Source organism: Exiguobacterium sp. s50, from assembly GCF_018618175.1.
Lineage (GTDB): Bacteria > Bacillota > Bacilli > Exiguobacteriales > Exiguobacteriaceae > Exiguobacterium > Exiguobacterium chiriqhucha.
Genome location: NZ_JACSLP010000003.1, coordinates 286,355 through 344,025 on the forward strand (window position 1 = coordinate 286,355; position 57,671 = coordinate 344,025).

Genomic DNA, 57,671 nt, shown 5'->3' on the forward strand with positions numbered 1-57,671 from the left:
AAGAAGCTGAAAAAGAAGGCATGAAAATCGTCGCGACGGCTGAGACTCACATCCACGCCGATTTCGTATCAGGTTCACTCGAGCTTGCGAAACGCACCGGTTCAACAGCTTACCTCTCAGACGAAGGTGACGCGTCATGGAAATATGCGTTCGCGAAAGACATCGATTCAAAACTCGTCAAAAATGGCGACACGTTCAAAGTCGGTAACGTCACACTCGAAGTCATGCATACACCAGGCCACACGCCAGAACACATCTCGTTCTTACTCTATGACCGGAACCAAACACAACCGATGGGCATCTTCACAGGCGACTTCGTCTTCGTCGGCGACATCGGTCGTCCTGACTTGCTCGAAGAAGCAGCTGGCGTAAAAGGAACGACAGCCATCGGTGCCGAGCAAATGTTCAACTCGCTCAAGAAGTTCAAAGCTCTTCCTGACTTCGTTCAAGTCTGGCCGGGCCACGGTGCCGGCAGTGCCTGTGGGAAAGCGCTCGGCGCCATCCCGACATCGACAGTCGGTTACGAGAAAGCGACGAACTGGGCACTTCAAATGACTGATCAAGATGCGTTCATCAAAGAGTTGACGACGGATCAACCAGAACCGCCGAACTACTTCGCAATGATGAAGAAAGTAAACAAAGAAGGCATTCAAGTGACGAACATGATCGCTCGTCCGGAAGTCGTCGGTACGGACCGCCTCGACACGCTCGTCGACGAGACACAAGTCGTCGATACACGTACAGGGGAAGAATTCGCCAAAGGACACGTCCCTGGCACCATCAACATCCCATACAACACGAAATTCGTCTCATGGGCCGGCTGGCTCGTCAACTTCGACAAAGACATCACGCTCATCGCGAGCGCGGAAGACGTCGAACAAGTGCAGACCGATCTTCAATCAATCGGTCTCGACCGTCTCCGCTTCATCGTCCCAGTCGAAGAACTCGATCAAGAACTCTTGACGGAAACGTACACAGATGTGACAGCGGAACAAGCGATCGAGTCGGCAGAAAAAGGTGACGTTTTCGTCCTCGATGTCCGAAATGCGACAGAATGGAACGCGAGCCACTACGAGAAAGCCGAGCGCATCCTACTCGGTAAACTGGCACGCGACCATGAAGGTCTCCCGACAGATCAAACAATCGCCGTTCACTGTGCATCTGGCGTCCGTTCACGGATGGCCGCGAGTGTGCTTCAATCACTCGGCTACAAGGATATCCAAAACATCCTCGGTGGCTATGGCGCGATGAAGACTGTCCTCAATGCAGAACAAATCGGCTAATGCTATACTACAAACAAAGAAAGCGCCCACTCGTTTGGGCGCTTTTTCTCTAGGAGGGATTGTGTGATTGCCATCGGTCCATTGAACGTTCGACTCGATTTGCTGGCTATGATGGCCAGCCTACTTATTCTCTACATCGGCTTTAAAAAAATCGGCTTGTCGGAAAAAGAACGCGACGCCGTCCTCGGGACATGGTTCGCCGGTTTCCTCGCTTGGAAAGGAAGCGCGATCGTCCTCGGTCTCGCGTCGACAGGAAGTTTGGCCTTATCCCTTTATGCGACCGGCGGCACGTGGTCACTTCTCATTGCCGCTGCCGTGATTGCTTTTTTTGTATTCCGGCTCACGCCTAGCCTTCGTGGCTATTGGTTGTTCTCGGCCTTGTTCCTTTGGTTTGCGATGACGCTCGTCGTCCCGAAATATGGGACGCTCCCGCTGCTTTCTTCACCGCAACCGCTCCATCTCTATATGGCCGCCCTCATCGTCTTACTGCTTATCGCAACGTGGCGCTGGATGCGGACACCGACGCTTGGAGCGCTGCTCTGGACGGGGGTCGGTGCATTTTCGATTTGGTTGATCGGGTCAATCGTCACCGGTACGTTCGAGTTGTGGTGGATCATTCCGTCCTTCCTTCTAATCGCCGTCGCCGCCTACGTGGCGCGACCGTCCCAGAAGGCCCTTCAATACGGACTCGGTCTCATCGTCGTGCTCGCCATCATCAACGCCAGTCTACCAGACGAGACACCACGACTCGAAACCGGTTCGTCTCAGACCGGTTTGAACATTGGTCAAGTGCCACCGAACTTCGAATTGAAGCGGACGGATGGGACGACCTTCAACTTGAGTGAGTTGCGCGGCGAACGGGTCGTCGTCAACTTCTGGGCGTCGTGGTGCCCACCGTGTCGGGCCGAGATGCCTGACATGGCCAAGTTTGCCCGTGAACAAGACGATGTGACCATCGTCGCCGTCAATACGACGACGAGCGAACGGGATGTCGCTGATGCCGAATCGTTCGTCGCCCCGTATGAAGATGCGTTCGAAGTCGTCTATGACGAAGAAGGAATCGTCGGGGATGCGTATCGGATTCAGGCGATGCCGACGACGTACGTCCTCGATGAAAATGGAGTCATCGTCGCCAAGCAATTCGGCGCCATCGACCACGCCTGGCTCGATGCTCAGACAAATTGAAAATAAAGGAGCGGTTTTCTCTCGATTGAGAAAAGCCGCTCCTTTATTTGTCTCGCCGGTAATTCTACTCATCTTTTTTCGTAAACTTCAAATTCTTTTGAACCTCGTTTTGGAGGATCAGGATCTTGTTGAATAGATAACCACCCTACTAGACCTGTGACAAGCGAGAACAGACTGATCCCCAGTTGAGAAATCGACACAGACGTCATCAATCGGTCAATGATGTTAACAATGATGAATGTACTCATAATGTGAAGGAACAAAGCTAACATCCCTGTATGTGATTGGATGACATTGAGAGTCGTCAACGCCTTCAATAAAGCCGACAGAAACAAGTTAATCGGGATCTCTGACAGTCCGTATACGAGGAATAAGAGGAGCAGACTCCACAACGATTCATATTGTAGACCGAGTATTTTCAAGATTAGAAATTCAAGAGATGTAAACACAATCAATATGATTGAAATAATCAACGTACAAATCAATAAAGGTTTGATTCCTTTTATCGTGATTGCCCCCTTCTGTTTAGACAGCGTCCCCAAATTAAAAACCGCCTGAGCGGTTCTTAATTTTGCTTTGAATAACCTTGAGTCTTCAAGAAGTCTTTTACGTCGAGCCGGGTCGGTTTCGATAACATCCGTCCCATTTGTCCGGTCCACGTATCGCTTCGTTGGTTCGACCCACGGGCCGCGTAGTAGTCGTGAATCGTCGCATCATATGCATCGAGTTCTTGTTTCAGTTGCTCGGCGTCTGCGACGTATGTGTTCTCGTGATAAATATGCTCGAGCGGGAGGCGCGGTTTTTGACCTTCGACGTGCTCCGGTACACCGACGGCAAGTCCGAAGAGCGGCAATACCCGCTCCGGCAGACCGAGCAGTTCCTTCACAGCGAACATATCATTGCGAATCCCACCGATGTAACAAATGCCGAGGCCCATCGATTCGGCGGCCACGACGGCATTTTGCGACGCGAGCGCGGCATCGATGACCGCGACAAGCAACTTCTCGTCCGTCTCGAGCGTCGCATTCACTTCGGCCTCCCGCAGTTCTCCAATCAACTCGTGTCGATATAGGTCGGCGCAGAAGACGAAGAAGTGACCGTTGTCGATGACGTATTGCTGGTTGCCGGCGATTTCGGCCAGACGTGCTTTCTTCTCCGGGTCGGTCACCCCGATGATGGAATAGGCTTGGATAAAGCTCGACGTCGACGCGCGCTGGGCGCTCTCGACGATGAGCCGGATTTGTTCGTCGGTCAACGTCTCGTCCGTGAACGAGCGGACAGAGCGGTGGTTCAGTAGTGTTTCGATGACTTGATTCATGAAGCATCCCCCTTTTTTCTTATCTTGGCATATGGACGGGCTCGGGACAATTTTTGCGACCTCACTCCACTTCATAAATGGCCCATGGTAACCATAAGACAGGCTCGGTTCCAACGTTTTCTTGATTGCTGTATGTACAATAGCGTTCCGCTTCTTCAAATGTCGATATGAATCCGTGTCTATTCAACTGGAACGAGAACTGTTTGGCAAAATCTTGTTCTAGCCCATTACATAGATACGAATGAAACATGCCATTCTCATAACCGAGCACTTCGTACCCGAGCAGTCTCCCTACTGGCGCGCCGCATCCATGTCGCAATAAACGTTCGACACCATAACGCTCAAGACTCTCTCCTTCGTCCCCTTCTGCTAAAAAGTCAGCAACATAAGACTCAGGCAAACCGAGTTCAATGATGTCGAGCTCGATGTGAGAGAAGAAACAATTGCGAAATCTCTTGGCGAGTTCAACCGTCTGAAACGTTTGAGGGTATCCGAGGTCCCCACTCTCTTGATGAATCTCCACCCATTCCGTGAGCTTAAAGAACGCTTCTTCGCTAAGTCGCAGTCGTTCTCGATACGCCTTCTTACGCTCTTTTGAAGTCCCCCAAAGCACATCGAGCGCCGGGTGTTGCTCACAAATGCATGCACTTGCTGATTGTACGGACTCCGGAATAAGTTGCGCGTCCATATAAGCTGCTCGTTTTGTACGTTCAATCAGCAAATATCCCCCACTTCGTATATTCATCTCATCCCCTCCACTTTCTAGTATACGCAAAAAAAGCAGAGTGGCCTGTTCCCACTCTGCTTGCGTGTTTATTCTGTGACTTGACTCAAGAACGGTGTGATATCGACGTTAAGTGCTTCCGAGAGACGCGCGCCGAGGTCGCGGTCGGCCCGGTAGAAGTTGCAGATCAAGAGGAGCACCGTGTTTTCATGGCGAACTTCTTTAATATGCGCCACCAAGTTGTTCACGAGTGCCGTCTTCTCTTCTTCCGAGTAGCGACGGTACACTTCTCCAGCTTGACCGAAGTCGTTCGTCTTCTCGATTTTTTGACGTCCGGCCACGCCTGAGAGTGGTTGTTCCGTCTCGATATAAGCCGCATCCGGTTTCGGTGCGTCCTCATAGCGGTTCGGTTCATAGTTGACCGGGCTCGTTTGTTGTTTGAACGGCATCACGCCATCACGCTGATTGTTCGACACTTGTGCGAACGGACAGTTGATTGGGAGCTGCAAGTAGTTCGCTCCGATCCGGTAACGTTGCGTATCCGAATAGGAGAACAAGCGACCTTGGAGCATTTTGTCTTCCGACGGTTGAATCCCAGGTACAAGCACGCCCGGGTTGAAGCCGACCGATTCCGTCTCGGCAAAGTAGTTGTCGACGTTTTTGTTGAGCGTCATCGTACCGACGAGCTGATACGGGATGACGTCTTCGAACCAGTCTTTTGTCGCGTCGAGCGGATCGAAGTCGAAGTTGTCCATATCGGCCGGGTCGAGGATTTGGACGTAGAGATCCCATTCTGGGAAGTCGCCTTCCTCGATGGCGTTGAACAAGTCGCGTGTCGCATGGTTGAAGTCTTCGGCCTGTACTTTCGCCGCGTCTTCCATCGACAAGTTTTTAACCCCTTGTTTTGGGACCCAACGGAGTTTTATGTACACCGTGTTTCCGTATTCGTTGACCCATTTGAATGAGTGGACCGATGAACCGCGCATATGACGGTATGAGGCTGGAATCCCTTCATCGCTGAACAAGTGGATGAGCATGCTCGTCGATTCCGGCGTGAGCGACATGAAGTCGAAGAAACGGTCTGGGTCTTGCAAGTTCGTCCGTGGGTCCGGTTTGAGTGAGTGGATCACGTCTGGGAATTTGATGGCGTCACGGATAAAGAAGACCGGTAAGTTGTTTCCAACGAAATCATAGTTCCCTTCTTCCGTGTAAAACTTGACCGAGAATCCACGTGGGTCACGAAGCGTCTCTGGTGAGCCAAGACCATGGATGACGGTTGAGAAGCGAGCGAAGATTGGTGTCTCTTGTCCCTCTTCCTGCAAAAATTTGGCTTTTGTATATCGTTTCATGCTATTTTTAACTTTGAAGACACCGTGTGCTCCGGCACCACGGGCATGAACGACCCGCTCCGGCACGCGCTCACGGTCAAAGTGGGCGAGTTTTTCAATGAGTTGATAATCTTCGAGAAGTGTCGGGCCGCGGCGACCCGCTGTGATGGAGTTGGCGTTATCCCCGATTGGGACGCCTTGGTTAGTAGTTAGACGACGATGTTGATCCATATTGTTGCCTCCTCTTTATAATCATTCTTACAAAGTTAATGATATTAAAAGATAATAATTATTACAAATAAAACGCTCGAGCTATGCTCGGACGTTTTGCAATCGCTTTCAGTTTTTACGTTTCTTGTGTTGTTCTTTTCGGTGAATCTCGGTCACGAGCAAGGCTGCGATAATGCCGCCGAGTGATCCGGCAACGAGATCGACCATCGTGTCGTCGTTCCCGTTCCCTTGCATCGTCGTGTTCAATAGCAAGTCCGATGTGAATTCATACATTTCCCAAAGTGCCGCCCCGGCCATCGCGAAGACGACGATATAGACGAAGACGAACCGCTTCGGCATCTCAAGTCGGATGTCCTCATCAAGTCGACTTAAGAAATCAAAGCCGAGAAACGCCAAGAAGACGCCGCTCAACACGTGAAGAAACGTGTCCCACCAACCGTTCGAATATAAGCCGACAATTGACCCCAAGTACTGCGACGCAAACAAGAATAAGATATAGGCGACTTTCATTTTAGCGTCGAACTCGGTTTTGAACGTCTTCTCGAGGATGAACGGAATCAAACCCGACACGATTCCCGCCCCGGCGACGCTCGCGTCAAACCACTCTCCTTCGATGATCGACGTGACGAGTATGACCGCCATGAACAACACGAACCCGAATTCCAGTAGACGTCCTCGTGTCAGTTTCATCTCTGCGCGCCTTCCTTCGTAAGAATGTCTCACCTACCGTATTCCCGTTTCAGCGACCGTTTCAACAATCCCGTCCGAAAATTCGTGCTTTTGTCGGATTCTTCCGTCATCAGTTTGTCTCATACTGAAAGAAACGATTCGAGGAGGAACACTCATGCCGATCAACCCGTATCTCAATTTCAATGGCGACTGTCGCGACGCCGTCCTGTTTTATGCCGACGTCTTCGCCGAGCCCGCCCCGGACATCATGACGTTTGCTGCCCAGCCTGGACCGGACGGTGAACCGGTACCGGATGAGCTGGCCGACCTCGTGCTCCATGCCCGTCTAAGCGTCCACGGCACTTCGCTCATGTTTTCGGACGCGATGCCGGACGGTCCGGTCACGTTCGGACAGAACATCACGCTCGCCGTCGTGACAGATGACCTCCACGCCATCCGTCGTGAATTCGAGGCCCTATCTGACGGCGGCCGTGTCCTCATGCCGCTCCAAGAGACGTTCTGGAGCAAAGCGTACGGCATGGTCGAAGACCGTTTCGGTGTCCAATGGCAATTTAGTCACGAGGCTTGACCATGACAAAGACCCCATGCTACTTGCGATGGGGTTTTTCGACTCTTTTTATGATTAGCATTATGACGGGGCCATGAATCAACACTGAATTACTTGTGAACGGAGAAACAAGGCTGTAAGCAACATGAGATAAAAATGATCTGGTTCTCTATATCGCGTTTTAAAATGAGGTTCTGCGTATAAAGTGAAAAAACTTTCAGGGAGATGGGATAAACTCATGAAAGAAGACAAACACGAACACTCAAATATTCCGATTTGGGCTTATGAGACTATTGAAATAGAAGATTCTAATGTGCAGTGGGCACGGTTAGGTCTACAAGAAACAAGAGAGTTGTTCGACTTACTTTCAAAGTTTGACATCAAGGAAGCGGAACACATAGGTAGTACGGCCGTTCCTGGTCTACCCGCAAAACCGATTATAGATGTGATGATTGGGATCGAATCGTTTGAAAAAATCCACGATATTGTTGATACGTTAACGTTGCATGATTGGCACTATGTACCACCTGAACTAGATGGACAATCCTGGCGGAGATTTTTTGTGAAAGTAAAAAATGATAAGCGAGTTGCCCATTTACACATCATGAAAGTGACAGAAGATCGTTGGGGAAAACAGATTGAGTTTCGAGATAAATTACGAGACAATCCTTCGCTTATAAAAGAGTACGGGCTTCTTAAAAGACATTTAGCAAAAGAATTTCGTAATGACCGAGAAAAGTATACTCAAGCTAAAGCTGCCTTTATAAATCAAGTATTAAACACCTGACTTGGAGGCATGGAAACACGAATTGGGCAAACATGACTGCAGCAATGCTTCACTTCGGGCAGAGCCATCAATAAAAAAATCAGACCGCATGTTGCGATTTGATTCGTTAACAGCTCGAGACCCCATCGCAAATCCGCGATGGGGTCTCGTTTATTTCTGGGCGACAAAAAAGATTCGTTCTGCGTTCGGGCCCGGAGCTTGGTCTGTAAAGTCGGCCGTGACCGATTTCACATGGAAGCCGGCTCCGATGAGCCATTGCATATATTGCCCCGGCTCATACGTCCGTTGCTCATGCGTCTCTTCGACACGCTCATACGTGCCATCCTCAAGGGCGACAAAGAACGTCAAATCGTGAACGACCGAGAGCGGTGCTTCGCCTGGGTCGGCGAACCAGATATACGAGCAATCTTCCCCGTTCGAGGCATACGTCTTCTGGTTGAAAAGCGTCTGCATCTTGTTTGGCGAATGCACATCAAAGATGAACATGCCGCCCGGTTTCAATTGTTCGTACACCGCCTCGAACGTGTCGATGACATCGGCCTCATCCTCGAGATAGCAAAGCGAGTCACAGAGGATTGTCACGGCGTCGACCGGATGTGGCAATTCAAGCTCCCGCATATCCTGTTGCCAGAGCGGAAGCGTGATGCCTGCCTCGAGCGCTTTCTCTTGGGCGACTTCGAGCATCGACTCAGATAAGTCGAGTCCGATCGTCTCGTAATACTGCGCCAAGCGAATCGTCGCCGAGCCCGTCCCGCATCCGACGTCAGCAAGCGATGCACCGTCTTTGACATGGCGGCGCACGAAGGCGACCCAGTCCTCGTACGGGGCATCTTTCATCAACTCATCGTAGACGTAGGCGAACCCTTCGTACGCCATTAGCCGACTTCTACTTCCACTTGTGGCGCATCTGCCCACAGTTTTTCAAGGTTGTAGTAGTCGCGGTCATCGCGATGGAAGATATGGACGACGACGTTTTCGAGGTCAGCGAGCACCCAACGTGCCGAGTCCATGCCTTCGAATTTGTGGAGCGGAAGCTCATGCTCGCCGGCCACGTCTTTGATTTCGCGCGCGATCGCTTGGACTTGCTTCTCTGAGTTACCGTGGCAGATGACGAAATAATCTGCGACTGGTGAGATGCCTTCCATGTCGAGGACGACGATATCTTCGGCACGCTTATCGTCAGCGGCCTTCACGATCAATTCTAATTCTTCTTTTACAGTCATACTGTACCTCCTAGGGTGTTTTCACAAAATGGTTATACGTCTCAATCGTCAGTGGGAAAATCCGCACCGACTTGTTCAATAAATAAGCAATCGTCTGGCGCAACGTCGCGACGACGGCCGCTTCGAGCGAACGATCCGCGAGGTCACGTAAGACGTCGACGCCGGGATACGACCGATTCGGTTCGATCGCGTCCGCAACGAATAAAATCTGGTCGAGCCGGGACATGCCCGGTTCTCCGGTCGTGTGGTTCTTGATGGCCGACACGACGGCCGGGTCAAGGTCGTACGCTCGGTCTAACAGGATGGCCCCGACCGGCGCATGCAACAGCTCGTCATCGAACGCAAGCAAGCTCGGATCGAGGTTCTCCTCGACCACGACTTGCCGCATCATGTCGGCATCCAAATATTTCGCATAGTCGTGCAACATCGCCGCGAGTCGCGCCGCTTCCACATCGGCACCGTACAAGCGGGCCAACCGGTCGGCCGTCTCGACGACACCGAGCGTGTGGATGTAGCGTTTCTCGGGCAACGTCGCCTCAATCAATGATTGTGCTTCCTCATACGTCATACAAGTCGCGCTCCTTGATATAAGTTTCGACATCGAGCGGGACGAGATATTTGATGGACTTGTCCCGTCTCGTCCGCTCCCGGATATCGGTCGACGAGATTTCGAGTTGCGGCATATCGATCGTGCGCACATCTGCCTGTTTCGGGATGCGGTAGCGGCTGCCCGGACGCGCGACAGCCCCGAACGTGACGAGGGTGACGAGCGTCTCGTAATCGTACCACTTCTCAAGTGATTCGAGCGAGTCCGCCCCAATCAAGAAGAAGAACGTGTCGTCCGGAAACAAGTCCCGCAACCGTCTCATCGTCTCGACCGTATAGGACGGTTCGTCACGTTCAAACTCAATCAAGCTTAGTTTGAACGCAGGTTGATCTGCAATCGCCCGCCGGGTCATTTCGATTCGGTCTTTAGCCGGGCTGAAGCCCGCCTTGTGCGGCGGAATCGCCGCCGGCAGAAACCAGACCTCATCGAGTTCCAACTGTTCGCGCGCCTGCTCGGCAATCAACAAATGACCGAGATGTGGCGGGTCGAACGTGCCTCCCATCAGGCCGATGCGGCTCATGGGAGTTTGATTTGGCGATTTTCTTTCTCAGTCGCCTGTTTGTACAAGACGATGACTTTTCCGATGACTTGAACGACTTCGGCTTTCGTGCCTTCAGCCAATTCTCCGGCTACGTCTTTCGGCGTATCGGTACAGTTTTGAAGCACTTGAACTTTCAAGAGCTCACGTTTTTCGAGCGCGTCGCTGATGTCTTTGCACATCGCTTCACTCACTCCATTTTTTCCGACTTGATAAATCGGCGAGAGGTGGTGTGCCTCGGCACGTAAAAAGCGTTTTTGTTTACCTGATAACATACTATTTATTCCTCCAATAAGCGTTCAATTAACTTCATTCCGACAAGTTGATCCGGTCTCACACCTGTCCAATATTCAAACGCCAAAGCGCCTTGTCCGACGAACATGGCAGTTCCGTTGACGATTTTCGCGTCTGCTTTGGCGGCTTCCTTTAAAAACGGTGTGACGAGTGGACGATATATGATATCACAAACGACAGTGTTTTGTCGTAAACCTTTTAACGATCGTGGTGAATCGACCCCGTCCATGCCGACCGATGTCGTCTGGATGATGACGTCATACCGTGCGATCTCGACATCTGTGAGCGCCTGCGCCTCGATCCCGAACGCGTCCGCGAGACGCTCCGCCCGTTCCATCGTTCGATTCGTGACCGTGACGTCACGGGTCGGCAAGGCACTGATGATGCCGCGCGCTGCCCCACCCGCCCCGATGACGAGCACATGGCCCGTCCAATCGGTCCAGCGGTCGAGCGCGGCGACGAGGCCGGCACCGTCCGTGTTCGTCCCAATCAGCTTCCCGTCCCGCTTATACACCGTGTTGACGGCACCGGCGGCTTCGGCCGCCACATCGAGTGTATCAAGGTACGGGATGACAGCCTCTTTATACGGGATTGTGACGTTGAATCCGTCCCAGACACCGTCACGCATCTGTTGAAACAAGTCCTCGATTTCGTCCGGGGTGACGTCGAGCGCCTCATAGCGCCCGAAAAGCCCAGACGCTCTCAGCCACTGCTCGTGCAGGACGGGAGAGAGCGAATGAGCAATCGGGTGACCGATGACGGCCAGTCTCATACGAGCGCCTCACGCAATGTGACGGCAACTCCTTTTGGTGCCCACGCGGCGATGCGTCCACCTTTTCCGTGAATCGCAACCCAACCGAGTCCGCTGAAGACGATGTCTGTCTTGACGCCGTCACGGAGACTGAACTCGTGACGCACGAGCGGAGGCAATAGTTGCAACGTTTTCTCGTTCGGCGGATTGAGCATCTTACCGATATGGTTTTCGTATAGTTCATCTGCTTTGTCGAGCTTGGTCCGGTGTGTCTTCAACTCGTTCGACATGTAGACAACGAACGAGCGCTTGTTGCCTTCCATGTAGTCGAGACGGGCGAGTCCACCGAAGAAGAGTGTCTGCTGCGGGTTCAATTGGAACACGTGCGGCTTAATCTCTTTTTTCGGGGTGATCGTCTTCAAATCTTTCGCATCGACGAAGTGAGCCATTTGATGACGGTTGATAATCCCCGGCGTATCGTACAGGTTCGCATCATCGTCGAGCGGGACGTCAATCAAATCGAGCGTCGTTCCCGGGAAATGACTGACCGTGATGATGGCCTCGTCTTCTGCTCCGAAACGCTTGATGATTTGGTTGATGAGCGTCGACTTCCCGACGTTCGTACAACCGACGACATAGACATCCTTGCCTTTACGATAGTACTCAATCTTCTCTGCGAGCTCGTCGATGCCGTGCCCTTTTTTGGCACTGATCAAGTGCACATCGACCGGGTTCAAGCCGAGTTCTTTCGCTTCAGACTTCATCCAGTTGGCCATCCGGTTCGGGTTGACCGACTTCGGTAACAAGTCGACTTTGTTCCCGACCAAGAGGACGGGGTTCGTTCCGACTGAGCGTTGTAGCCCTGGCAACCAGCTGCCATTGAAGTCGAAAATATCGACGATTTTAATGACGAGCGCTTCTTTGGAGCTGATGCCGTTCAAGATGCGCAAGAAGTCGTCATCTGTCAATTCGACGTCTTGAATTTGATTGTAGTGCTTCAATTTGAAGCAACGTTGGCAAATGACGATCTCGCGATCGAGTGCCGATTTTGGTGCATAACCGGCACCGGTCGGGTCTTCCGTTTGAATAGCGACACCGCAACCGGCGCAATAACGTGTTGTTTCTTCCATAATGTTGTCTGCTGTCATTTAAGTTGCCTCTTCTTCATTCACTGTAGCGCCTCGCCGCTACTCCTGAAGCGTTAATTCCGACGCCTTACGCGCCGTACATGGACAGCCTCCTTCTTCCTGTGCGTTCGAGGTCCTTATTCATCTTTTTTATGTGAATCTTCGGAACGCGAGTGCATCGCTTCACCGATTTTCTCAGCGACCGCCACTTTGGCGCGCTTCGCATCGACGGCGAGCTCCTCAACTTTTTTCGTGATCAACACGTACTTTCCGCGACGTTTCATATGAGCGAACACGACTTTTTCAAGCATGCGATTGAACTTCGTGACGAGTCCGTCCGTCTTGACGACCGGTTGCACGTGGATGACGTGAATCCCGGCCATGTTGGCGCCGAGTACGTCCGTGAACAATTGATCGCCTAAGAAGATGGCTTCTTTCGTCGAATAGCCATATTTCGCAAGCGCCTGTTTGAATCCAGACGGCAACGGCTTTTTCGCACGGGCCACATAGTGAAGGCCGAGCGGTTCCGTGAACGTACGTACGCGGTTCTCGTTGTTATTCGAGACGACGATGACATCGAGTCCGTGTGATTTCACTTTTTCAAGCCATAGCAAAAGAAGCTCTGGTGCGTGCGGGACGTCCCAGGCCACGAGTGTATTATCAAGGTCCGTCAAAATGACGCGAACCCCACGGTCTTTCAATTCTTCAAGGTCGATGTCAAATACTGACGCGACGAACTGTTTCGGATAAAGTCGATTAAACACGATTAAATTCCTCCAATTAGCTAAAGCGATTCAACTACTATACATGTAGTGATATCCCTTCTATGGTAAACGAAAACCGACCAAACGACTAGTGTATCGTTCGGTCGGCCTAAAAAAGTTTTAAAAAATCAACCGTTTTGCATCGTCCCGATGACTTCTCCAAGTCGAACCGGGCCGATTTTGGCCGGATCAATGAAGACACGGCCTTTCTCAAAACAAAGGATGACGGTCGAGCCGAATGAGAAGTAACCGACCTCTTCGCCTTTGGCCGCCTGGTCGCCTGCGAGCGTCCATTCGATCGTATTGACGTTCAACGCACCGACCATGATGTGCTCGTATACTCCAGCGGCCGTCTCGAAGCGCGTGACGCGACGGTAGTTGCGTGAGAGCGGACGGACCGTCTCCGTCAACCCGATGTCGTTGACCGGCGCCGAACGGTCACCGAGTTCATAATGACTGAGCACACGCCCGGCGAGCGGGACATGTACCCGATGATAGTCTCGCGGACTCAAGTAAAGGACACAGACCGTACCGCCGGCGTAACGTCTCGCTTCTTGTTGCGAGCCGAGCAGTTCGGCAAGCGTGTACGACTGACCCTTGACCTCGAAGCGGCTGTCGACCGTAATATCGGCCACGATGGACAGTTTCCCGTCGCATGGCGAGACGACCGAGCTCGGGTCGGCATCAATCGGCCGGGCCCCGTCTTTCAAATGACGCGTGAAAAAGGCGTGCAGGCTCGGATAAGCCTCGATCGGTTCCGCCGCTTCATCAACGTTGATTTGATACGTTTTCGCAAACGACGGGATGAACGCCCGGCTCGCTGATGATTCGGCGAAGGCACGGAGTCGCTTGGCAATGACCGGGGTCGCGTTCAATTCAAACAATGTCTGATATAAGCGGCTTTTGATCACTGTGCGCCCTCCTCGTTTTTAAAGAACGTCTCGTACTGTTGCTCCGAGACCGCTCCTTCGACACGTCCGACTTCTTTTCCGTCTTGGAAACGAATCATTGTCGGTGTCCCGTTGATGCCATAAGTCGTCCAGACATTATGGTCGGCCAAGTTGATGGACACAGCGTCATATTCTTCGATGAGTGGCTCGACGTACGGTTTGACTTGCTCACAATATTCGCAACCTGTCTGCCAGAAGTAGACGACGACTTCCTCTTCTTCTGAGATTTTCGTCTCGAGCTCCTCCGGTGTGACGGCGTTGACTCCCGTCTCCTCGTTCGCATTGTTCAAGAAGAACAACAAACCGAGACCGATAACGATGATGACTCCGATGATGGCGAACGTGATGAAGTTCGCCCGTTTGGCACTATTTTTCATGACCGATTCCTCCTCGTAATATAAAAAGAACTGACTCGGATATGAGCCAGCTTGGTTGTAGACGTCTTACTTCTCTTGTGCGACGTCGCTAATCCCCATATCTTGGTTAAGCGTGTCTAAGAGTACAATAAAGATCGTGATGACGACGCCAAAGAATGTCGCGAGCATCGCGTTGAACGGCACGCCATCGACAGCAGAAATGATAAAGATTGCTGTATTCGAAAGCAAGATCGCCCAGAACAATGTGACTAAGTAACGCATCGATAGTCCCCTCCATCTCACAGATGATTCATGAAAAATTCATACGTCCTTAGTATAGCATTGTTACCGTAAAATGTGCGACCTCGATTGTATATTCTTTCCGTCGAAACGGGAAATATGGTACGGTTTGAGAAATAAGCAACTCGTAGAAAAGAGGAAACCCTATGTCACGTTATTTAATCGCAGTCGATTTGGATGGAACGTTGTTGCGCGACGACAAGACGATCAGTGAACGCAACGTGCGTGCGCTCCAGGCGGCCCGTGAGGCCGGTCATGAAGTCATGATCGCGACCGGTCGCCCACATCGCCACTCGATCATGTATTACGAAGAGCTCGGCTTGACGACACCGCTCATCAACTTCAACGGGGCGCTCGTCCATCATCCGAAAGATCCGTCATACGCAGTAACGCACCGTCCAATCCCGCTCAAGACGGCGCATGAGATTATTGAAGAAGTGTCGGACACGAAAGCGCACAACATCGTCGTCGAAGTGACCGATCACGTCTACTTCCATAAAGACCCGCAAGAGTTTTACAGCCCATACGCCGAACGCGCACTCAGCGTCACATCGGGCAACTTACTCAAGCACTTGCAGGAAGAGCCGACCTCGCTCCTCATCCACGCAACGAAAGAGCACGTCGACAACGTCCGCGCTCGGTTGAATAAAGTCCACGCCGAGGCCGTCTTGAACCGCCAATGGCGCATGCCGGAGCATATGATTGAAGTCATGAGCCAGAACACGTCGAAGGCGCTCGGTTTGCGCGAAGTGTCGAAACATCTCGGCATCAACCGTAAAAACATCATCGCGTTCGGCGACGAGGAAAACGACCTCGAGATGCTCGACTACGTCGGCACCGGCGTCGCGATGGGCAACGCCATCAGCCAGTTGAAAGCCGTCGCAGATGAAGTGACCGCGTCGAACATGGAAGACGGCATCGCCATCTACCTCGAAGAAAAACTCGGCATCAAAGCATAATCCACACACCGACTGTTTATGCAGTCGGTGTTTTTGCGATTTGCCTACAGGAAACGTATCAAATAGTCGTCGAAAATCTTCGTCATCACTTTCGGGGTATTGGCCAAATACACATTGATTTGTTCCGCATTCGAGGCAACGGCGTCACCTTGTCTCTCGTCTGTCGGAAAGTCGGAGATACCTTTGATGATGATGCATTCGACGTCATTTTTCTTACAGATATACGCGATGGCACCCGCTTCCGTGTCCGCGATGGTGATGTCATGTTTCTTCAGTTCCAGGTAATCGTTCCACATCACGACCGCTCGATCGGCCGTCGCGATGGTACCGCTCAAAAAATCGTCCCCGTAGTTCGCTAGTTCAATGTCGACGATGAACGATTGCTTGATCAGCGGCTCTACTTCTTTGACCGTGCAATCGTATTGAACAGCGCGATGAGGGATGAGGATATCCAACTGGTTGAACGTATCGTCGATTCCGGCGCACGTGCCAGCCACAATCACTTTCATTAAATTGAAGCGAGACATCATATATTGATTGGCACCGACCCCGTTCGCTTTCCGCACACCGGTGCTGTAGAAAACGAGTTCGACATCATCAAGCGTCCTCTTGAAATACTCGCCATACGGGTAACTGAACCGTTCATCCACGCTAACGTCATAATACTCCAATGTCGCTTCATACTCCCATTTCGTCGCAATACTGACTCCAATCATCACACGTCCCCCTCACATTTGTTTGATCTCTACCTATACAATAACCCCCGCTAAACGTTCAGCGGGGGTTTATTTTAGCGTCGGAACGCACCTTCGACATCTTCAGTCGGGACCATATTGATGAAGACGCTTGGATCGGCGTCTTTACAGATGCGTGTGATTTCACGCACTTCGTGTCGTTGAGCGACCATCATGAGCGTCGCTTTCTCGACTTTCGAGTATGTGCCGATCGCCGGCATGAGCGTGATGCCGCGGAAGACGTGTTGGTGCAACTCCTTCGTCACTTCGTCCGGATGACTCGTGACGATGAAGAGCGTCTGGCGCTGCGTATTCGTATAAATCTCATCGATGACTTTCGACGTCACATATAAGAAGACGATCGTATAAAGTGCGGTCTGCCAACCGAACAACGCACCGGCCCAAAGCGCGATCATCATGTTCATGAGGAACAGATAGACGCCGACCGAGTTGTTCGTGAACTTCGCTAAGATCAGGGCGACGATATCGAATCCGCCGGTCGAGGCACCGAAACGAATCGTAATCCCCGAACCGATGGCGAGCAAAACCCCACCGAACACAGCGTTCAAAAGCGGGTCGTCCGAAATGATTGACGACTGCGGAAGCACGCGAATGAACACGGTGACTGCCGCGACGCTGATCAATGTATGAATCATCATGTTCTTGCCGAGCATGAAATAACTGACGATCAACAGCGGTACGTTCAAGACGAAGAACCAAATCCCTTCCCCGAGCTCAAACGGTGTCCCCGCAAACAGTTGCGTAAAAATTTGGGCGAGCCCCGTAAATCCGGTCGAGTATACCCCCGCCGGGATTAAAAATAATGTCATGGATAATGCAACGAACACTCCCCCGATAATCGAAACGATTCCGATGCGAGCGTGTTCTTTAACGGCTTCCGTCAAGTTTTGTCTCCCCTTTCAAAAATGGCTAAGAATCAAGATAACATAGTTTTCTAGTGCTGCCTACCATAAAAATAATGGGATGTGTCTACGCTCTTCATAAAAAAACAAGCCGGCCGAGGCCGACTTGTTGAGCTGATGCGTTTGGTCACGCTTTCACCGTCTCGATTGTCACGGCATCGTTTGCCGGGACCGTGACGATGTTTCCGTATACGCGGATGGACACGTCCGTTCCACCTGTCTGTTTGATCGTCACTTGTTCACGCGTCGACGTGACCGTCAAGTGATGACCGCGCCAGAGCATGTTGAACGAGTACCCGTTCCAGCCTTTAGGAATCATCGGGCTGAATGTGAGCTCCGACTCAAGGGCGCGCATACCTGCGAAACCGTGAACGATCGACATCCATGAGCCGACCATCGACGTGATGTGAAGCCCGTCTTCCGTGTCGTTGTTATAGTTATCGAGATCGAGTCGTGCCGAACGTTGGTACAACTCGACCGCCTTGTCTTCATAGCCGACTTCGGCTGCGATAATCGAGTAGACGCAAGGCGACAAGCTCGACTCATGGACCGTACGCGGCTCATAGAAGTCGAAGTTGGCCCGCTTCTGTTCGACCGTGAAGCGATCGCTGAACGTATACAGTCCTTGGAGCACATCCGCCTGCTTGATGAAGTTCGAGCGGAGGATACGGTCCCACGACCAGTTTTGGTTGAGCGGCAAATGTTTCGGATCGAGGTCTTTCACCAAAATCTGTTCTTTATCCATGAAGCCGTCCTGTTGCATGAACACGTCTGGGACGAGGTCATCTTTCGGGTAGTACATCTTCGTTTGAATATCGTTCCACTTCGCGAGTTCTTCGTCTGAAAGACCGAGCGTCGCGACAAGTTCTTCAAGGCGCGCCGACTCTGCTTCTTTCAAATAGTTGTACACTTCTTGCGTGTACTCGAGCGTCCAAGCGGCAATCAAGTTCGTATACCAGTTGTTGTTGACGTTGTTGTCGTATTCGTTCGGACCTGTGACGCCTAGAATCATATACACGTCTTTGTGCGGGACAAAGTTGACGCGGCTCGCCCAGTAACGCGAGATCTCGACCAATACTTCAAGTCCGTATTGACCTAGGTATGACTTGTCGCCCGTGAAGTTCGTATAGTTGAAGATGGCGTGGGCGATCGCACCGTTCCGGTGAATCTCTTCATGCGTGATTTCCCACTCGTTGTGGCACTCTTCCCCGTTCATCGTCACCATCGGATAGAGGGCGCCTTCCATGCCGACGTTCTTGACCGAGTTCTCTTTTGCTTGCGGCAATTGGTTGTGACGATATTTGAGCAAGTTCCACGATACTTCCGGTTTCGTCGTCGCCAAGTAGAAGTGGAGGCAATACGCTTCCGTGTCCCAGTATGTGGCGCCGCCGTATTTCTCGCCAGTGAACCCTTTCGGTCCGATGTTGAGGCGCGAGTCCTCGCCCGTATACGTCTGATACATGTTGAAAATGTTGAAGCGGATACCTTGCTGCGCTTCAGCGTCGCCGTCGATGCGGACGTCCGCATCTTCCCAACGAGCGAGCCATGCTTCCGTCTGCTCGGCGAGAAGCGTTTCGAAGCCTTTTTCGAACGCCATCTCGACACGTTGCATCCCTTCCGATTGTAACGCCTCGACTTCATAATCACGGTTCGTGACGACCGAGACGTACTTGTACGCCGTCGCCGTCTCACCAGCTGGTGCCGTGACCGTGAACTTGTTGGCGACGTAAAGGTCCGTCGCTTCGAGCACTTCGCAACGTGCCCCCTCAACGTCAGCAATCATCGATGCCGTGACGTGCCAGTCGAGCTTCTTCGTTTTCGTTGTCACGAACCCAAAACGCTCTTCGACCCCGTGTTCGACCGGCAACCAGAACTTCTCATCGTAGTTTGAGTCTTCGTTGACGACATCGCCGTCCAAGAAAGGTGTGAATTCGACTTTCGCTTCGTAGTTGACCGGAGTGACGTTGTAACGGATCGCCAAAATCTCTTTGTCGACGATTGAGAAGAACCGGACGACTTCGACGTTCGTCTCTTCCGTCCCGTTCACGAGTGTGAACGTCCGCGTCAAGACACCGCGCTGCATATCAAGTTCACGCATAAAGTCTTTCACTTCCCACTTCGCCAAATCGACCGGCGTCCCGTTGATGGCGACACGAAGCCCAACGACGTTCGTCGCGTTCAATACTTTTGCGAAGTATTCCGGATAACCGTTCTTCCACCAACCGACACGTGTCTTATCTGGGTAATAAACACCGGCCACGTAAAAGCCTTGATGTGTATCGTTTGAATACTCTTCTTCAAAGTTGCCACGCATCCCCATATGCCCATTCCCGAGCGAGGTAATTGATTCCGCCAGGCGATTTTCTTCCGGATGTAGGCCTTTTTCCGTTACTTTCCATTCGTCGACTGCAAACAATCGTTTCATCTGTCTGCCACTCCTTTTTCTCTACAAGGCTACTCGTCATTAGACAATCGAATCATGCAACCGTTTGTCTATGAAAGCGCTGTATTTCAATCTCACCTCTCATTTTACACGACTCGCACGAGAATGCAATCGTTTGCATAAACTTTTTTCTTACTTTTTGGAGCAAACAAAAAACCTACCACCTTTTCAAGAAGGCAGTAGGTGCTCTAGTCACTTATCTTGGTCGCGCCCGAACGCCGCGTTCGCTTCGTGCCCTTCGAACGCCGGGTTGTTCCCGTCATTGAACCCCGTGTCCGGTTCATCAAGAATCAAGGCATAGCCTCCGTTCAAAATATCGCCATACGCGCGGTTGACGTCGTCGTCAGCGAGACCGAGGTCGAGCAACGCCCGCTTTACTTCCTGCTCGCCTTCGGCCACACCCGCGAACTTTTGCATCCAGTTCGCGCTCGCTGCTTCCACTTTTGCGTCGGTGTTCCGTTTGACGAGCGAGACGTCATCTTTGTCTCTCGCGACGACATATAAGTCGCTCTCCTCATAACCTTCCTCGGTCAATTGATCGATTTTGGCGACGAGGGCCGCCTCGTCTTGGTATGTGTCTACAAATCGACGTTTGCTCATCGTGTCTCATCCTTTCGGGTTGTCTGGTCATGAATCGTGACGTCGGTCTGACCGACCTCGGTCACTTCAATTTCTTCTTTACGGAGCGTCTCCGTCATAGTCTTCACGTCTTCGGTCACTTGTTTCCGGACGATAATCTCTTCGACGACGACAGGACGTTTGACGATGAACGCCCGTTCCTCGATGACTTGAATCCGGAGATGGTCCCCTTCGTCAATCGTGCGAATGCCGGGCTGATTAAAGTCATAGTCCTCGAGCACGTCTTCTGACCCTGGTGTCCGCTCCACATGAACCTGTTCCCTGCGGACCGGGACTTCAATCTCTTGAACTGTCTCCGCGACGTGTCGATTGATGACGACCTCGCCCGTTTGAACGGCTTGTTTCTCGACGGTCAAGCGCTCCTCGTGCAAGGCAAGCGTCTGTTCTTCCGTCTCCGGTTCTGATTTCATTTTCGGGCGGCCGGCCTCAAGCGATTGATCGCCACGGTCGGCATCGACGTATAAGAAGAGGCGTCCCTGCTCGACTTCCTGAGCGAAGCGATCCTGTTGCTCCTTCGTGAGCCGCATGCTACCAAGCCAGCGTTCAATCGGTCGCTCGCTCGATGTGACGAGTGAGGCGACCGTACCCGGTTCGTCGGTGACGAGCACATATAACTTCGACTGGCGTCGGACCGCGTCCGCGACGTCGGCTCGTTTGACGAGGACGTACATGTCCTCTTCGGCGTATCCTTCTCGTTTCAAATCGACCGTTCGATTGAGCAGCGCCTCCGGCTGGTCAAATACTTCAGAGATAATCGCATGTTTCATGGCATTGATTCCTCCTATGATTACTTGGCGAAAAAAAGGATGGTCCCTCAGAGAGAGCCATCCTTGTCGAGGTACTTGGTCAATCGATTACAGGCGGTCACGCTCGTCGCGACGTTTGCGATCGAGATCATGATCGCGATGGCGAAGGTCGTCTTCCCCTTCGATATGCGCTTCTTCTTTACGCAACGTCTCACGTACCGTTTCCGTATCTTTGACTTTCTCTTTGCCGACGATGATTTCTTCGGCAACGACATCTTTCTTCGTCACATCGACACGTTCTTCCGTGACCGGTACGCGAATCTCATCGCGGTCAGTCGTCGCATCGAACGAATGTCCTGTCGCTTCACGGTCCCCATCGACACGGCGACGTTCGACATACACTTCATCGTGCTCGACTTCGACATCGACGCGTTCTTCGCGTTCGACGACATCTTTCTCGACGCGAACTTCACCAGTCTGCACACGTTCCTTGTTCACAAGGAGACGCTCTTCGTGCAACTCGAGTTTCTGTTCGTCCGTCAAGTCCGTACGGTTACGAATGTCCTCATCCATATCGTTGAAGCGGTTCGAGTTGACGCCTGCACCTGTTGCACCGATGCCGGCACCGGTTACGCCAGTCCCTGTTCCGAAGTCACGCGCGGTCATATTGCCCGCTTCGTTACCTTCTGATCCGTAACCAGCTGATGTGCGGCCGCCTTCGAACGTATCGTTACGTCCGTCGTCAAACACGCCGTCATTCTTGTCGAGCAAGAGGACCATGCCGCCGTTTTCGATATCTTGGTGATGACGCGCCGTCTCTTCTTCTGAGAAGCCGAGTTTATCGAACGTGTGACGTACTTCGTCTCCGCCGTCTGCTACTCCGAAGAAACGATCGAGCCATGACGCTTTCGTTTCTTTTACTTCTGCATCCGTTTCGCCGCGAACCATCGAAAGGTTCGACTTATCTTTCACAACGACGTACAGATCGTCTTCGCGATGCCCTTGGGCGCGAAGCTCATCAATTTTTGACACAAGCTCTGACTCCTGATAGTAAGTGCCTACATAACGTTTGTTATCCATGATTGTATCTCCCTTTCAAATTCTTTATTTTTTTTGGTTATTGGCTGGGCGGATTCGTAATGATCTGCCATTCGGCCGGTAATGTAGATGTTCCCTTGCAATTCCGTTTCATGCATTTCTTTCACGATTGTAATCTATTTGTAACGATATGACTTTTGACCGATTGATTCCGCTTCTATTATATGCATCCGGATTGAACATAAAAAAACCTCCCGCATGAAACGGAAGGTTTGACCTCATTCAACGATTTCAGTTTTCTTTTTCTGACCACATGACTGACGAACGACCAAATAATGCGGAACGATGACGCGTTTCCCGTAAGGTGGCGCGCTGTCTCCAATCTGTTCAATCAGACAGTTCGTTGCCTCGAAACCGAGGCCGAAGATGTTGATTTCGACCGAAGTGAGCGGCGGATTCGAATGTTCGGCGATGTAGACGTTGTTGAAACTGACGACGGCGACGTCCTCAGGTATCTTAAGCCCCATCTCACTGAGCGTGCTGATGACGCCGAGCGCCATCATATCGTCACTGACGACGACGGCTGTCGGTGGTTCCTCTAATTGGAGCAACTCCCGCACGGCTTTGGCCCCGCCCTTCGTCATGAACTCGGCACGAGCGATATAGTCTTCCCGAACCGGGATGCCCGCCTCCATCAACGCTGTCGCGTACCCGTTGCGACGATCTTGTGTGACGGCGAGTTTATCGGATCCCCCGATAAAGGCGATGCAACGATGGCCGAGGTTGTATAAGTGTTTCGTTACTTCACGCCCGGCCAAATAGTTGTCCGTGTCGACGTACGTAATCGAGGAGGCATCTCCAAACGGCTTCCCGACGACGACGAACGGGAATTTTGTCTGACGTAAGTATTGAACGACTTTGTCGTCTTCACGTGAGTACAAGACGATGACGCCGTCAACGCGACGGCCTTGGACCATCTCGATGACCCCCGACAAGACCTCTTCTTCGGTCACGCCCGTCGTCATGTAAAGCGAGTAACCGTTTTGGTGGGCTTTCGTACTGATTCCACGCAATACTTCAGGGAAGAATGGATTTTGAAGCGTTTTCGTCGCTGCGCTCGGCATGACGAGACCAATCGACTGTGTCGAGCGGTTGGCGAGACTTCGCGCGTGAATGTTCGGATGGTACCCGAGTTCTTCCATCGAACTGCGTACACGCTCTTTCGTTTTCTGACTGATACGCGGACTGTTGGCGATGACGCGAGACACGGTCGACGGTGCGACATTGGCGTGTTTGGCGACCTCTTTAATCGTGATTTGCATGATGCTCCCCCTTGCTTCCGTTAATTCATAATTCCCTATCACAGGGTATCGTCAGCTCGCGCTCTTGCGACGCTTCCACATGACCAATCCAGTCAAGAAAATCGGGATGGCGATGACAAGTAGACCGATCGTCCACATGTTCACTTCCGATTCCTCGACGATGTAGGCGTTCGCGCTTTCTCCTGCGAGCTTGATGGTGAACGTGCCACGTTTGTCGGTGACAAGTTGTGAGAACAAGAGACCACGAAGGCGTGTATCTTCTCCGACTTCGCTTACCTCGAATTCAATCTCTCGGTCCTCGGCGTTCATATTGATAGCGTACAAAGCGACATCGTCGCCGTCACGACGCTCGAACACGGCCATGCCGTCTTTCGAGGCGATCATGCGTTGTTCGCCGGTCGCGAAGACGGGATATTCCTCTCGCATCCGGTTCATCATCGTGACGTATTCATGGAGCTCTTCATTTCCAGGGAAATCGGTCATGACCCGGTTCGCCGGATCGGCTCCGCCCTTTTGTGCGTTCTCCGTCCCTTGGAAGACAATCGGCATGCCTGGAGACGCATAAAGGGCGAACAATCCGAGGCGTAGGCGACGCTCGGCCGACTCGGCCCCGCCGAGTTCCGCGACGTGCATGAACCGTTCTACGTCGTGGTTATCGAGGAACGTCGCCATTTGGTTCGGGTCGTTGAAGAACGTCTCGGCGTAGCTGGCGGCCACGTCGATTTCGTCTACACTCGCCGACTTTTGCGTCATCGTCTTCGAGACGCGGTCGTAAAACGTGAAGTTCGTGATGCTGTTGAACCCTAGGTCATCATATTCCGCGACGTACTGTGGATCCGGATCGAACACTTCGGCCAACAGATAAAAGTCGGGGTCGACGGCCCGCACCGCTTTGACGAAGTCTTCCCAAAACGGTTTGTCGACGTGACGTACCGTATCGAGACGATAGCCGTCAATGCCGGTCTCTTCAATCCAATACGTCGCCGCCTCGAGTAAGTAGTCTTTCACTTCCGGGTCTTCCGTTTTGAAGTCCGGCAAATCGAATAGCCAGTGCGTCTCGACTTGTTCTTGATCGTTCCAAAGCACGATCGGCAACTCGTCATGGAACCAGTCCGGTCGTTCTTCGACCCACGGATGTTTCGGACCGACGTGGTTGACGACGAAGTCGAGGATGACTTTCATGTCCCGTTTATGGGCCTCGTCGACGAGTTCTTGCAAATCTTCTTTCGTCCCAAATTGGGGATCAATGTTATAAAAATCTTTAATCCAATATCCGTGATAGCCGTCCGGCATGTTTTCAAACACCGGTGTCAACCAGACCGACGTGAATCCGAGCGACTCGATATAATCGAGCTTTTCAATCACGCCGCGGATATCGCCCCCGTGAAAGGCTTTCGGGTCATCTTTGTCGACCTGCGCGTTGTTGTCCGGATTCCCGTCAACAAACCGGTCGACCATGATAAAGTACATGCGTTCCTGTTCCCATGATGCTGCTTCTTTCGCTCCGACGATTGTTGGAAACAAAAGAAGCGACAGAAGAACGAGCACGACGCCTCGCCTCATATCGCTTCCCCCTTAAGTGAGTATTATCCTTTCGTACCACCGGCAGTGAGACCCGAGACGAAGTAGCGTTGGAACATGAAGAACAAGAGGACGATTGGGAGGGCCGAAAGGACGGCGCCTGCCGCGAACAACGTGAAGTTGTTGTCGAACTGTCGAGAGATCATGTTGTAAAGACCAACTGCGAGCGTCTGTTTCTCTGGTGAACGAAGGACGAGCGATGCCAAGATGAAGTCGTTGAACGGGCCCATGAAATTGAACAAGGCGATCGTTGCGACAATTGGCTTCGCGAGCGGCAAAATGATTTGCCAGAAGATACGAAGGTGACCGGCACCATCCATCCGAGCGGCTTCATCGAGCTCTTTCGGAATCGTATCGAAATAACCTTTTGCCAAGTACGTGTTCATCGGGATCGCGCCTCCGGCATACAGCAAAATAAGGGCTGTGTGCGTATCAAGAAGGTTGAGCATGTTCAAGAGCACGTAGATGGCGATGATGGCAACGAATTGCGGGACCATCTGCAAGACGAGGAACATAACGAGCGAGTTCTTCCGTCCGACGAAACGGTAGCGCGAGAAGACATAACCTGTAATCGTTACCAAAATAACTGAGAGCAACATTGTGATGACTGCAATTTTTAATGTGTTCACATACCATAAACTATAATCCGAAATCGATAGATCGAACAAGTTTTTATAGTGAATAAATGTTGGGTTCGACGGAATGATGGTCGATGTGATTGTACGACCCGGGTTGAATGACGTCCCGACCACCCAAAGCATTGGATAGAGAATGATGATCGACGCAAGCGTCAAGATGACATAAGAGAACGCCAAATTGATTCGTTTTTGTTTTTTCATATCAGATCATATCCTCGTCTTTGAAAGATTTTGTCCGACGGAACTGTATGACGGCAAGTGTCATGATGAAGAATGACAAGATGAGCGTGATCGCAGCCGCAAGTCCGTATTGCGGGTTGGCCCCGAGAGACAATTTGTAAATCCAAGAAATCAAGATGTCGGTACCGCCGGCCGTTTGGCCCGGTACAGCCGGTCCACCACCGTTGAAGAGATAGATGATGTTGAAGTTGTTGAAGTTGAACGTGAACTGCGTGATGAGAATCGGCGCTGTTGCGAACAAGAGCATCGGCAATGTGATGAGACGGAACTTATCAAAGATGGTCGCACCGTCAATTGTCGCCGCTTCATACAAGTCACCTGGAATCGATTGCAACACCCCAGTCATGAGCGTCATGATGAACGGGAAGCCGAGCCACCATTGAATCAAGATGAGCGCACTGCGTGTCGCCGTCGGATCGGTCATCCAGTTGATCGGATCAAGTCCGAACGCCGGAAGAATCGTCGTGTTGAACACCCCGAACGATTCGTTGAACATCGAACGGAAGATTAAGATTGTGATGAACGCAGGTACGGCCCATGACAAAATTAAGATCGAGCGGAACAAACGACGGAAGCGAAGACCTTCTTGGTTCAAGAGCACCGCGAGGAAAATCCCGATGGCGATGACACCGACCGTCGAAGCGACTGTCCAGACGAGCGTCCAACCGAGAACGCCGACGAACGTGTCACGGAAAATATCAATTTCAAAGATACGTGTGAAGTTCTCAATCCCGACCCATTCGACGAGCTTCGCAGGTGGTGCGTTGTTGTAGCGATAGTTCGTGAAAGCAATCAAGAATGTGAAAATCAATGGAAGAATAACCGTGAAGACGAGCAAGATGAGCGACGGGATTAACATCAAGTATGGGAACCCGTGGTCGCGCAAGTTGCGAAGTTGCACTTGAAACGTTGCAACGTTTAGGTGCTGATCACGAATGCGACCGACTCGGTAAGCGTCACGAATGTTCCAGACGTAAAATGCGATTCCGAAGAAAAGTAAGATTAAGGCGACAATACCTTCTACCATCAAGAAGATGGAATGGTCGTTACGAGGTCCTGCCACTTCGCCAAGCGTGATCAATCCCCAAAGTCCGCCACGGTCGCCAGGTCCAGCGCCGGCTCCTTTGAAAAAGAGATCGTAGTTTACTGCAAAATAAGACATGATGACGATAAAGAAAGCGACAGCTTTCGCTTTTTGATTGTTATAGAATTGACCGGCTCCCGGAATGATCGAGAGTAATGCGGCGTTCCGAGCATGATTGGTCGGTTGTTTGTCCGGACGTTGATCCGGCGTTTTCGGGTTCGCAATTGAAGCCATCCTCAATTTCTCCTTTCAATTTGAGCAAATCAATCGAGCAAGCGTTTGCTCAATTCTAGAAAATGAGGGGGAACGCCAGTCGGCGTACCCCATCATTTCTTGTCCTTATTGGTTGTTCGCTTGGATTTGTTGCTCGATGACTTTAACAGCATCGTCAGCTGATTTTTGTGCATCTTGCTTGCCAGTTGCTACGAGCTGAAGTGCTTGTGCCATTGGCTCCCAAACTTGTCCCATTTCAGGAATGTTAGGCATTGGGATTGCGTTCGTCGCTTGATCGAATACCGCTTTCGCAACTTCGTTCGACGTGATTGTCTCATTCGACTCGAGTGCTGCTACTGGTGGAATCTCGTTGTACGCTTCGAACATTTTCAATGCGTTCTCTTCGTTCGTGAGTTCTGCGAGGAACATTTCAGCCCACTCTTGGTTTTCTGTGTAAGCAGAAAGTGCGTATGTCTTCACGCCCATGAACGTCTTGATTGGCTCACCGTTTGGAAGTGTCGGCAATGCAGACGCTCCAAGGTTGACGCCAGCATCTTGGTAACCAGCTACGGCCCATGGTCCGTTCATGACTGTGTGTGCTTTCTTCTCAGTGAAGAGTTGGTCCATCGCTTGGCCACCAGACTCGCCGATCAACCCTTTAGGGAAGAGGCCTTCTTGGTACCATTTGCCGATGTAGTCGAAGCCTTCAACTGCGCCTTCGTTGTTCAAACCGATGTCGGTTGGGTCGAGCGCGCCGCCGTCTTCTTTGAAGACGTAACCGCCGAAGCCAGCCACTACACCGTGAGCGAAGTAGAAGTTATCCCAAAGACCGAGGAAGCCGTACTCACCTTTGTCTTTAAGATCTGTAGACAACTTGTACAAGTCGTCCATTGAAGTAGGAGCTTCTGATACCAAATCCTTGTTGTACATGAGGATTGGTGTTTCAACTGATTTCGGATAGCCGTAAGCTTGTCCGTCGAACATGACAGCCGATTTCGAAGCGTCTGTGAACGCTTCAAGTGCGCCTTCATCCGTAAGTGGAGCCAAGTGACCTTGGTCAGCGATCGTACCGATTTGGTCGTGTGGTACGAGAACGATATCAGGACCTTTACCAGCTGGGCCATCAAGCGCCAACTTGTCTTTTTGATCCGTCATTTGGACTTCAACGACTTCAACTGCGACGCCGTGTTCTTCTTCAAACGCCTTCGCAACTTCTTTCGTCGTTTCCGACTTTTCAATATCTTCCCAAATTACGATTTTTTCTGGCTTGTTCTCGCTAGAAGAACCGCCTTCGTTAGTAGAACCGTTGTCCGTACCGCCACCACATGCAGCAAGTGCACCGAAAGCGAATACTGCCGTTGAAAGTCCTGCTACCATTTTTTTCATCTTCATGATGAAAAACCTCCCCAAGGAATAGTATGGTCAGATTTGCGCAATCGCACTGGCCTACTGATTTTAAACAACTCCGCTACAGAATCAGTAGGTTAGTGAAAACGTTTGCATCCTCACCTCAATTTTTATTATACAGTTGTGTAAGCGTTTTACAAGACTTTTTTTTAGGAATTTTTCCTGCTGTTGTCCCATTTATCTCTTTTTGAACTTTTTGTAGGTGTTTTTCTTATGAAATAAGGAATCGAACGATTGACAAAATGTAAACGCTTTATTAACCTTTGCTTGAGCAAACGTTTTCACAACTGATGTTTCTTTTCTGAACAGACAGTGTAAAATGGTAACAACCCTAAGAGAGAAAGGAACGATTTCATTTGATCAAAGAAGCTATCTATCATCGCGCCATGTCCCCTTTCGTGTACAAGTACGACCGAGAAACGATACATATTCGATTCCATACGAAAAGAAATGATATCCAATCTGTTGACTTAATTTGGAATGACCCCTATGACTGGCATTCGGAAGACCCGGCCATGTGGAACTTCGATCCGGACAAGCCGAGCTTCTGGCGCACGTTCGAGACACCGATGGAAAAGATTGGACACGACGACCAATACGACTATTGGTTCATCGCCATCAAGCCGCCATTCCGCCGGCTCCGTTACGGCTTCCGCCTCCATGACGGCAATGAGACGGCCGTCTATACGGAAAAAGGTTGGTTCGAAGATAAGCCGCTCGATGACACGGGCTACTATTTCTGCGTCCCATTCATCAACCCGGTCGACATCTTCCATGCCCCGTCGTGGGTGAAAGATACGGTCTGGTATCAAATTTTCCCGGACCGATTCGCGAACGGCGACTCGTCACTTGATCCGGAAGGCACACTCCCGTGGAACAGCACCGAACCGACAGTCACAAACTTCTTCGGCGGCGACTTCCAAGGAATCATCGATCATATCGACCATATCGTCGACCTCGGCATTACCGGTATTTACTTCTGCCCAATCTTCAAGGCGACGACGAACCATAAGTACGATACGCTCGATTATATGGAAATCGATCCTCAGTTCGGAACGAAGGAACAGTTCAAACAACTCGTCGACCTTCTACACGAGAACGGAATCAAAGTCATGCTCGACGCGGTCTTCAACCACGTCGGGTACAACCACCCGTGGTTCCTCGACGTCGTCGAGAACGGACCGCAGTCGGAGTACCGGGACTGGTTCTACCTTCGTGACTTCCCGATCGAGACGACACCGAAGCCGAACTACGATACGTTCGCGTTCGAGAAGAACATGCCGAAAATCAATACGGAGCACCCGGCGCTAAAAGCTTATCTATTAGAAGTCGCGCGCTATTGGGTCGAGGAGTTCGGCATCGACGGCTGGCGTTTGGACGTCGCCAACGAAGTCGATCATGCGTTCTGGCGCGACTTCCGGAAAGCCGTGAAACAAGCGAACCCAGACGCGTACATCCTCGGTGAGATTTGGCATGACGCGCAGCCGTGGCTTCAAGGCGACCAGTTCGATGCGGTCATGAACTACCCGTTCACGAACGCGAGCCTCAACTATTTCGCACTCGACCGGACGTCCGCTTCCGAGTTCCGGGATGAATTGACGCGCGTCGAGATGATGAACACGACGAACGTGAACGAAGTGACGTTCAACTTGATCGATTCGCACGACACGCCGCGTGCCCTTACACGAGCGAAAGGTCATAAAGGGAAATTCAAGTTGCTCATGACGTCAATGCTCACGTATACAGGTAGCCCATGTATCTATTACGGTGATGAAATCGGTCTCGAGGGTGAACAAGATCCAGGCTGCCGCCGTTGCATGCCGTGGGATGAGACGCAGGAAGACCGGGAGCTGTTCCGCTATATCCAAAAATTGATTCGACTTCGCAAAGAGCACCCGGTGCTTGCTAACGCCGGGTCGTATCGCTTCAACCTCGTCGATAACGAGTCGAACGCACTCATCATTGAGCGTTGCACGAAAGACGAGACATATTTGATATACTTCAATAACTCAGAGACGGTATCGAAGCTGAACCCACTCTGGCATACGGGAAGCGCTTACGATTTGCTTCACGACCGCGATGTAGACTCACTTGAAGTCGAACTCGCACCGTTCAGCGCCACGATTTTGAAAATGAAATAAATTCGGTTTTGCACCCGTTTCGGCGGGTGTTTTTTTTGTTGAAAATAATTTGCTAAATCCCTTTCTTTTTCATATCAAAAGGAGTAACATGACCCTTGTGATTTTGACAACGTAAATATTTCATAGAGAGAATTGTAGAAACAAGGGAGAATACACATGCCGAACAAAAACACCGAACAGCTCAGTTTATTTAAAATATCGTGGCCGATCTTCATCGAGCTCGCGCTCCATATGGGGACCGGGATTATCGCCACGCTCATGTTGGCCCATTACTCAGATGCCGCCGCTTCTGCAGTCGGCGTCGCCAACCAAATTTTGAACGTCTTCTTAATCGTCTTCAGCGTGACGTCGGTCGGCGCGACCATCTTGATCGGTCAAGCCATCGGCGCCAATCGGATGAAGAAGAGCCGCGACTTCGCCCGTTCTGCCGTCAGCTTGAACATGTGGCTCGGCGTGATCATGGTCGCCGTCGTGTTCTTGTTCGGTGAGACGTTCCTCCGCCTGTTCGGTCTATCGGATGAGCTGTTCGACCACGGTCTCTTGTTTTTACAAATCGTCGGGTTGTCGCTCTTCACCGAGGCGCTCATCATGGCGCTCAGTTCCGTCCTCCGGAGTCACGGGATGACGAAACATGCGATGCTCGCGACGCTTCTCATCGATATCATCACGGCCATCGGAGCCATGATTGCCGTCATGGGTTGGTTCGGCCTCCCGGTGACAGGTGTCGCCGGTGTCGCCTGGGCCATCGTCATCGCCCGTTTCTCGGCGATGGTACTCTTGTTCTGGATCGTCAAGAAGCGACTCATGCTCCGCTTCCCGCTCAAAGAATTGATTAAGCCGCAACGCGATGATATCCGTGCCTTGCTCCAAATCGGGGTACCATCGGCCGGAGAGAACTTGTCGTATCAGTTCTCACAAATCATCATCACCGGTTTCATCGCCACGATGGGTGAGGCGTCCCTCGCCGCCCGCGTCTACGTCATGAACCTGTCGATGCTAGCCTTCTTGTTCACGGTCGCCGTCGCGCAAGGGACGCAGCTGTTGATTGCCCGTGACATCGGCGGGAAACGGTTTAAAGAGGCGTATACCCGCGCCGTCAAGACGTTGAAGCTCGCCATGTTTGCATCACTCGTGGCCTCACTCGGACTCGCCGTCTTCGGTAAGTCGTTGCTCGGCCTGTTCACGTCGAACCCGGACATCATCGCCGTCGGCGTACCGATTTTATGGGCGACGCTCATCCTGGAGCCAGGTCGTGCCATGAACATCGTCTTGATGGGCTCGCTCAAGTCGGTCGGCGACGTTCGCTTCCCGGTCATGATTGGAATCGCCTCGATGTGGGGCGTCGCCGTCGTCTTCAGTTATTTGTTCGGTCTCCAGATGGGGCTCGGCGTCCTCGGGATTTGGCTCGCCTTCTCACTCGACGAGTGGTTCCGCGGTTTCTTCGCCTTCCGGCGCTGGAAATACGGGACGTGGCAACAAAAAGGCTTCCAGTTCGAACCGAAGCCAACTTCATAACCAATCAAAAAGAAGCGGTCGCTGTGACCGCTTCTTTTTTTTTATCGATTATCGATTTAAGAATGCCTGCATCGCCTGGCGATGAACGTCCGTCTGACCACATTTCCGTTGCCAGATAATCTCTTGCTCGAGCCCGTCCTCGAACGAATCGGCTCGGAACAACGCCTTCATGCCTTGCACCGCTGTCGGTGACTTGGCTGCGAGCGTCTCGGCGTATGTCGTCAACCGCTCCAAGTACGCCTCATCCTCGACGAGCTCCGTGACGAGACCGAACGTCTCGGCCTGTTCGGCGTCAATCGTGCTGCCGCTCCACATCCAAGCGAGCGCGAGATCTGGCCGCATCAAGCGTCGTAAATGGTATGGTCCCCCGGCGTCGGCGACGAGACCGATTTTGATGAACGCCGAACTGAACTTCGTCGACCTTGCGACGAGCCGGACGTCCGCGGCGAGCGCCAGACTGAGACCCGCCCCCGCGACGACCCCATGAATGCCGGCAATGATTGGTTTCGGACAGTCGGCAAGCGCCCGCACGAGCGGATGATACACCTCTTCTAAATACACTCCATAGTCGGCGTCACTCTCAATCGTCAAGTCCTGTCCCGATGAGAAGGCACGTCCTTGCCCGACGAGCACGATGACGTGGACGGCCTCATCCGCCACGAGCTGCTCCATCGCTTCCCTCGCCTCGCGAAGCAACGTCTCATTTAATGCGTTCAATTTTTCCGGCCGGTCCCATTTCAGCCAGCCGACCCCGTTCCGCTGTTCCAGTTGAATCGTTTCCATCCTAATTTCCCCCTTCATGATAAAATGAATCACTATTCATTTCTCTATCATGGATTCTGTTTCCTTCTTGTCATGAAAACTTTCCGAGTTCGATTGCCCGACGCTACCACTATTTGCTATTCTTAAAATAGTCGTTCAACGAAAGGGTGGGACCGATGCAACTGACAAACGCCGCAAGACAACTGAAACAACGGAACGTCCCGTTCACGTATCACACATATGAAGTGGACGAGTCCGACGTCTCGGCCAAGCATGTCGCCGCATCACTCGGTAAACCGCTCGACCAACTGTATAAAACGATTTGTCTCGAGAACGAGCAACGCCGATTCGCCTTCTTTTTGATTTCAGGAGAGCTCGATATCGACTTAAAAGCGGCCGCGAAGGCCTGGGGTGTCAAAAAGGCTTCGTCCGTACCGGTGAAAGAGCTCGAGGCGCTGACCGGGTACATCCGCGGTGGGGTCTCGCCGATCGGTGCGAAGAAGCGCTTCCCCGTGTTCCTTCACGACAGCGCCAAACAAAAAGACACGATCATCATCTCGGCCGGAAAGCGCGGCTATCAACTCGAACTCACACCGGCCGATTTGCTCCGGTTCACGGACGGCCGCTGGTTCACTCAATAAAAAAGATGGAGGCAATATCTATGTGGAAAGAACGAATCCGCTCGTGGATTCCTAACTCATTTACGTTCGGCAACTTGTTCTGTGGCGTCTTGGCCATCGTTTATGCGGCGCGTGGCGACTATTCGAACGCGACGTTATTGATTATCATCGCCATGATGCTCGACAGTCTCGATGGACGGCTGGCCCGTATGCTCGGTGTGGCCGGTGATTTCGGGAAAGAACTCGACTCGCTCGCCGATGTCGTCACGTTCGGGGTCGCCCCGGCATTACTCGCCTACTACACGTTTTTTATCGACTACGGCAACTACGGTCTTTTCTTCGCCGCCCTATTCCCGCTGTTCGGCGCCTACCGCTTGGCCCGCTTCAACTTATCGGCGACGAACGTCTCGGCCAGCTACTTCTCAGGTGTCCCAATCACTGCGGCCGGCGGATTGCTCGCCGTCGTGACGACGTTCGGGGACCAGATTAATGAACTGCTCACCCCAATCTTTTTCACGGGTCTCGCCCTGCTCATGGTCAGCCGCGTGCGTATCCCGAGTTTCAAAGATGTGCCGCTCCCGCGCCATTCGTTCATCATCACAGTCAGTCTCATCTACTTGACGTACATGATTCTGGCCCGGTGGAAAGAATGGCCGTCGTTCTGGTTCATCGCCGTCACATTCTACGTCTTATTCATCGCCTTCTCGTTCGTCAAGAAACGAAAACGGATGGCGAATTGATGGGTCCCTCTCGAGGGGCTCTTTTTTTGCATGCATTTATTAGACGGATGTCACAAACCTCTCTAGAATGGTAATAGAGGTGATGAAATGAAAGTGTATCCATGGATTTGGAAATGGTTTTTAGTTTGGTATGTCATCGGGGTCGTCCTCGTTGGCTTTGATTTGTTGCCGAGTTGGCTCGAATGGGCAAACCCGGTATTCTTATGGCTCGCTGGGGCCATCGGTGGTTGGGTGATCGCGGACGGCGTCCGCCACGCCCGCTGGATTGTCCCGTTCATCTTCTTCGGCTCAATCGCTGTCGAGACGCTCGGTGTCAAAACCGGGTTCCCGTTCAGCGAGTATATCTACGCCGAGGCGTTCGGTCCGACCGTGTTCGGTGTACCGGTCACAATCGGTGCAGCCTGGCTCGCCGTCATCGGCTCGAGCTTTGCCGTCGCCCGCTTGTTCTCGTTCAACAACCGCACGCTCTGGCTCGTCCCATTCCTCGCTGTTTGGCTCGACATGGCAATCGATCCGGTCGCCGCGAACGTGAAAGGCTATTGGGAATGGGCCAATGACGGTTTGTATTATGATATCCCGACGCAAAACTTCGTCGGTTGGTTCGGACTGTCGCTCATTTTCTCTTGGTTACTCGACCGGTTTGAAGTCGAGGCGGAACCGATGTTGCTCGGGCACGGCCGTTATTTGTTCGTCATGCTTCACGCCTTGTTCGGAGTCACGGCCGTCAACGCCGGTCTCTACGGGATCGGTGTCCTCAGCCTCGTGACCGCCGCAGGTCTCATCTTGATAGAACGGAGGAGCCGTCATGATCGAAGCGAGCAAAAAGAAATGGTTCAATAACCTGTTCTCGACGTTCGTCAAAGAGCGTCAAATCCGTCCGTTTTTCCATACGATTCACGTCCGGGCCGATGACGTGCCGACACCTGGACTGTTTTTGAGCACACACAGCTCGTGGTGGGACGGGATGATTCTGCTCATGTTGAACGAATATTATTTGCGTCACGACGTCCACGTCTTGATGGATGAGGATGGACTGCGCCGCTTCCCGTTCTTCCGCCACTTAGGTGCGTTCTCCATCAAAAAAGGCAAACTATCGGACGTGCGCGCCTCGCTCGACTATGCTAATCGGCTGTTACTCGCTGGCAAGTCCGTCTGGGTGTTCCCGCAAGGACGTGAGTATCCACAGGAGCATCGCCCGCTCGAGATCGGTTCCGGTGCAACGATGCTGATTCACAATCCAGAAGTCCGGTTGTGCGCCATCTATTATACGTTCGCGTCCCACGCCGCCCCGCTCGTCTATGTGCGGTTCCGCAACCATACGGTCGTCTCTAAGACGCGACGTGACCAAAAACAAGAGCTCGCCAAAGCACTTGAGCGACTATATGACGATACGCGCGACGACGTGATCGCACAATCCGACCGCTATATCGAGCTGTTCCCTCCGAAGCGCAGCTTGGCGGATTGGACAGAGCACGTGCTCCAACTCGGAAGAGGCCGCTCATGATTCTGTTCGTCATCACGTCCCTGATGCTCGTCTTCACGCTGGTGAACTTGCTATTCCTCCGGCCGCTCACCGCTCCGGCCCCTGTCCCTTCGACCGCGATTTGCATCCCGCTTCGGAACGAGGAGCGGAACGTGCCGAAACTCGTCACAAGTTTAAAGGCAGCCTTGACGGATGAATGTCACGTTTATTTGTATGAGGACCGGTCCGAGGACGGTACATATGAGGCGCTCGTTCAAGCGATCGCGGGTGATTCCCGTTTCACCATCTTCCGTGGGGTGCCGCTCCCGGAAGGCTGGGCCGGTAAAGTCCATGCATGCCATCAGTTGGCGACCCGGACGACCGAGCCGTATGTATTGTTCCTCGATGCCGACGTGACGATCGACCCGACGTTCATCGGTCGACTTCACGGCACACTCGCCCGCGAAGGAGCGGTCTTCTTGTCCGGCTTCCCCCGTTTCCCGACACCGACTTGGCTCGGCAAACTGTTGATTCCGATGCAGCACGTCTTAATCGCCCAGCATTTGCCCCTGTTTTGGCGAAAAGTCCGTCATCCTGCCTTCGCCGCGGCCAACGGGATGAACGTCCTCGTCGAGCGGGCGAGCTACGAGGATGTCGGAGGGCACGCCTCGATTCATGATTCATTGATTGACGACATCGATCTCTGCCGCGAGTTCAAACGTCGGAAAAAGATCACGTCGCTCGTCAACGTCTCGCCGTATATCACGTGTGACATGTATGCGACGAATGAAGAAGTCTGGAATGGGTTTTCAAAGAACGTATTCAAGGGAATGAATGAAGCAGTGGGCATCGCCCTTTATTTCTTTCTCTACTACGGCATCCAGCTGTCTGCTTTCATCGTCTTTCTCGTCCGCATGGACTGGATTTCATTCTTGGCATGCGCGTTCGTTTTGCTCGCGCGCCTCGCCATCGATGTCAAATCGGGTGGCCGCCAGTTTTGGCTCCACCCGTTCAGTCTCATCGCCTACTTGCTCCTCTTGTCGAGCGCGGTCGTGCGCAAATGGCGACGGAAGCCGATTTCATGGAAAGGCCGGACGTATCAATAATTAGGAGGCATACTATGAAACATATCGCCATTATCGGGGCCGGTCTCGGCGGCTTGAGTGCCGCCGTCACCTTGGCCGCCCGCGGTTACGACGTGACCGTCATTGAAAAGAACGAGCATGTCGGTGGGAAGCTCATGCCGATTATCACCGATGGACACCGCTTCGACTTCGGACCGAATACGATTACGATGCCAGACGTGTTCCGCTCCGTCATCCGAAACAGCGGCGCCAACCCGGATGACTATTTTGAGCTCGTCAAACTCGAGTCGCACACGGTCAACCACTTCTCCGACGGTTCGACGTTCACATTCGATTCGGACCGCGAAAAAATGGAAGCTGAGGTGCGCCGTCTGACCGGCGACAAAGCCGATAAAAATCAATTGGCCGCTTACTTAGACGAGGCGGAAAAACTGTTCGAGATTGCCAATCACCGCTTCTTCACGCGGATGGACTCGAAAATCGATACCGGTCTTTGGGCCGACATGATGAAAGTGCATCCGCTCAAGAGCCTGCATGCGCTCCATAAAAAGTACTTCAAGGACCCTCGCATCATCCAAGCGCTCGACCGGTATGCGACGTATATCGGCAGCAGCCCCTACGTCACACCAGGCACGTTCGCGCTCATCTCGCATCTCGAGCTGAATGACGGCGTCTATTTCGCCAAAGGCGGGAACTGGACGATCGCGAAAGGCTTCGCGAAACGGGCGAGCGAGCTCGGCGTCGAGTTCCGGCTCGGCCATGAGGTGACGAAAATCGAAGTGACGAACGGGAAGGCCCATGCGGTCGTCATCGACCACGAAGAGGTCATGTCTTGCGATGCCGTCCTTCTGAACGGGGAACTGCTCACGCAATATCCGCGTCTCGTCGACGCGATGGACCGTCCCTCGTTCCCGGTACCGACACGCGACACGATCGAGCCATCGGTGTCCGCTTTCGTCATCATGATCGGCTTGAACAAACGATTGAACCTCGCCCATCACAACGTCTATTTCTCAGACGACTACGAGGCCGAGTTCCGGGCCTTGTTTGAAGAGGAACGCTATGCCGATGAGCCGACGATCTATATCTCGAACTCGGCCCATACCGACCCGTCAATGGGAGAAGCCGGCGATAACTTGTTCATCCTCGTCAATGCGCCGGCCCATATGACCGATATCGATGCCGAGACGTATGAGCATTTGATTCGTCGACGGCTCCGCACGTTCGGTGTCGATTGGGAAGACAGCGATGTCTTGTTCCATCGCCGCGTCACTCCACTCGATTTGACCCGTGATTTTTACGCCTACTACGGAGCGCTTTACGGGACGTCGGCCAACTCGAAAAAAGGAGCGTTTTTCCGTCCGTCGGCCCGTTCCGAAGACGTCTCAAACATCTGGTTTGCGGGCGGTTCGACCCACCCTGGTGGCGGTAGCCCGATGGTGACGCTTTCAGGACAATTCGCGGCCCGATCGATGTTAGAGGACATACCTCTGACAATTTGAACATTTTGTGAACAGAGGATTCGACACTTGTCGACACGGGACAGACGTGATAATATCATATTCGAGTTCAAGCAGTTTTGTAACGTTAGTTACACCTGTAGCGATCGAATGGCTTCCCCGAGCCTATCGCGTTTTGAACTTGTCACACCCGAGAAAAAAGTGATGAGCGAGTTTCCCCACTCGTATCCCGCAGCTGGAACAGCATGCATCTGATGTTCCCCCTTAGTCCATCAAGCATCCTGCTTCAGCGAAGATGCCCCATTGTTTCATTCCCCATGAAACGAGGCACATCTTTAGGGTTCATCACGCCCGATTCGTTCGTTTCCCCGATGAACGAATCACATAACGCTTACACCACTTTTGGTCCCCCGCCAAAAGTGGTTTTTTTGTGCGCAAAAAAGGCAGCCGTCTCAAGACGACCGCCCTTGCTTATAATCTGGTCAACAGTTTGCCTTTTTGAATCGTCGAGACATACGCCCGCTTCGTGAAGACGTCATGCCCGTTCTGCCGGGCCGCATCTAAAATCCCTTCATAGAGGAGCGCTGCCGCCGCGACAGGCTTCCGGCTCGTCACAGGATACAAGTGATGCGTCTCCCGAGCGCTGCTGTATAACGCTTCCGCGCGACGGGCCACTGTCTCCCAGACGTCGATGAACGCCGGAGTCACTTGCCGCGCAAACAAATCGGCTTCCTCGACACCGAACTCGGCGAGCAACGATTGGGGCACATAAATCCGGTCCCGATCGAGGTCTTCCCCGACGTCGCGCAAGATGTTCGTCAACTGCATGGCAATTCCTAAATCGATGGCGCCTTGCTTCAATTGCTGGCGTCCACCCGCATCGGCGTCCGGCGCGAGAATCGGTAACAGCATCAAGCCGACGGTACTGGCCGCGTAATAGCCATACTGCTCCGTCTCCTCGAGCGTCGCATAACGCGTCTTATGTAAGTCCCATTTCATGCCTTCGGCCAACTCGAAGAACGGTTCGACGTCCATGTCGTATCGCTTCCAGACATCCTCGAGCGCCACCCAGAGCGCATCCGGCAATGATTCGCCCGCCAAGAAACGATCGAACTCGGCCAAAAAATGCGTCAAACTTTCCTCGGGGCTATCAGATTCGTCGACCGCGTCATCGAGTGTCCGACAAAACGTATAGACCGCAGCCACGGCTTGGCGGTCAGGTTTAGAGAGCAGGGAAAAGGCCCGATAGAACGTGAGCGAGCCTTTTTTCATTACGTCTTCACATTGACGATACGCTTCTTGTGTCGTCATGGTACAATGCCCCCATTTCTTCTTCCATTCTTTTCACTAACAGTTGCGAGCCGATCATGACGATTGGAACGCCTCCGCACGGATGGACCGATGCCCCGACCGCATAGAGACGGTCGATCTGGGCATACGGACGGGCCTGCGGTTTGAACGCGGCCGACTGGGCCAATTTCGGGGCGATGCCGAAGCTTCCGCCCTCGAACAAGCCGAATCGTTCCGCGTCCATCGGCGTCCGGACTTTCATTTCCAAGACACGGTCTATGAAATCGGGCACCATCCGTTCGATGCGGCCGATCAAATGCTCGATCGCACCGCTCGCTTCGAAGTCTTTCCGTTCCAATTTACGAGGCACCGGTACGAGTACGTACAGCACGCTCGTGCCCATCGGTGCGAGCGAGTCATCGATGAGGGACGGATTGAACGTATACATCGCTGGATACTTGCTCAGTTTACCATCTTCGAAGATGGTCCGCATCGACCCGGCGAAATCAGTCGGCAAATCGAATTGGTGGACCGGCAAGTCGATGTCCCCGTTCACGGTAAAATACAACAAGAGCGTCCCACTCGACGGTTCATACGACTTTGGCTTGACGCCATCAATCAAGCGTTCCATGAGCGGGAAGTCGCCGTTGACGACGACCGCATCATACGGATGGACGACTCCGTCGACGATGACCGCATCCGCCCGACCTTCGGCGACGCGGACGCGTTCCACGTTCGCGTTCAGCTTGAACGTGACGCCCCGGCGCTTCAACTCTTGTTCTATTTTCGTCGCCAGCGAGAAATATCCTCCTTTGACGTACCAAATCCCCTCTTCTTGCTCCCGATACGGAATCAAGCCATAGAGGGATGGCGTGTCATACGGGTTGCCGCCGATGTAGAGCGTTTGCAGACTATAGGCGACACGAAGACGTTCGTCCTTAAAGAAGCGTTTCATGTTCTCGTGGGCCGTCTCATACGCCTTCAAGCGCATGAGGAGCATCAATAACTTCGGCTCGAACAAATCTGTCTTGCTCTTATAGCCCCGGTCCAAGAACGCGTCGAAGCCGAGGCGATACTCTTCTCGTTTTTGGGCCATATATTTTTTGAATCCGGCACCCTCGTTGAAAAGACGGTCGATTTCGGCCGCCTGGCGCTCGATATCGCGATATTTATAGAACGTCGTCCCATCCTCATAACGGAGGCGATAGAGCGGGTCGACTTCAAGCAGTTCGAGCTCACGTTCCGGGAACCCGGCTTCTTGAAGCTGACTTTTCAGTTTCCCGGGTAACAGGACGATGGTCGGCCCCTCATCGACGCGGGCGCCGTTCTCGAATTCGACATAATTGAGTCGCCCCCCGACGCGGGATTCTTTCTCATAGATGGTCACGTGTAGCGACGGATATTTATGGGTCAGGAGCAAGGCCGCGTAAAGCGACCCGATTCCGGCACCGACGAAGCTGATGTTCATTGGCCGACACCTGCCCGGTCACGCAATAGGTTCGCCGTGATCCGCGCCGACTCAAAAATCGTCGGCAGTCCGCTGCCTGGATGAGTGCCCCCTCCGACGAGCCAGACGTGATCGAGTTCCTCGAACTGATTGTGCGGACGGAAATACATCATCTGCGATAAGTTGTGTCCGAGATTGAACGTGGCTCCTTCATATACACCGAACGCTTCCCAGTCGTTCGGCGTGAGCGGCTGCATGACCTCGATATGGTTACGAATGTCGCGATACGGTGAACGCGTCTCAAGCGCATCGAGGACACGTTCCGTCATCGTCGCCTCGAGCTTCTCCCAAGGCAAGTTCGACAGATTATTCGGGACCGGCACGAGGACGTAGAGTGACGATTTACCGGCTGGTGCCAGCGTCGGATCAATGTTTGACGCGTTCTGCACGTAGAAGGAGAAGTCTTCACTCAGCTTCAAGTCTTGCGTCATCTCTTTCACGTTGCGCTCGTAGTCGTCTGCGAAATGAATCGAGTGATGGGCGACGTCGTCATAGACGCGATCGAGCCCGAGATAGAGCATGAACGTCGAACACGAGTAGCGCTTCTTCTTCAGTTGTTTCGGACTCCAACGCGTGAGCGCATCGCTCGGGACGAGCGTCGTCATCGCATGGGCGAAATCGGCCCCGACAATCACTTCATCGAACGCGTAATGCACGTTGTTCGCCACGAGACCGTTGACACGCTTCCCATCGAGCAAGAGACGGTCAACGCCTTCTCCGAGACGAATCTCACCGCCCTCTTCTTCGATGACGCGCGCCATCGCTGTACATAGTTGGTTCACGCCGCCAATCGGATGATGGACGCCGTAGGCATGCTCCATATACGACAAAATCGAGAAGCCGCCAGGGCAATCCCAAGCCGACATCCCTAAATATTTGGCTTGGAACGTGAAGGCGTACTTCAGCTCCTCGCTCGTGAAGTATTCCGATAACACGTCATATAACGATTTACCAATCGACAAGAACGGCAACGCCTTCAAGACGCGTGTAGCCACGTAATCCGTCAGCTTGTCATGCGCCGTCTGCAGGACCGGCATCAACTTCGACAGCTTGATGGCTTGTTCGGCCATGAAACGTTCATAGCCTTCCCCGTTCCCAGGGAATTGCTCTTCAATCGCCTGATGCATTTGATCACGGTCGGTCGTCATCGACAGTACCCGGTTCCCTCGATCGAAATAAAGGTCGTACATCGGTTCAAGGCGTTTCATCTCGACGTAGTCATGTAAATCGCGACCCGTCTCTTCGAAAATCTCTTCTAAAATATACGGCATATTTAAAAAAGTCGGGCCACGATCGAACGCGAATTCTCCGACTTGAAGACGAGACGTTCGTCCACCGACGAACGCCTGCTTCTCAAATACTGTTACCTTCACACCACGGCTTGCGAGCAGCATCGCAGCCGCAAGTCCTCCTGGTCCGGCACCGATCACGGCGACTCTTTTTTCCGACACGTTGAACAACTCCCTATGTGAATAGTCTCTTATGCTTCTATCTCATTATAGAAATGACTGGAGACAAGTTCAAATTTGAATCGGCTCGTCGTGTGTCCGCCATGTGTCAATTGCCGCGTTCGGCAATGACGATATACCATGATCCTTCCGGGATGAATGGGATAAAGCGAATATTTTCAAAGCCGACTTGCTGCATTTGACGGCGCAACTCTCGAATTGTCGGTAACGGATGCAAGTTGTCGTGGAGGGTCATGAACGCATTGAACGCCGAGGCAAACCGAGAGCCGAGCGGCGTCTCTGCGAGCGGAGTGACGAGGACGGCGACACCGGACGCTTCGAGGTTCTCGAGCATCCGTTCGAGCAATTCGATTCGTTTTTCTGGCGAGAAGTAATAGAGCATGTTATTCATCATGACGGCATCGAACCGGTCCTCATGATCCCATTCCATGAAATCGGCCACTTCGTAACGAATATCGCCTGACTCATCCTGCTCCCGGGCTTCGGCGATGACGTCCTCTTCTAAGTCAATCCCGGTCAACTTCCACTCTGGTTCGAGGCCATGCAGTTTACGCAAGTAACCACCGTGCCCGCATCCGATATCGAGCATCGTCTTCACGTCGGCCTGACGCAACAGTTGTTGAACGACTGGGAAAGCGACCGTCTCGACGAGCGTCGACGTCTGTGCAACGACCTGTCCATGCGTCGCCCCATCGAACGTCTTCTGTTTGCCCGACTCTAAAAAGTCAGGGTAAGCGATGAGCGCCGGGATATGCAGCTCCATCATCTCTTGCAGCATGAAACCGATACTGCGCTCATCCTCATGCGACAATTGATATTTCAAACTACGTGTCGGGAAGTAACGCCAGCCTCTCTTCTTCAAATGACGAACGGCGACCCCCACTTCAAGCCAACGCTCCAGCGCGAGCTTCGTCAACGGTTGCTTCAAGCGAAGCGTCATCTCCGCAAAGCTGGCACCGCCTTGGAGTGCATCGAACAATCCATATTTATAGCCGATATATCCGTGCCAAAGCGGCAGGAACGATTCCGTTTGTTTCATCCATCTTCGCGCGTGCAAGACGCGTGACCATTCATTCATTTGTTGTTCCATCATTTCACCTCATCATCGTTATCACTGATTTTTTTATTTTCCCCTAATAATTTACGGACAAACAAAAAAATCCCACTCCGATGTGCGGAATGGGAATCAACCTTAAATGAAATTGCTAAAGAACGACTGTCCGTATGGCAACGCATAGCCGATGAAAATCGTCACGAGTGCAAGTACGACGAAACCGCCGAACATCGCGTTCGCTGGTTTTTTCTTCTTCACACGGATGAGCGTCATCTCACCGAAGATGAGCGTGAGCAGTCCGACCGTGATTTTCACGTGATAGAACATGCCGCCACCGTTCAATTGTAAATACAAATAAAGTCCTGTGCCGAACGCGACGAGCAACATGAGTCGAAACACCATGTGGGCAATCTTCCCGCTCTTGTTCGCGTTCTTATAGCCGACGTAGGCGACAGCGAACAAGACGAGTAATAAAATCCAGCTCGTGACGTGCGTGTGTAGGAATGCAGTCAATGGCATTCAAAGTCCCCCTTTCCATTATGTACAATCTCTATTGTACACGAGTCGCTCGCTTTACGGTCAAGCAGGTGATTGAAAAATCTTCGCTTCCACCAAAAAGGCGCCCCATCGATGATCGATAGGCGCCTTGCGTTGCTGACGTGATTAAGCTGTCGTCGTTTCTTGTTCACGGACGGCGTATTCATAACTTGGAATGACGACCGTGAACGTCGAGCCTTGATGCTGCACCGACTCGACATGAATCTGACCGGCGTGACCGCGGACGATTTCCTGACAGATCGGAAGGCCGAGTCCGGTACCGCCGATTTCACGGCTGTCCGAATTGTCGACACGATAGAACTTGTCGAAGAGTCGGTCGAGCGCATCGCTCGGAATCCCGATTCCTTGGTCTTTCACTTTAATCGAAATGGATTGGTCGTGATGGGCCAGTTCGACTGTGATTTTCCCGCCACGCGGCGAATACTTCACGGCGTTCGAGAGCAAGTTACTCATCAACTGTTTGAACTTCTGACAGTCGGCGAACAGTTCGTACGGGCGATCATCGGCCGTGACGAGCTCGAACTGGTGTTTCAACGATGACGCTTCATAGAACGTCATCATATCGCGAATGACCGGCTCGACGTCGAGCTGTTCGCGGTCATACATTTGACTGCCGGCTTCCATGCGCTGCACGTCAAGGAAGTCGTTGACGAGATGCGTCAAGCGCTCCGTCTCGGCATGAATCGTCTGCAAGTATTTCGCTTGCTTCTCGTTCGGCAACTGCTTCTTGACCATGAGCTCGGTGAACCCATAAATCGAAGAGAGCGGGGTCCGTAATTCATGGGAGATGGTCGAGATGAACTCGCTCTTCAAGCGCTCCGCCTCGGTCTCGCTCGTGATGTCGCGGAAGACGAGCAACGTTCCTTTCGATAACCCGCCGACGACGATGCGCTCCGCATACATCTGTAGGTTCATTTCCCCTTTACGGATCGAGAAACTCACGCTGTCATGTGGGAAGTCGTCCGTGAACAAACGATCGGTATACTTCAAGAAATCATCTTCTTGATCGACCGTCGTTGAAATCGTCTCGCGCCATTCGTTCCATGATAGTTCCGCGAGTTCGCTCGACGTGATGTCGTCAAGCTCAGGGAACATCTCATAGAGCGGACGGTTGACGAAGACGTCATCGGTCGAGTGTTCGACGTAAATGACCGCCTCGCGAATCGAGTCGAGAATCCGTTCCGTCTTCCCTTTCTCACGGGTCATCTCTTCAAACAGACGCATCCGGAGAAGTGAGAGCGACAACTGACGGGCGAACGACATGATGTCGCCCATCTGTGTCTGCGTGAAGCGGTCTTTATAACGAACGAGATAGATGAACGCGATAATCGAGTCATCCGTCGGATCATGGACCGGCACGGCCGTCTCATACATATAGTATGGATACGGGAGCGGATGGTCGCTCGCGACTTGTTTCGACGAATGGACGGTCGTCCGCAGTGTCATCGCCCGCGTCAAGACCGAATTCTCGCTATCGAGCAATTGACGCGTGAGCGTCTCGTTCAAGCCGTGGCTCGTGATCGAGAATGAACCTGTCGCATCGACGAAGACGAGCGCGCCGACTTCTGAGTCGGTGATGGCGACGAGCTTCTCGATAATTTCTGGATAGGCCGTGAGCGAATCGCGGGCCGCGAGCGTCTCGGTCAATTCGTTGCGGTAAGCCAAGTGCTGCTCGTTCTGTTGCGTCTGCTCCAAGATCTCTTCAAGCTCTTGCTGCTGTGCCTGAAGCTCTTCTTGTTGCGCAATCAACTCTTCTTGTTGCGCTTGCAGCTCGTGATTTTTCTCAATCAAGTGACGTTCATTGTCACGAAGCGTCTCGGCCATTTTGTTGAACGACCGTGACATGATCCCGATCTCATCTTCGCGTTCCATCTGATCACTCAAATCGACGATTTCGCCTTTCAACAAGCGATCAGACGCGACTGAAAGTCTCGAAATCAAACGCGTTTGACGGCGCAAGAACGGTTGGATGAACAGTAAAATCAATGCCGCGAACGACAAAATGCTCGCAATCCAGAGGAATTGAAGAATATCGTTATTCAATTTCCAAGCATCGTACACTTTTTGTTTCTCGCTATTCATCAAAGATTTATAATCTGACAATGATGTCTCAATCTGTTGAATCGGTCCGAGCGTATCAATCCCGCGCTCTGGGCTGTACGGGACGACGCCCTGCTCAATCAAACGCTGGGCTGTCGGCAACGCCAACACCGTCTCTGGGTCGACGGTCGTCTCGGTGATTTCACCTTCTGCCCGCAATTGACCGTACTCCGTCGTCACCGGAAGGATGACACCGAAATAGAAGTCATGAAACTCTTGCAAATCCTCCGCGAAAATCTCACCTTGTTTCGTCTGGACGACGCTCTTGAACCAGTTAATCTCTTGTTGGAACTCGTTCTCTTTGGCACGGGCCCGCTCAAGCGCCTCGGTATCCCCAAACAAGAGGAAGCCGCGGGAATCATATTGAGCGCCTTGCCAGTCGTCCCAAAGCACGTTCAACCGGTCAATCCGCTCATCGACATCTTGTAACCGTTGTTCGTTCGCCGCAACTCGTTCTTCCATGTACATGTACATGAAAATCGAGCCGACGAGCGCGAGCGCGAGGAACGAGTAGAGGACGACCATGAGGTCGCGCCCGAGTTTTTGTTTAAACCATCTGTTCAATTCACGATGCCTCCTATAATCTTCACCAATTCAAGTGGACTGAACGGCTTCGAAATAAAGTAGTCGACGCCAATCTCATTCGCGCAATCACGATCAGATTGTTGGCTCTTCGCCGTGAGCATCATCACTTTCGTATGTTGGCGTCCTGGCAGTTTTCGTACTTTCTCAATGACCTCAAGACCGGTCATGCCTGGCATCATATGGTCGACAATCACGAGGTCGTACTCGTTCTGTTCGATTAGCCGATAGGCTTCAAGGCCGTCTGGCGCTTCATCAATGTCATATCCTTCATCTTCTAATGTATCTAAAACAAGCATGCGTAATACTTCTTCATCTTCTGCTAGTAAAATTTTTACCATGACGATTCCTCCATTTTTTATCCCATTCCATTATTTTAACGGATTCAGTTCGTAATCACAAAAAATAAGGGTGTACGGTGTATAACCGTACCCCTTTTTCTTCACAACGTCTACATTATAATACAACAATTTCCTGCAATTCGAGCGAATAAATGAGCATCTGCCCGACCGTGATTCCCCAAATCGCCTCAATCGCCTCACGATAAAGCGAGAGTTGGACGTGATAGCGGTCACGTAACATCTGTTTTGCCGCGTCACGGGAGTCGCTCGAGAAAAGCACAGAGTCCGATTTATAATCGAGAAGTACATACGTCTCTCCGTCATAAAACAGACAATCGATAATCCCTTGGATCAGCACGTGCTCGTCGGTGAACGTCCCCGTTGGATTGACTCGCTCGGCCGGGACCGTGTACGTGAATGGTAGCTCACGCCAACCTGTCCCGGTTTGAAGCGCTGCTGTCAACGCGCGTCCCGTTTCCGAGGCAAAGAACGCCTCGATTTCAGGACTCGCAAGCCGTGCCGTTTCGGCCTCGACCGGGCTGAGCATGCTTTCCGCTTCCCAGCGGTCGATTTGGACATCGAGCGGCTCGGACGGGTCGATCAATTGGAAGACGAGATGTAGCGTTGTCCCCCGTTCGGCTCCTGTCTGCGGAGATTGCTTCCATTTTGGTTCTCGATACGGGGTGTCCGTCGCCCGGTACGTCTCTTCGAACGCCGCCTGTTCAAGCTGGAGCGCCCGCTTCAATTCGGTCACCGTTTGTTTGGCCGCTGTCTCCGTCGCAGCCTGTGCCGGATAGGCGTAGGCGAACGCCTTGTGGACGAACTCACTGACGTTCGCTTCGTCTTTCACCGGAAAATCGATCGCCTCGAACTGTTTGACGTGATGGAGCTGCGCCATCATCTCTTGGAGCGTGGCGACTTCTGCCAAATCTTCCTCACCGATGATGCGATACGTCCACGGTGTCGCTTCTTGTTGCGGAGCGATAACCGGCAAGCCCTGTTGTTCTAAGAACGAGGCAGCCCCTTCAAGTTTCAGGAGTGCCGGAGCGACCCAATCGAGATACGTCTTCGCGTCACGACGCGACTCGGCCGATAACGTCGTCCCGGTCTGCTCGACGTGCAGCCACTGCTGAATCTGTTTCCCCGGTTCTTTAATCGTCCCGACCAAAATCAATTTCTCTTTGGCACGGGTGAGGGCGACATACAGGACGCGCATCTCTTCGGCTTTCATCGTGGCATCGAGATCGCGGCGAATCATCTCTTTGACGAACGTCTCCGTCTTCGTCCGGGTGACGACATCGATGGCGTCGAGCGAGATGCCATACCGTTTATGGAAGATGACGCGCTGCATTTGGTCGCGTTTATTGAACTGCTTTCCAAGCTGGGCGACGATCGTGACCGGGAATTCCAGTCCTTTCGACTTATGGACCGTCATGATTCGGACGACGTTCTCTTCTTCGCCGAGCGAACGCGCCTCTGACAAATCCTCACCGTTATCTTGCAGTCGGTCCATCACGCGGAGGAAGCGATACAAACCGCGGTATCCGCTCCGTTCATAGGACAAGGCCCGATCATAGAGCGCCTTCAAGTTTTCTTGGCGTCCTTTCCCACCTGGCAAGCCACCGGCGAAATCGTAGAAGCCGGTGTCGTTGAACACTTGTTGAATCAGCTCCGACAAGCTATGGTTCCGTGCGAACGTGCGCCACGCTGACAACGCGTCGAGCACATCGCCGCACTTCAGACCGAGGTCATCCTCATCGTCCGATTTCGCTTTGAGCGCCTCGAAGAACGAGTCCTCCGATTCAAGACGAATCTTGGCCAGTTCTTGGTCACTGAAGCCGAACATCGGTGAACGGAGCGCTCCCGCGAGCGGGATGTCTTGAAGCGGATTGTCAATCAGTTTCAACACGGCGAGCATCATGCGAATCTCGGTCGCCTGGAAATAGCCGCCGTCTGAATCGGTATAGGCCGGGATGTTGTACTGTGTCAAAATATCCATCAGCTGTTCGACGCGCTCTTTTTTTGAGCGGACCAAGATGACGATATCGCGATATTCGCACGACCGCAGCAAGCCGGTCGCCTCATCGGTCACTTTGAACGGTTCCTCGCCCGAGACAAGTTCTAAAATCCGGGTCGCGATGGCGCGTCCTTCGAGCTCTTGTTTCGAGAGATCACGACTCTCACCATTGACGAGAATCAGCTCAGGTCTCGCCTCGAGCTCCTCATACGCCCGGCCTGGCACGAGTCGGGCCGCCTCATCGTATTCGATCTCACTTACTTCCTCGTCCATCAACCGGACGAACAAGTCGTTGATGCCATGGAGCACTTCGGCCCGGCTCCTGAAGTTTTGGGACAGGTCGATCCGTTGTCCCGAACCACCTTGTTTGAACCGGGTCGCCTTTTCGATGAACAGACGCGGCTCGGCATGGCGGAACCGATAAATCGATTGTTTGATATCGCCGACCATGAACAAGTTGCCGACGTGTTCGGCTTCGTGGCTGACGAGTCCGATAATCGTTTCTTGGATCTCGTTCGTATCTTGATACTCATCGATCAACACTTCGGCGAAGCGCTGTTTATAGAGCGATGCGACCGAGGACGGTCCGTCCCCGTCGCGCAAAATCGCGAGCGCATAATGTTCAAGGTCGCTGAAATCGACGAAAGCGCGGTCCCGCTTCGCCTGCTCATAGGCAGCACCGAACGTCCGGACGGTCTTGACGAGCGTCTCGACGAGCGGACGTTGCGTCATCAAGACCTCTAAATAGTCCGCTCCGCTCGTGCCGGCCTGTGCGGTCGCTTCGCTCAACTTCTTCTTCGCCTGGTCGTAGGCCGGTTTCAACACCGTGTGGTAGACATGATGTTCCTCTTTCTTTTGGACGGATTTCATCGTCCCGAATTTGACGGCGCGGGAAGCCGTCTCGAGCTCGCTCCACTTGAACGAGTCCGGATCAAGGTTCGCGAACGGCAAAATCGCCTGTTGCACGTTCTCGGATTGCGCCTCATAACCGGCGAGCCGAAGCTCGATGGCGACGCGACGAAGTTGACGCAACGCTTTCTCGATGTCTACCCAAAGCAGGTGACCGAATTCGATCAGCAATTGCTCATCGTCCGGGTCCCCGTCAAATTGATATAACGAGACGAGCTCATCCAGATAGGCTTCCGGGTCAGGCAGTGTTCGCGCATAGTGATAAAGTCCGAGAATCAACTCCTCAATCTCACTGTCCCCGCGGTCGGACGTATAGGCGTCAATCAAGGCGAAGAACGCTTGGTCTTGTTCGCCATAAGCGTCTTCGAGCACGTCTTCGAGCACATCGTCCTGCAAGAGCACCAAATCACGCTCTTCAGCGATTTTGAACGCCGGGTCGAGGTCGAGCAAATAGTAATTCTCTCGAATCACCTCGAGACAGAACGAGTGAATCGTCGTGATGAGTGCTCGGTTGAGCATTTGGCGTTGTTTGCGAATATATGCGTTCTCCGGGTCGTCACGAAGCGCTTGATCGAGCGCTTTGGCGATTCGCCGCTTCATCTCGGCCGCGGCCGCATTCGTGAATGTGACCACGAGCATGCGGTCGGCCGTCAGTTCGTCCGTCTCATCCAAGAGACGGCTCGCAAGTCGTTCCACGAGGACTGCCGTCTTGCCGGAACCGGCTGCCGCCGAGACGAGCACGTGCGATCCTCTGGCATCAATGGCCGCTTGTTGGTCATTCGTCCACTGCATCGACGTCACCTCCTAATCTTGACAAGACGTCATCTTTTTCTAGCTTTTTCAATTGCCGTGCCTCGTTGGACAACGCCTCATCAAAGTGACAGACACTTTGGAACGGGCACGTCTGGCATGGCCGGCGTTCTTTATACTCATACGGTTCGACCCCGATTTCACCGTCATACATCGCCTCGGCGCTCGATTGAGCCAAATCGATGGCATGGTCCATCAACTGTTCGAGTTGCGGTGGCGAGACGACTTTTTTCGTCGTGTTCGCATCGAGCGTCCCGTCTTTCTTGTACTTGACCGGGATGACGATTGATTTTTTCTGGTCGAGTTTCGCCGTCCGGTCCATCATCTCTAAAATGGCCGGATCATCGACGAGCAACCCTTGCATCTGATACGACTCGAGCACCTTGCGTTCGGTGTCGGTATCCGTCTCGGCCGGAGCGACGAGCGGGCGATGGACGTGGAAATAGAGCGCGGCCGCTGGGGCGACGTTCTCTTGCGTCCAGGCGTTCGCCTGCTCAATCAACACTTTCAAATAGATGAGCATCTGCATCGCGAGCCCGTAATAAATCTCGGCGAAGTCGATCTCTCGTTTACTCGACTTGTAATCGACGATCCGAACGTACAATTGGTCGTGAATCGAAGCCGTATCGACCCGGTCAATCCGACCGACGAGTTCGCACGTCGCCCCGTTACTGAGCGTGAACGATACCGGCGGGAAATTGCCGCTGCCGAAAGCGAGCTCAAAGGCGACCGGATCGAACCCGTCTCGTTTCGACTGCTCGATTAACACTTCCGCAGTCTTGCTGACGACGTCGGTCAATTTCTTCTTCAAATAGCCATACCGGTTCGAACTCATCAAAATCGCGTTTTGAATCTCTGGTGTGACGAGCTCGACGGCCGCCTCAGCGAGAGAAGAACATTCCTCCCGGCTCACATCACGCCATTCTTTCCCTTCCATCTGCACGGTCTGCGACATGTGCTCGATGGTGCGATGATACAAGTTGCCGATATCTGGCGCCTCTAAGCGATACAAACGGCGCTCTTTTAAACGAAGGCCGTAACTGGCGAAGTGACGGTACGGACAGGCTTGGAACGTCTCCAGCCGCGAGACGCTCGCCCGAATCGAGTTCGTGTACAGCGACTTGGCGACGTCTTCCGGTAACGGCTTGGGCACGTTTTGATAGAAGAGCGCGCTCGTCAATAACCGGATCCGCTCGCGGCCTTCCGGATGTTTCAACAGCTCGTTATATACCGTGAACCACGTGTCTTGAATCGGGTAGTGGCGACTGAGCCGCTGTAATTCGAGCGCCGTGACCGCTGCCGTCTGATTCACGTTCGTGATGAACGACAACTGGTCGCTCGGGCGATGTTCCCCGGCTTCTGCGAAGTGGGTCGTCACGACCTTGCCACCGCCAAGCCGCGCCTTCAGGTCCGCGATGAAGCTGGCCGGCTGAATCGCCTTGCCGGCGCGGTCGACGAGGGCGTAGCTGACGAACAGCCGATGACTCGGTGCAGTGAGCGCCTTATACAAATAGTACGTCTCATCGTCAAACAAGTGCTCGGTCGCTTTCCCAGCCCGGACGCCGTTCTCGTGCATGAAGTCGAGGTCCTGGTCGGTCAATAGTTTCGACTGGGTCGAGACGAGCGGGATTTGATCTTCGTTCGCTCCGAGCAGGAAGACGACTTTCTTATCAAGCAACCGGCCCCGAACATAATCGGTGACCGTCAATTGATCCAAAGAAGGCGGGACGAGCGCATAGCGCAGACTATCGAGCCCGGTGTCCATCATTTGGAGGAACAGCTCGGTCGAAAGCGTCTCGTCCGGTGCGGCCGCCTCTAGCTGTTCGAGCAAGTGCAACACCGCGTCCCATACTTGCGTATGTTCGCGCGCCTCGAGCAAGCGTGCCTCTTCGAGCGCCTCATCTCGCCAATGGGCAAGACAGGACGCCACGCCGACTCGTTCCAAGAATGCGTAGATGGCATGCGTGTTAGCCTGCATCGTCTTCGCTGCCTTCAAGTCATCCAACAACGGGTCGAACGTGTCGACGACGGTTTGCCGATAGCGATTGAGCGCCGTCTCTACGTCGAGTTCTTCCCCGGTCAACCGTGCCTCTTCCTCGGCACGACGTTTCAAGTACCACGCGTCATGCCAATGGTAATGTTTAATCCCCCGTTCAATCACGAACGCCTCGAGCCGGTCGACCGATGTGCGTCGATGCTCCTCATCGAGCAGAATCAATTCCGTCTTCAGTGCGCGAAACACCGGCTCTTCCCGGTATCCACGGAGTGCGACTTCAATCGTCGCCTTCAGTAATTCGACGACCGGATGATCGAGCATCGGTTGTCGCTCATCGAGGAAGAACGGCAAGTTCATTTTTTGTAGCGCCTGCGTCGCCAAATCGCCGTACGCTTCAAGCGAACGGGACACGAACGCGATATCGCGGTAACGGAAGCCTTCCTCACGAACGAGACGCACGACTTCACGGACGGCGGCCTCGACTTCCACCGACCGGTCGACGGCCGCGTGTAACACGACGTTCGAATCGGGACGGGTATACGGGGCTGCCGTCACTTGCCCGAACGTGGCCTCGAGATAGGCCAAGCTCGGATGTTGGAAGCGAGGCGCACCCGTATGAGGCGTGTCACTCGACGAGATACCCCGTTCGGATACCAGCTCTTTGAAGCGCATGAGCGTACGCTGTGTCGGTCCGAACGACGGATGGGGCCGGTAGAGCGAATCCGGGTCGATCGTCAACAGGACATCGAGCGGCGCCTTCTCCGCCAAAGCGACCAGCACTGCCAGCTCCTGCTCGGAAAATTCATTGAACCCATCGACGTAAAACCGGGTCCCGGTCAAGTCGATGTCCGGTAACAGTTGCAGCAGCACGTTAAAGTAATCTTCGGCGTGCAGCGATTTCCCCGCTGTCATCGTCAAGAAACCTTCATACAGGATGGACAGGTCCTGCAGTTTCAGCGAACGGTGTTGGTCTTGTTCGCTCAAGCGGAGCAACTGCTCCGGATCGACGAGTCCTCGTTTGAGTAGCGTGATCAACGCATTCAATTCCTCATAGAAACCGAACTGATTCATCGTCCGGCGGAACAAGGTCAAGCGTTCCTCGTTCATCTCGACGACACGGCGCAACAGCAAATGTGTCCCCGTCTGGTCCAAAAACTGTTCGGTCGCGACGCCACGGTCGCGCATCATCAAAAAGGCGAGACGGCGCATCGATAAGACTTGAATCCGGGTCGACCCGTTCAAGCCGTCGGTCATCGCCATCTTCCGTTCCATTTCAAACGACATTTGGTCTGGGACGAGCATATAGATGGTCGGTCCGCTCGGGTCACGCTTCAGCTCTTCGATGACTTGTTTCGTCATCCATTCGCTTTTTCCGCTCCCGGAACGCCCGACGTGAAAAGTGACCGTCATTTAGGCGAACACCCCTTCCCTTTTTTCTTTATTATGACCCATTCCGCGCAGTTTGTAGAGGGAAATCCTTCGAGACCCCGGCAAGAAAATTGGCCAGCCCGCATCCTTCCCAATTTCAGCGAAAATCGATTAGACTGGACGTATGAGGGGGAAATGAACATGAGTGCATATGAACAATTCGGCGGCGAGCGTGGAGTCCAACAGCTCGTAGACGCCTTTTATGATCTCGTCTACGCCGACCCGGTCTTGTTGCCGTTGTTTCCGGACGACAAAGAGCGGGTCAAAGCGCATCAATTCGAATTTTTAACACAGTTGCTCGGGGGACCGAAACTGTATACGGAACGTCGTGGTGGCGGTAACTTGGCGATGATCCATCGTGACCACCCCATCTCTGAGACTCATGCCGGACATTGGCTCGGCTGCATGGAGCAAGCGCTCAAAACGGTCGATGCGCCCGAGTCGATCAAACAACAGCTGTTCCATCGCTTGATCATGTCATCCTCGAACGTCGTCCGCGTCTGCTCGCACCATTTTGAGTAGTCAGCCTTTCGAAAAGCGGGTATGATAAGAAAGTAAGTAAAGGAGGTCGTTTTTCATGACAGAAGAAGAAAAGAAAGAGGCCGTTTCGTCTGAAGAAGAAACGGAAGAAGTAGAACCGACGGCAGTCCTCGCCGACGCCCTCGAAGAGGACGAAGAGGAAGAAGACCAACCCGAAGAAAAGAACATGGACCACATTAAAGGTGTGTTCAACTATATGCACGAGAACGGACGAGAGTACCGCGTCGTCTTTTATCAGGACCGCAAAAACCTCGTCTTCCGTGAACTCGGCAACGGGAAAGTCGAATTCGTCGGACGTTTCACTGATGAGGCATACGATGAAGAGAATGAAGCAGAGATGCGCGAACTCGGCGAGCAACAGCTCGAACGGATTCTTGCGGATCGTCTCAAATAAAAAAATCGCCCGAGTTGGGCGATTTTTTTATTTTCCTTTGTTCCGCTTTTTCTTGCGGAGTGCATAAATGACTCCCGCAATCCCACCAGCGACGGCAATCCCGGCCATGGCAGGCACGAGGATTTTCTTCGTCGGAATCATCTCTTTGACCCGCTCGTACGGTGTCGGCACCGACAACTCGAGTTGAACGGCCGACTCACCATGACCGTTGGCCCGCGCTTTGCGAGCCGCGTCGGTGATGACGACACGCCCCGTCGTATAACGGCGATTTCCATGCTCATCCGTATACGGACGACGGACGCGTTTGACACCGCGAACCGTCTTCCCCCGCGCTGCATCCGGACGGACGACGCGTTCGCTCGTCCACGCTCGTCCCCCTGTCGCACTGTAAGCCGGGCGAATTGTCCGGCGATTTAACCATGTGTATGAATCATTCATCGTTGATTCCCTCCAATATTGTGAAGTCCTTCTCTTATTATACCCATAGAGCATCTCACAAAAACATACGTCTCCCGACGTAAACGAACAAAGGATGGCCCACCTCGGGCCATCCTTTGTCGTCATGCAATTACTCTGTGAACGGTTTATCCCGGTGGCGACGTTTCGCCAAAATCAAGTAGTAGGCCGGGACGAGCACGAGCGTCAGTACCGTCGAGAACAGAATCCCTGACACGATACAGATGGCAAGTGGTTTGAAGAGTGGGTCTTGTCCGAACGCGACCGGCAAGAGGGCGACGACGGCGGTCAAGGCCGTCAACAGGATCGGACGAATCCGGGCCCGCCCTGCCTCATAGACAGCGGTCGTGACAGCCATGCCGTCCCGAATCCCTTGCTCGATGAACTCGAACAAGACGACGGCGTTCCGAACGACGATTCCGGCGAGCGAGACAATCCCCATCGAAGCCATGAAGCTAAATGGCGTCTGTGTGATGAACAGTCCGACGACAGCTCCGGCAATCGCCAAGTAAATCGTGAACAGGACGAGCATCGGTAGTGACAATGAATTGAACTGGAATGCGATAATCAAGAAGATTAAGAACAAGACGACGACGAACAACGTGGCGAGTTCAAGGAAGAACTCGTTTTGTGTGTCACTTGCCCCCGATTGATCAAACGCGATCCCGTCATCGGTCAATGCAGACTTCGCATCGGCGAGCACGCGGTCGACGTCTTGTTTGAACGCTTCCTCGTCCATACCTTCGCTCGCAAAGATTTGGAGCGTCACGGTCCGTTCTCCGTTTTCACGCGGAATCTGTTGAATCTGTTCCGTCGTCGTTTCGGTGACGAACGTGCTGAGCGGTGCGACCGGTGGGCCGGCTTCCGTTTCGACTGGGACGAGAATATCGTCTAAAGCGAGCGCCTCACGGTTTGCTTCCGCATCGACGACAATTTTCACATCGCGCTGTTCGACACCATCATCGAACGTTCCGATCGGAATCCCGTCCGTGACGAGGCGAATCTGGTCACTGATCGCTTTCGCGGTCACGCCAGCGGCCGCCATCGCGTCACGGTCGAGCTCATACGTGAGTGTTTGGAACGGCTCTTTAATGTTATCGAGGACGAGTGCGCCGTCAATCTCTTCGAGGTCTGCTTTCACGGTATCCCGTGCCGCCACGAGCTCGTCGATTGTCTCGCCGCGCATCGTGAACTCGACAGGTGCCGAAGTCGGCGGTCCTTGTTGTTGCGTATCCAAGAAGATTTCAGCGTCCGGGTTGTTTTCCCGGATTTGTGTCGTATACTCATCAATCAATTGAATCGCATCGATTGTCTCGTTATCGACACGGACGACGATTTGGCCGGTATTGTCACCTGTTTGGTCGAGACCACCCGTGAACAGGCTCGGTAACCCGCCCCCGGCAAAGATGGACGTCTCGGTGACGCCATCGATGCTTTGGAACTCTTCCTCGATGGCTTGAAGTCT

At 52.8% G+C, this 57,671-nt stretch carries 54 protein-coding genes (2 of these 54 running past the window's edge); 15 read left to right on the forward strand and 39 right to left on the reverse strand.

Annotated features, from left to right (window positions below; translation table 11 throughout):
- Both KNP68_RS05945 and KNP68_RS05950 read left to right on the forward strand, forming a co-directional pair.
- Positions 1-1,283: the 3' portion of an MBL fold metallo-hydrolase gene (locus KNP68_RS05945; protein WP_214799024.1), read on the forward strand. Its footprint begins 118 nt before the window's first position; only the last 1,283 of its 1,401 coding nucleotides appear in the window; the start codon falls outside the window, past its left edge; the stop codon is at positions 1,281-1,283.
- Between the two features lie 63 nt (positions 1,284-1,346).
- Positions 1,347-2,468: a redoxin domain-containing protein gene (locus KNP68_RS05950; protein WP_214799026.1), complete on the forward strand. Its 1,122-nt coding sequence runs from the start codon at positions 1,347-1,349 to the stop codon at positions 2,466-2,468.
- Between the two features lie 68 nt (positions 2,469-2,536).
- On the opposite strand, the gene KNP68_RS15280 is transcribed toward KNP68_RS05950, so the two are convergent.
- The 5 genes from KNP68_RS15280 to KNP68_RS05975 all read right to left on the reverse strand — a co-directional run bounded on the left by KNP68_RS15280 (position 2,537) and on the right by KNP68_RS05975 (position 6,759).
- Positions 2,537-3,127, reverse strand: coding sequence for a YrvL family regulatory protein (locus KNP68_RS15280; RefSeq protein WP_371819333.1), 591 nt, complete (start codon positions 3,125-3,127; stop codon positions 2,537-2,539).
- A complete protein-coding gene (gene nfsA / locus KNP68_RS05960) occupies positions 3,034-3,786 on the reverse strand; it encodes an oxygen-insensitive NADPH nitroreductase (RefSeq protein ID WP_029595930.1) in 753 nt (250 codons plus the stop codon). Before nfsA ends, KNP68_RS15280 begins: the two co-directional genes overlap by 94 nt.
- A gap of 61 nt (positions 3,787-3,847) precedes the next feature.
- Positions 3,848-4,531 carry a hypothetical protein gene (locus tag KNP68_RS05965; protein ID WP_131472293.1) on the reverse strand — a complete coding sequence of 228 codons (684 nt, stop codon included), beginning with the start codon at positions 4,529-4,531 and terminating at the stop codon, positions 3,848-3,850.
- A gap of 68 nt (positions 4,532-4,599) precedes the next feature.
- Positions 4,600-6,069, reverse strand: coding sequence for a catalase (locus KNP68_RS05970; protein WP_021066643.1), 1,470 nt, complete (start codon positions 6,067-6,069; stop codon positions 4,600-4,602).
- Positions 6,070-6,177: 108 nt separating this feature from the next.
- Positions 6,178-6,759: a DUF2238 domain-containing protein gene (locus KNP68_RS05975; protein ID WP_021066644.1), complete on the reverse strand. Its 582-nt coding sequence runs from the start codon at positions 6,757-6,759 to the stop codon at positions 6,178-6,180.
- A 154-nt stretch (positions 6,760-6,913) separates the two neighbouring features.
- Between KNP68_RS05975 and KNP68_RS05980 the strand changes: the two genes are divergently transcribed.
- Together KNP68_RS05980 and KNP68_RS05985 are read left to right on the forward strand one after the other, a co-directional pair.
- Positions 6,914-7,327 (forward strand): VOC family protein, encoded by a 414-nt coding sequence (locus KNP68_RS05980; RefSeq protein WP_214755697.1) that lies wholly within the window; start codon positions 6,914-6,916, stop codon positions 7,325-7,327.
- Positions 7,328-7,544: 217 nt separating this feature from the next.
- On the forward strand, positions 7,545-8,093 hold the full coding sequence (locus KNP68_RS05985; RefSeq protein ID WP_214799030.1) for a GrpB family protein: 549 nt from the start codon (positions 7,545-7,547) through the stop codon (positions 8,091-8,093).
- A gap of 150 nt (positions 8,094-8,243) precedes the next feature.
- Here KNP68_RS05985 and KNP68_RS05990 read toward each other — a convergent pair whose 3' ends face one another.
- From KNP68_RS05990 to KNP68_RS06040, 11 genes are all read right to left on the reverse strand, one after another.
- A complete protein-coding gene (locus tag KNP68_RS05990) occupies positions 8,244-8,969 on the reverse strand; it encodes a class I SAM-dependent DNA methyltransferase (protein ID WP_021066646.1) in 726 nt (241 codons plus the stop codon).
- Positions 8,969-9,316, reverse strand: a complete 348-nt coding sequence (gene rsfS, locus KNP68_RS05995) for a ribosome silencing factor (protein ID WP_021066647.1) — start codon at positions 9,314-9,316, stop codon at positions 8,969-8,971. Before rsfS ends, KNP68_RS05990 begins: the two co-directional genes overlap by 1 nt.
- 10 nt (positions 9,317-9,326) lie before the next feature.
- Entirely contained in the window at positions 9,327-9,884 is a 558-nt protein-coding gene (gene yqeK / locus KNP68_RS06000) for a bis(5'-nucleosyl)-tetraphosphatase (symmetrical) YqeK (RefSeq protein ID WP_021066648.1), read from the reverse strand.
- Complete coding sequence (locus KNP68_RS06005; protein ID WP_058763065.1) at positions 9,874-10,443, reverse strand: nicotinate-nucleotide adenylyltransferase; 570 nt, start codon at positions 10,441-10,443, stop codon at positions 9,874-9,876. The genes yqeK and KNP68_RS06005 overlap by 11 nt, the downstream gene beginning before the upstream one ends.
- Entirely contained in the window at positions 10,440-10,736 is a 297-nt protein-coding gene (gene yhbY, locus KNP68_RS06010) for a ribosome assembly RNA-binding protein YhbY (protein WP_021066650.1), read from the reverse strand. Before yhbY ends, KNP68_RS06005 begins: the two co-directional genes overlap by 4 nt.
- Before the next feature lie 5 nt (positions 10,737-10,741).
- The gene (gene aroE, locus KNP68_RS06015; protein WP_021066651.1) at positions 10,742-11,527 is read right to left on the reverse strand and encodes a shikimate dehydrogenase; all 786 of its coding nucleotides are present in this window, start codon (positions 11,525-11,527) and stop codon (positions 10,742-10,744) included.
- On the reverse strand, positions 11,524-12,636 hold the full coding sequence (gene yqeH / locus KNP68_RS06020; RefSeq protein WP_214799086.1) for a ribosome biogenesis GTPase YqeH: 1,113 nt from the start codon (positions 12,634-12,636) through the stop codon (positions 11,524-11,526). Before yqeH ends, aroE begins: the two co-directional genes overlap by 4 nt.
- A 134-nt stretch (positions 12,637-12,770) precedes the next feature.
- Entirely contained in the window at positions 12,771-13,397 is a 627-nt protein-coding gene (locus tag KNP68_RS06025; protein ID WP_021066653.1) for a YqeG family HAD IIIA-type phosphatase, read from the reverse strand.
- Positions 13,398-13,525: 128 nt separating this feature from the next.
- Positions 13,526-14,308 (reverse strand): phosphatidylserine decarboxylase, encoded by a 783-nt coding sequence (locus KNP68_RS06030; protein ID WP_214799032.1) that lies wholly within the window; start codon positions 14,306-14,308, stop codon positions 13,526-13,528.
- The gene (locus KNP68_RS06035; protein WP_214752434.1) at positions 14,305-14,724 is read right to left on the reverse strand and encodes a thioredoxin family protein; all 420 of its coding nucleotides are present in this window, start codon (positions 14,722-14,724) and stop codon (positions 14,305-14,307) included. Before KNP68_RS06035 ends, KNP68_RS06030 begins: the two co-directional genes overlap by 4 nt.
- 66 nt (positions 14,725-14,790) lie before the next feature.
- Positions 14,791-14,985: a YjzD family protein gene (locus tag KNP68_RS06040; RefSeq protein WP_214752432.1), complete on the reverse strand. Its 195-nt coding sequence runs from the start codon at positions 14,983-14,985 to the stop codon at positions 14,791-14,793.
- A gap of 164 nt (positions 14,986-15,149) precedes the next feature.
- Here KNP68_RS06040 and KNP68_RS06045 point away from each other — a divergent pair, with 164 nt between their 5' ends.
- A complete protein-coding gene (locus tag KNP68_RS06045; RefSeq protein ID WP_214799034.1) occupies positions 15,150-15,962 on the forward strand; it encodes a Cof-type HAD-IIB family hydrolase in 813 nt (270 codons plus the stop codon).
- Between the two features lie 44 nt (positions 15,963-16,006).
- On the opposite strand, the gene KNP68_RS06050 is transcribed toward KNP68_RS06045, so the two are convergent.
- The 11 genes from KNP68_RS06050 to KNP68_RS06100 form a co-directional block, all read right to left on the reverse strand.
- Entirely contained in the window at positions 16,007-16,678 is a 672-nt protein-coding gene (locus KNP68_RS06050) for a 5'-methylthioadenosine/S-adenosylhomocysteine nucleosidase family protein (RefSeq protein ID WP_214799036.1), read from the reverse strand.
- Positions 16,679-16,752: 74 nt separating this feature from the next.
- Positions 16,753-17,601, reverse strand: a complete 849-nt coding sequence (locus KNP68_RS06055) for a YitT family protein (RefSeq protein ID WP_021066659.1) — start codon at positions 17,599-17,601, stop codon at positions 16,753-16,755.
- A 145-nt stretch (positions 17,602-17,746) separates the two neighbouring features.
- Entirely contained in the window at positions 17,747-20,044 is a 2,298-nt protein-coding gene (locus tag KNP68_RS06060) for a glycoside hydrolase family 65 protein (protein WP_214799038.1), read from the reverse strand.
- 210 nt (positions 20,045-20,254) lie between these two features.
- Entirely contained in the window at positions 20,255-20,662 is a 408-nt protein-coding gene (locus tag KNP68_RS06065) for a general stress protein (RefSeq protein WP_021066661.1), read from the reverse strand.
- Positions 20,659-21,468 (reverse strand): YsnF/AvaK domain-containing protein, encoded by an 810-nt coding sequence (locus KNP68_RS06070; protein ID WP_214799040.1) that lies wholly within the window; start codon positions 21,466-21,468, stop codon positions 20,659-20,661. Before KNP68_RS06070 ends, KNP68_RS06065 begins: the two co-directional genes overlap by 4 nt.
- 87 nt (positions 21,469-21,555) lie before the next feature.
- The gene (locus tag KNP68_RS06075) at positions 21,556-22,527 is read right to left on the reverse strand and encodes a YsnF/AvaK domain-containing protein (RefSeq protein WP_021066663.1); all 972 of its coding nucleotides are present in this window, start codon (positions 22,525-22,527) and stop codon (positions 21,556-21,558) included.
- Between the two features lie 236 nt (positions 22,528-22,763).
- Positions 22,764-23,807: a LacI family DNA-binding transcriptional regulator gene (locus KNP68_RS06080; RefSeq protein WP_214720251.1), complete on the reverse strand. Its 1,044-nt coding sequence runs from the start codon at positions 23,805-23,807 to the stop codon at positions 22,764-22,766.
- Between the two features lie 51 nt (positions 23,808-23,858).
- Complete coding sequence (locus KNP68_RS06085) at positions 23,859-25,370, reverse strand: alpha-amylase family glycosyl hydrolase (protein ID WP_214799042.1); 1,512 nt, start codon at positions 25,368-25,370, stop codon at positions 23,859-23,861.
- A gap of 23 nt (positions 25,371-25,393) precedes the next feature.
- Positions 25,394-26,227 (reverse strand): sugar ABC transporter permease, encoded by an 834-nt coding sequence (locus KNP68_RS06090; RefSeq protein WP_214752414.1) that lies wholly within the window; start codon positions 26,225-26,227, stop codon positions 25,394-25,396.
- Between the two features lies 1 nt (position 26,228).
- The gene (locus KNP68_RS06095) at positions 26,229-27,584 is read right to left on the reverse strand and encodes a carbohydrate ABC transporter permease (RefSeq protein ID WP_214799044.1); all 1,356 of its coding nucleotides are present in this window, start codon (positions 27,582-27,584) and stop codon (positions 26,229-26,231) included.
- 105 nt (positions 27,585-27,689) lie between these two features.
- A complete protein-coding gene (locus tag KNP68_RS06100) occupies positions 27,690-28,955 on the reverse strand; it encodes an extracellular solute-binding protein (protein ID WP_214799045.1) in 1,266 nt (421 codons plus the stop codon).
- A 371-nt stretch (positions 28,956-29,326) separates the two neighbouring features.
- On the opposite strand from KNP68_RS06100, the gene KNP68_RS06105 reads away from it, so the two are divergent.
- Both KNP68_RS06105 and KNP68_RS06110 read left to right on the forward strand, forming a co-directional pair.
- Positions 29,327-31,111 carry a glycoside hydrolase family 13 protein gene (locus KNP68_RS06105; protein ID WP_214799047.1) on the forward strand — a complete coding sequence of 595 codons (1,785 nt, stop codon included), beginning with the start codon at positions 29,327-29,329 and terminating at the stop codon, positions 31,109-31,111.
- 156 nt (positions 31,112-31,267) lie between these two features.
- Positions 31,268-32,626 (forward strand): MATE family efflux transporter, encoded by a 1,359-nt coding sequence (locus tag KNP68_RS06110; protein WP_021066671.1) that lies wholly within the window; start codon positions 31,268-31,270, stop codon positions 32,624-32,626.
- 48 nt (positions 32,627-32,674) lie between these two features.
- On the opposite strand, the gene KNP68_RS06115 is transcribed toward KNP68_RS06110, so the two are convergent.
- Positions 32,675-33,409, reverse strand: coding sequence for an enoyl-CoA hydratase/isomerase family protein (locus KNP68_RS06115; protein ID WP_029595950.1), 735 nt, complete (start codon positions 33,407-33,409; stop codon positions 32,675-32,677).
- 155 nt (positions 33,410-33,564) lie between these two features.
- Here KNP68_RS06115 and ybaK point away from each other — a divergent pair, with 155 nt between their 5' ends.
- The 6 genes from ybaK to KNP68_RS06145 all read left to right on the forward strand — a co-directional run bounded on the left by ybaK (position 33,565) and on the right by KNP68_RS06145 (position 38,797).
- On the forward strand, positions 33,565-34,029 hold the full coding sequence (gene ybaK / locus KNP68_RS06120) for a Cys-tRNA(Pro) deacylase (protein ID WP_214799049.1): 465 nt from the start codon (positions 33,565-33,567) through the stop codon (positions 34,027-34,029).
- A 20-nt stretch (positions 34,030-34,049) separates the two neighbouring features.
- On the forward strand, positions 34,050-34,748 hold the full coding sequence (gene pssA / locus KNP68_RS06125; protein WP_131472269.1) for a CDP-diacylglycerol--serine O-phosphatidyltransferase: 699 nt from the start codon (positions 34,050-34,052) through the stop codon (positions 34,746-34,748).
- A gap of 87 nt (positions 34,749-34,835) precedes the next feature.
- Positions 34,836-35,588, forward strand: coding sequence for a carotenoid biosynthesis protein (locus KNP68_RS06130; RefSeq protein ID WP_214799051.1), 753 nt, complete (start codon positions 34,836-34,838; stop codon positions 35,586-35,588).
- Complete coding sequence (locus tag KNP68_RS06135; RefSeq protein WP_029595951.1) at positions 35,554-36,252, forward strand: lysophospholipid acyltransferase family protein; 699 nt, start codon at positions 35,554-35,556, stop codon at positions 36,250-36,252. The genes KNP68_RS06130 and KNP68_RS06135 overlap by 35 nt, the downstream gene beginning before the upstream one ends.
- Positions 36,249-37,316, forward strand: coding sequence for a glycosyltransferase family 2 protein (locus tag KNP68_RS06140; protein WP_029595952.1), 1,068 nt, complete (start codon positions 36,249-36,251; stop codon positions 37,314-37,316). Before KNP68_RS06135 ends, KNP68_RS06140 begins: the two co-directional genes overlap by 4 nt.
- Before the next feature lie 14 nt (positions 37,317-37,330).
- Positions 37,331-38,797: a phytoene desaturase family protein gene (locus tag KNP68_RS06145; RefSeq protein WP_058763052.1), complete on the forward strand. Its 1,467-nt coding sequence runs from the start codon at positions 37,331-37,333 to the stop codon at positions 38,795-38,797.
- Positions 38,798-39,226: 429 nt separating this feature from the next.
- Here KNP68_RS06145 and KNP68_RS06150 read toward each other — a convergent pair whose 3' ends face one another.
- The 9 genes from KNP68_RS06150 to addB form a co-directional block, all read right to left on the reverse strand.
- Entirely contained in the window at positions 39,227-40,066 is an 840-nt protein-coding gene (locus KNP68_RS06150) for a phytoene/squalene synthase family protein (protein WP_214799053.1), read from the reverse strand.
- On the reverse strand, positions 40,035-41,513 hold the full coding sequence (locus tag KNP68_RS06155) for a phytoene desaturase family protein (protein WP_214799055.1): 1,479 nt from the start codon (positions 41,511-41,513) through the stop codon (positions 40,035-40,037). Before KNP68_RS06155 ends, KNP68_RS06150 begins: the two co-directional genes overlap by 32 nt.
- Complete coding sequence (locus KNP68_RS06160; RefSeq protein ID WP_125318023.1) at positions 41,510-43,036, reverse strand: phytoene desaturase family protein; 1,527 nt, start codon at positions 43,034-43,036, stop codon at positions 41,510-41,512. Before KNP68_RS06160 ends, KNP68_RS06155 begins: the two co-directional genes overlap by 4 nt.
- 73 nt (positions 43,037-43,109) lie before the next feature.
- Positions 43,110-44,111: a class I SAM-dependent methyltransferase gene (locus tag KNP68_RS06165; protein ID WP_021066683.1), complete on the reverse strand. Its 1,002-nt coding sequence runs from the start codon at positions 44,109-44,111 to the stop codon at positions 43,110-43,112.
- Positions 44,112-44,213: 102 nt separating this feature from the next.
- Positions 44,214-44,594: a YisL family protein gene (locus tag KNP68_RS06170; RefSeq protein WP_029595956.1), complete on the reverse strand. Its 381-nt coding sequence runs from the start codon at positions 44,592-44,594 to the stop codon at positions 44,214-44,216.
- Positions 44,595-44,738: 144 nt separating this feature from the next.
- Positions 44,739-47,297: a sensor histidine kinase gene (locus KNP68_RS06175; RefSeq protein ID WP_214799057.1), complete on the reverse strand. Its 2,559-nt coding sequence runs from the start codon at positions 47,295-47,297 to the stop codon at positions 44,739-44,741.
- Positions 47,294-47,656 (reverse strand): response regulator, encoded by a 363-nt coding sequence (locus KNP68_RS06180; protein ID WP_021066686.1) that lies wholly within the window; start codon positions 47,654-47,656, stop codon positions 47,294-47,296. Before KNP68_RS06180 ends, KNP68_RS06175 begins: the two co-directional genes overlap by 4 nt.
- A gap of 115 nt (positions 47,657-47,771) precedes the next feature.
- The gene (gene addA, locus KNP68_RS06185) at positions 47,772-51,374 is read right to left on the reverse strand and encodes a helicase-exonuclease AddAB subunit AddA (RefSeq protein ID WP_214799058.1); all 3,603 of its coding nucleotides are present in this window, start codon (positions 51,372-51,374) and stop codon (positions 47,772-47,774) included.
- A complete protein-coding gene (gene addB, locus KNP68_RS06190; protein WP_214799060.1) occupies positions 51,358-54,798 on the reverse strand; it encodes a helicase-exonuclease AddAB subunit AddB in 3,441 nt (1,146 codons plus the stop codon). Before addB ends, addA begins: the two co-directional genes overlap by 17 nt.
- A 159-nt stretch (positions 54,799-54,957) precedes the next feature.
- Between addB and KNP68_RS06195 the strand changes: the two genes are divergently transcribed.
- Together KNP68_RS06195 and KNP68_RS06200 are read left to right on the forward strand one after the other, a co-directional pair.
- On the forward strand, positions 54,958-55,338 hold the full coding sequence (locus KNP68_RS06195) for a truncated hemoglobin (protein ID WP_021066689.1): 381 nt from the start codon (positions 54,958-54,960) through the stop codon (positions 55,336-55,338).
- A gap of 55 nt (positions 55,339-55,393) precedes the next feature.
- A complete protein-coding gene (locus tag KNP68_RS06200; RefSeq protein ID WP_021066690.1) occupies positions 55,394-55,750 on the forward strand; it encodes a hypothetical protein in 357 nt (118 codons plus the stop codon).
- A gap of 27 nt (positions 55,751-55,777) precedes the next feature.
- Here the strand turns inward: KNP68_RS06200 and KNP68_RS06205 are convergent, their stop codons facing one another.
- Together KNP68_RS06205 and KNP68_RS06210 are read right to left on the reverse strand one after the other, a co-directional pair.
- On the reverse strand, positions 55,778-56,188 hold the full coding sequence (locus KNP68_RS06205) for a hypothetical protein (RefSeq protein WP_021066691.1): 411 nt from the start codon (positions 56,186-56,188) through the stop codon (positions 55,778-55,780).
- Between the two features lie 130 nt (positions 56,189-56,318).
- A protein-coding gene (locus KNP68_RS06210; protein WP_131472257.1) for an efflux RND transporter permease subunit crosses the window boundary here: on the reverse strand, positions 56,319-57,671 show its 3' end. It continues 1,716 nt past the right edge of the window; only the last 1,353 of its 3,069 coding nucleotides appear in the window; its start codon lies beyond the right edge, outside the window — the gene reads right to left on this strand; the stop codon is at positions 56,319-56,321.

Bases quoted from the DNA above. Each gene is read 5' to 3' on its own strand.
- yqeH (WP_214799086.1), bottom strand. From the start codon at position 12,636: ATGGAAGAAACAACACGTTATTGCGCCGGTTGCGGTGTCGCTATTCAA.
- KNP68_RS06155 (WP_214799055.1), bottom strand. From the start codon at position 41,513: ATGAACATCAGCTTCGTCGGTGCCGGAATCGGGTCGCTTTACGCGGCC.
- yqeK (WP_021066648.1), bottom strand. From the start codon at position 9,884: ATGACGTATGAGGAAGCACAATCATTGATTGAGGCGACGTTGCCCGAG.
- KNP68_RS05990 (WP_021066646.1), bottom strand. From the start codon at position 8,969: ATGGCGTACGAAGGGTTCGCCTACGTCTACGATGAGTTGATGAAAGAT.
- KNP68_RS06140 (WP_029595952.1), top strand. From the start codon at position 36,249: ATGATTCTGTTCGTCATCACGTCCCTGATGCTCGTCTTCACGCTGGTG.
- KNP68_RS06035 (WP_214752434.1), bottom strand. From the start codon at position 14,724: ATGAAAAATAGTGCCAAACGGGCGAACTTCATCACGTTCGCCATCATC.
- KNP68_RS06065 (WP_021066661.1), bottom strand. From the start codon at position 20,662: ATGAGCAAACGTCGATTTGTAGACACATACCAAGACGAGGCGGCCCTC.
- KNP68_RS06145 (WP_058763052.1), top strand. From the start codon at position 37,331: ATGAAACATATCGCCATTATCGGGGCCGGTCTCGGCGGCTTGAGTGCC.
- KNP68_RS06090 (WP_214752414.1), bottom strand. From the start codon at position 26,227: ATGAAAAAACAAAAACGAATCAATTTGGCGTTCTCTTATGTCATCTTG.
- KNP68_RS06085 (WP_214799042.1), bottom strand. From the start codon at position 25,370: ATGAGGCGAGGCGTCGTGCTCGTTCTTCTGTCGCTTCTTTTGTTTCCA.
- nfsA (WP_029595930.1), bottom strand. From the start codon at position 3,786: ATGAATCAAGTCATCGAAACACTACTGAACCACCGCTCTGTCCGCTCG.
- KNP68_RS06060 (WP_214799038.1), bottom strand. From the start codon at position 20,044: ATGAAACGATTGTTTGCAGTCGACGAATGGAAAGTAACGGAAAAAGGC.
- ybaK (WP_214799049.1), top strand. From the start codon at position 33,565: ATGCAACTGACAAACGCCGCAAGACAACTGAAACAACGGAACGTCCCG.
- KNP68_RS05975 (WP_021066644.1), bottom strand. From the start codon at position 6,759: ATGAAACTGACACGAGGACGTCTACTGGAATTCGGGTTCGTGTTGTTC.
- KNP68_RS06180 (WP_021066686.1), bottom strand. From the start codon at position 47,656: ATGGTAAAAATTTTACTAGCAGAAGATGAAGAAGTATTACGCATGCTT.
- KNP68_RS06075 (WP_021066663.1), bottom strand. From the start codon at position 22,527: ATGGATAACAAACGTTATGTAGGCACTTACTATCAGGAGTCAGAGCTT.
- KNP68_RS06165 (WP_021066683.1), bottom strand. From the start codon at position 44,111: ATGGAACAACAAATGAATGAATGGTCACGCGTCTTGCACGCGCGAAGA.
- KNP68_RS06150 (WP_214799053.1), bottom strand. From the start codon at position 40,066: ATGACGACACAAGAAGCGTATCGTCAATGTGAAGACGTAATGAAAAAA.
- KNP68_RS06050 (WP_214799036.1), bottom strand. From the start codon at position 16,678: ATGATTGGAGTCAGTATTGCGACGAAATGGGAGTATGAAGCGACATTG.
- KNP68_RS05985 (WP_214799030.1), top strand. From the start codon at position 7,545: ATGAAAGAAGACAAACACGAACACTCAAATATTCCGATTTGGGCTTAT.
- KNP68_RS06170 (WP_029595956.1), bottom strand. From the start codon at position 44,594: ATGCCATTGACTGCATTCCTACACACGCACGTCACGAGCTGGATTTTA.
- KNP68_RS06195 (WP_021066689.1), top strand. From the start codon at position 54,958: ATGAGTGCATATGAACAATTCGGCGGCGAGCGTGGAGTCCAACAGCTC.
- yhbY (WP_021066650.1), bottom strand. From the start codon at position 10,736: ATGTTATCAGGTAAACAAAAACGCTTTTTACGTGCCGAGGCACACCAC.
- KNP68_RS06115 (WP_029595950.1), bottom strand. From the start codon at position 33,409: ATGGAAACGATTCAACTGGAACAGCGGAACGGGGTCGGCTGGCTGAAA.
- KNP68_RS06200 (WP_021066690.1), top strand. From the start codon at position 55,394: ATGACAGAAGAAGAAAAGAAAGAGGCCGTTTCGTCTGAAGAAGAAACG.
- KNP68_RS06205 (WP_021066691.1), bottom strand. From the start codon at position 56,188: ATGAATGATTCATACACATGGTTAAATCGCCGGACAATTCGCCCGGCT.
- KNP68_RS06005 (WP_058763065.1), bottom strand. From the start codon at position 10,443: ATGAGCCGCATCGGCCTGATGGGAGGCACGTTCGACCCGCCACATCTC.
- KNP68_RS06080 (WP_214720251.1), bottom strand. From the start codon at position 23,807: ATGCAAATCACGATTAAAGAGGTCGCCAAACACGCCAATGTCGCACCG.
- KNP68_RS06095 (WP_214799044.1), bottom strand. From the start codon at position 27,584: ATGGCTTCAATTGCGAACCCGAAAACGCCGGATCAACGTCCGGACAAA.
- KNP68_RS06130 (WP_214799051.1), top strand. From the start codon at position 34,836: ATGAAAGTGTATCCATGGATTTGGAAATGGTTTTTAGTTTGGTATGTC.
- KNP68_RS05980 (WP_214755697.1), top strand. From the start codon at position 6,914: ATGCCGATCAACCCGTATCTCAATTTCAATGGCGACTGTCGCGACGCC.
- KNP68_RS06135 (WP_029595951.1), top strand. From the start codon at position 35,554: ATGATCGAAGCGAGCAAAAAGAAATGGTTCAATAACCTGTTCTCGACG.
- KNP68_RS06100 (WP_214799045.1), bottom strand. From the start codon at position 28,955: ATGAAGATGAAAAAAATGGTAGCAGGACTTTCAACGGCAGTATTCGCT.
- rsfS (WP_021066647.1), bottom strand. From the start codon at position 9,316: ATGACTGTAAAAGAAGAATTAGAATTGATCGTGAAGGCCGCTGACGAT.
- aroE (WP_021066651.1), bottom strand. From the start codon at position 11,527: ATGAGACTGGCCGTCATCGGTCACCCGATTGCTCATTCGCTCTCTCCC.
- KNP68_RS06040 (WP_214752432.1), bottom strand. From the start codon at position 14,985: ATGCGTTACTTAGTCACATTGTTCTGGGCGATCTTGCTTTCGAATACA.
- addA (WP_214799058.1), bottom strand. From the start codon at position 51,374: ATGCAGTGGACGAATGACCAACAAGCGGCCATTGATGCCAGAGGATCG.
- addB (WP_214799060.1), bottom strand. From the start codon at position 54,798: ATGACGGTCACTTTTCACGTCGGGCGTTCCGGGAGCGGAAAAAGCGAA.
- KNP68_RS06070 (WP_214799040.1), bottom strand. From the start codon at position 21,468: ATGAAACATGCGATTATCTCTGAAGTATTTGACCAGCCGGAGGCGCTG.
- KNP68_RS05965 (WP_131472293.1), bottom strand. From the start codon at position 4,531: ATGAATATACGAAGTGGGGGATATTTGCTGATTGAACGTACAAAACGA.
- KNP68_RS06110 (WP_021066671.1), top strand. From the start codon at position 31,268: ATGCCGAACAAAAACACCGAACAGCTCAGTTTATTTAAAATATCGTGG.
- KNP68_RS06045 (WP_214799034.1), top strand. From the start codon at position 15,150: ATGTCACGTTATTTAATCGCAGTCGATTTGGATGGAACGTTGTTGCGC.
- KNP68_RS05970 (WP_021066643.1), bottom strand. From the start codon at position 6,069: ATGGATCAACATCGTCGTCTAACTACTAACCAAGGCGTCCCAATCGGG.
- pssA (WP_131472269.1), top strand. From the start codon at position 34,050: ATGTGGAAAGAACGAATCCGCTCGTGGATTCCTAACTCATTTACGTTC.